Source organism: Actinosynnema sp. NPDC004786 (genome assembly GCF_053601135.1).
On the sequence record NZ_JBSGBG010000041.1, the window covers coordinates 1 to 57,671 of the forward strand.

Below are 57,671 nucleotides of genomic sequence, written 5' to 3' on the forward strand. Positions count from 1 at the left end.
GTGGCCACGGACGTGGGCCAGCGCCCCCCCCCCCGCCGGGCGCCCCGCGCGACACCGGGTCCGGTCGTTCGTCCACGGCTCCGGCAGGCACGGCCCCCGGGCCCGATCCTCACCGCCCGGCCAGCAGTTCGGCCTCCTCCGCCGCCGACAGGCCGGCCTGCCGCTCGCGATCGACGCCGAGGGCGCGTTCGTGGTCCAGCGCGGCCAGGGCCGTCTCGGCGACCGGCCGGCAGCGCAGGCCGGCGGCCCGCGCCGGGCCGGTGTCGCGGTCGACCACGCCCACGTAACCGTCGGGCAACCACAGCGGCAGCGATCGGGGGCCCTGCCAGGGCAGCACACCCGCCGCGGCGAGTTCTTCCGGCGGCACCGGGACGCGTTCCAGGTCGGCGGCGCCGACCGCGGCCGCGATCTCGTCCAGCACCGCGCCCAGGGTGGTGGGAGGGCCGCAGGCGTCGAACGTGCCGGTGATCCCCTGCTCGCCCGCGAGCACGATCCACTCGGCGAGGTCGCGGACGTCGATGAGTTGGCACGGTTGGTCGGGCGCGTCGGGCACCACCGCGCGCCCGCCGCGGGCGAACCTGGCCGGCCAGTAGCCGAACCGGTCGGCCTCGTCGCCCGGACCGCAGACCAGACCGGGGCGCACCACCAGCGCGCGGTCCCCGACCGCCTCCACGACCGCCTGCTCCGAGGCCACCTTGATCGCCCCGTAGGCGCCGACGTCCCCCGGGTCCGTCGGGTCGGTGTAGCGCGGTTCCACCACCGGGTCGTCCACGCCGCCGCCACCGCGTGACAGGTCGGCGTAGACGCTCATCGTCGAGACGAACGTCCAGTGCCCGGCCGTCTCCCCCAGCTCGGCCAACGCCTCCCGCACCCACCGGTAGGAGATGAAGGCCACGTCGACCACGGCGTCGAACCGCTCACCGCGCAGTGGCGCCAACGCGTCCTCGGTGTCGCGGTCCACCTTCACCAACCGGGCGCCTTCGGGGACCGTCCCGGACTCCCCCCGCGCGGCGCAGACCACTTCGTGTCCCCGCACCACCGCGGCGGCGGCCACCGCCCGGGACAGGAACCGGGTGCCGCCCAGCACCAACCAACGCCCCATCGGAATCCTCCCACCCGCGCCGGACCAGCGCGGACGTCGATGATCGGTCCCGGCCGGCGCCGGATGATCAACGCTATCAGGTAGCCGGCTGCCTCGAACCGGTCCGAGAGCGGGCCCGCGCACCTCTCAGGTCGACATCCCCGCCGGCCGGCACCGGCTCACCGCGGCGGCGTTCAGCGGCACGGCCCGGAGCCGGGGGACCGCCCCGGTGGACGGTCCCCCGCTGCCGGTCAGTGGTGGTAGGCGTGGACGACGGCGTGCCCGCGGCCGCGGGCGATGAGCCACTTGTTCACCGGCACGGTGATCACGAACGCGACCGCGAAGGCCAACGCCAGCGCGCCCCAGAACAACCCGGTCGCCAGACCGGCGTCCATCGCGCCGGGGACCACGAGCATCACGCCGTTGTCCACGACCTCCATGACGATGATCGACACGGTGTCGGCGGCCAGTGCCACCTTCAGCGCCTGCCGGAACCCGACCCCGGCCTTGAGCACACCGCGCATGGTCAGCGCGTAGCCGAAGACGAACGCCAGGGCGACGGCCAGCACGATCGTCGCCACCGCGCCCCACCCGAGGGCCGTGCCGATCACCATGCCCAGCACCTCGCCGATGGCGCAGCCGGTGAGGCAGTGCAGCGTCGCCGACGCCGCCATCCCCCAGCCGACTCCCCCGCCGTGCCCGTGGTGACCCTCGTGACCGTGCTCGTGCCGCATCTCGACTCCTCAACCGATCCGTATACCCCTGGGGGGTACCGAGGAGACACTAGCACGGTGGCGCCGGCTGTCCACCAGGCTGTGCGGCCGACCACAACCGACCGCGGTCCGCCGCACCCGTGCAGGTCACCCCACGTGGATGCCGGGACGGCGGTCGCGGTCCGGCTCGTGGCTGCGGATGATCTCGCGGACCACGGGCGCGGTGTCGCCCTGGCCGAGCAGCAGGTAGCGCAGGAGGTGGCCGAGCGGGTTGCCCTCGCTCCACTCGAAGTGGCAGTGCGGGCGGACGCCGGTGGCGTCGCGCAGGGCGAGCAGGATCGCGGCGATCGCGTTGGGCACGGCCGGGCTGTCGGCGCGCAGCACGCGGTGCCCCCCGACGTCCACCCCGCGCACCCGCAGCACGTCGCTGAACTCCGACGGGTCCACCACGTCGATCTCCAGGAACAGCACGTCGGCCGTGCCGGGCACCGGGTTCAGGCCGCGCTGCTGGCTCTCCTTGGCCCGGTACTCGGCGGCGTCCCCGGCCTGGCGGCGGTTGGAGATCAGGGTCAGCGAGCCGTCGTGGGCGATCGACTCGGTGACGAACCGGCGGGCGTTGTCGTCGAACTCGATGTGCGTGACGCGCAGCTCGGTGGTGCGGGCGACCCGCGACACCAGCGAGACGGCGATGATGCCGAGGATGAAGAAGAACGAGATGGTGATGCCGTCCGGCTTCTCGACGACGTTGTCGACCAGCGCGTAGAGCAGCACGAGCGTGAGGGCGGTGAAGCCGACCGCCTGCCGGCGCTGGCCCCGGCGGGCGGCGGAGATCACCACGGCGACCGTCGCGGACACCATCATGGCGAGGATGCCGGTGGCGTAGGCGCCGGCCTGGGCGTTGACGTCGGCGTGGAAGATGATCGTGACCAGGACGCAGACGGCGGTGTAGACGAGCACCACCGGCCGCACGGCGCGGGTCCAGTCCGGGGCCATGCCGTAGGCGGGCAGGTAGCGGGGCACGATGTTGATCAGGCCGGCCATCGCGGACGCGCCCGCGAACCACAGGATCAGGATGCTGCCGATGTCGTAGGCCGTGCCGAACCACTGCCCCAGCAGCTCGTGCGCCAGGTAGGCCAGGGCCCGGCCGTTGGCCTCGCCGCCGGGGCGGAACGCCTCGGCGGGCACCAGGACCGTGGTGACGAAGCTGGTCGCGACCAGGTACCCGGACATGATCAGCGCCGCGGCGGTGAGCAGCTTGCGCGTGTTGCGGACCCGGCTCGCCAGCCGCTGCCCGGGGGTGTCGCCGGACGAGGAGATCAGCGGCATCATGCTCACCCCGGTCTCGAACCCGGACAACCCGAGCACGAGCAGCGGGAACGCCAGCACCGCCGGGCCGACCACGTCGGTGATCCCGCCGCCGGAGGTCAGCGCGTCCAGCCACCGGTGCAGCGCCGCGGGCTCGGCCCACAGCTCGACCACGCCCGCGCCCACGACGACGGCGTTGAGCAGCAGGAACACCGCCACCAGCGGGATGGCGACGCCGACGGCCTCGCTGAACCCGAGCAGGAACACCCCGCCCAGCACCAGCAGCAGGACGACCGTGACGAGCACTTCGTGGCCGTGCAGGGCGGCCGGGCTGATCGGGTTCTCGACCAGGTGCACCGTGGCGTCCGCCGAGGACAGGGTGATGGTGATGATCCACGACGTGGCCACGAACCCGAGCAGCACGAGCACGAACAGCTTGCCCCGCCAGAACGGCAGCAGCTTCTCCAGCATCGCCACCGAACCCTGCCCGTGCGGGCTCTCCGCGGCCACCCGCCGGTACATCGGCAGCATGCCGAACAGGGTCAGCGCCACGATGAGCAACGTCGCCAGGGGTGAGACCGCCCCGGCGGCCAACGCCGCGATGCCGGGCAGGTAGGACAGGGTGGAGAAGTAGTCCACCCCGGTCAGGCACATCACCTTCCACCACGCGTGCGGCTCCTCGTGGCTCGCGGCGGTGACCGGTCCCTCGGGGGCCACCTGGTGCCGGAGCAGCCACCGCCCCAGCCGGGACGACGGCGCCGGCGGGCGGACCGGGCTGTCCAGCCGGGCCGGGAGTTCCTGGGCGTCCATGGCGCCACGGTCACACATCCGGGGAGGGCGCCGCGGCGCACCGGGAGCCCCTTTACGCGCCCTTAGCGCCTGCCGGGCCGCCGCGAGGTCCGCGAGTTCACCGTTTCGGGGGACACGCGACCACCGCCGGTCAGGGACCGGGCTTCGACGCCTTCAGCCCGAACATCAGGGGGATCCGGGGCTCGTCGGCGGGCAGTGCCCACCAGCCGCTGTCCGTGCGGGTCATCCGCGCCCAGCGCGGCCACGGCAGCAGCTCGCTCTCGGTGAGGCCGTCGATCCGCAGCCCGGCCCCCACCAGCGCGGTGACCAGCTCGCCGAGCGAGTGCATCCACTCGTAGGCGACCGTGGCTCCGGTCAACGGCGGTCCGTCGGTGTAGGTGTGCGTCGAGTCCCGCTCGATCGCGCCGCGCCCTTCGAGGTAGTCCTGGCGCAGCGCCAACGCCGTCCCCTCGTCGGGACGCGGCTCGAGGCCCAAGGCGAACAGCAGCGGGTGGAACTCGGCGACGTAGACGAACCCCCCGGGCTTGAGCAGCCCGGCCACCTCCGCCGCCCACCGTGGCAGGTCCGGCAGGTAGCACAACGCGCCCTTGCCGGTGTAGACGACGTCGAACCGCCCGGCGCCGAGGTGCTGCACCGCGTCGTGGACGTCGGCGTGCACGTACTCGACCTCCACGCCGTGCGCGGCGGCGATCCGCCGGGCCTCCACCACCGCGGCGGCCGAGAAGTCCAGCCCGGTCACCCGGCCGCCCCGCCGCGCCAGCGCGATCGTCTCGACGCCGAGGTGGCACTGCAGGTGCGCCACCTCGCGGCCGGACAGGTCGCCGAGGGCCGCCCACTCGAACGGCGCGAACCAGCCTTCGGGGTCGCGCCGCCCGACGCCGTAGAACTCGCTCGCCACGTGCACCGGCGTGCGCGCGTCCCAGTTCGCCCGGTTCGCCCGCACCATCCGCCCGACCTCGGCATCGAAGCCCACGACCGACACCTACCAGTGCGCCCGGCCCCTGTCGACCGATGGGTTCGGACGGGTTCTCGGCCGGCGTGTATCCAGCGCCGGGTCCGCCGCCTCTTGTCTGGTGTCGCGGGTTCCGGTTGGGGAGCCGGGCCCGCGGCAAGGGGGGACAGCGCACCACCCGCCTCTCGGGGGGCGGGTGGGTCGCGCGTGATCTGAGTTGCCGGGGGGCAAATCTCATGACCGAACTCATCAGCACGTCCGCGCCCGTGGCCGAGGGGCCCGCGTTCGGGCTCACGAAGTTCCTCGACCCGTTGCGGGTGCCGCCGGTGATCCGGCCGCACTCGTGGTGGCACCAGGACGCGCTCACCGTCACCATGGTCCGCACGGCCGTGCGCCTGCACTCGCAGTTGCCGCCCACGGCCGTGTGGGCCTACGACGGGCACTTCCCGGGCCCGACCATCGAGGTGCGCAGCGGCCGGCGGTTGCGGGTAACGTGGACCAACGAGATCGAGGGGAAGATCCCGCTGGTGGCGGTGCGTGCGCCGCTCGCCTCCGGGCCGCAGAACAGCCCGGGTTTCCGCGCGGCCGACGGCTCGCTGCCCGAGGGCGTGGCGCTGGTGGAGGGGGTGTCCGACCTGCCGTCGTGGACGGTGGTGCACCTGCACGGCGCCCTCACCGGCGGCGGCAACGACGGGTGGGCGCACAACGCGGTGCTCAAGGAGGCCGCGCAGCTCGCGGAGTACCCGAACCGGCAGCAGGCCACCACGCTCTGGTACCACGACCACGCCATGGCGATCACCCGCTTCACCGTGCACGCGGGCCTGGTGGGCATGTACCTGGTCCGGGACGAGGAGGAGGACGCGCTCGGCCTGCCCTCGGGCGAGCACGAGGTGCCGCTGCTGATCACCGACCGCAACCTCGACACCGACGCGGACGGCGCGCTCACCGGGCAGCTGCTCTACAAGGTGCCCTACCTGACGACGCCGGCGGGCCAGGTGCTGCACCTGCCGTTCAGCGGACCGTTCACGCTGGTCAACGGGGTGATCTGGCCGCACCTGGACGTGGAGGCCCGCTGGTACCGGTTCCGGCTGCTCAACGCCTCGAACTCGCGCACCTACCAGCTGCGCCTGGTCGACGACGGGACGGAGGAGCCGCTGGACGACGCGGTGCGCCAGATCGGCACCGACGGCGGCCTGCTGCCCGCGCCCGCCGAGCTGCCGGACGAGGGTCTGGTGGTCGCCCCGGCCGAGCGGGCCGACCTGCTGGTCGACTTCTCGCGGCTGCGCGGCCGGCGCGTGCGGCTGACCAACGTGCACCCGACGGCGGCGCCGGAGCCGGCCGTCATGCAGTTCCGCGTGGAGGACCGCGACCGGCACGACCGCTTCCGGCTGCCCGCGAAGCTGTCGACGTCCTACGTGCGGCTGCACCACGGCACCACGGTCCCGGAGGACCACGACCACGTCTCCGTGGCGCTGGTGCCGCCCGGCACCGGGGGCGAGGGCCACCCGCAGCTGTGGGAGCTGCGGGAGATCACGGACCCGGCGGAGGTCCCCGCCGAGCTGCCCGCGCCCGGGATCATCCAGCTCACCGACCCCAACACCGGTCGGGTGCGGACGTTCGAGCGGGTCGCCAGCCTGTTCGACGACACCACGAGCGTGTTCATCGACCACGGCCGCTGGGCGGTGTGGAACTTCGTGCACCTGGGCGGCCCCGCGCACCCGATGCACGTCCACCTGGCCCAGTTCCAGGCGCTGACCCGCGCCCAGTACCCGAGGGACGCGGCGACCGGGAACGTGCCGGGCTTCGACGTGGCCACCGGCGGCACGACCGCGCCGCTGCCGGCGCCGGGTCCGGGCCGGCCGCTGGACCCGCGGGAGGAGGGCTGGAAGGACACCTACCTGGTCGGCCCCGGCGAGTGGCTGACCATCGCGGGCCGGTTCGACGGCGCGACGGGCAACTTCATGTACCACTGCCACATCCTCGACCACGAGGACGAGGGCATGATGCGGCCCTTCGTGGTCATGCCCGCCGAGGCCGCGCGCTTCCACGTCCACCGCTTCGGCGGCGGCCACCACCACGGCGAAGCGGCGGGCGACACCCGCAGCCACGGGAACAACGCCCTCTGAACCCGGGACGCCGGCCCGTCCGGGCCGGGGTTCGCCACCACGGCACCAGCACCTCCGCACGCCCCCGGCCGCCTCGAAGCCGGGGCTCACCACCACGGCGACGCGGTCGGCGACACCCGCGACCGCGGGGACAGCGCCCTTCGAGCCCGCATCGCCTGCCGAAGCCGCCCCGGGACCGCGATCCGGTCCCGGGGCGGCGTGGTGCTCAGGCGACCGCGGTCGCCGCCGCGGCCAGGACGCGGGCGAGTTCGACCGGCCGGGTGAGCATCGGCCAGTGGCCGGAGTCCAGGTCGGCGTAGTCCACGTGCTTCGCGCGCGCCAGTTCGGGCACGTCGCCGGCGTCGATCCACGCCTTCGCCCGGGCCGGCGTGTACTCGGGGCACACGAGCAGGACGGGCACGTCGAAGCGGCGCTCGTCGGTCAGGCGCACCACCCCTCTCGCAACCCCCTCGGGCACGGGGATCGCGGCGGCCGCGAAGGCGCGCTTGGCGTCGTCGTCCAGGTCGGCGGAGTCCGGTCCGTCGAACGGCTCCCAGCCCGGGAACGGCATCACGCCGTCCACCACGTCGAAGAAGTCGGCGTACGGCCGGCCGTCGCCGGTCGGGAAGCCGCCGACGAGCACCGTCCCGGCGACCCGGTCCGGCCGCGCGTCGGCCGCCAGCCAGGCCAGCGTGGACGCGGCGGAGTGCCCCACCACGAGCACCCGGTCGGGTGACGCGTCCACGGCGGCGAGCACGGCGGCGACCTGGTCGTCCAGGGTCGCGGAGCGGGCGCCGTCCCCCTGTCCGGGCAGGGCGAGCGGCACGGGGCGGTGGCCGAGCGCTGCCAGGGCGGGCACGACGTCGTCCCAGGCGGTCCGGTCGAGCCACAGGCCGGCGATGAGCAGGATGTCCACGATCAGGTCTTCTTCCCTCGGATCCGTTCGGTGCGCAGCACGGTAGGCCCGGATCCGGACGATCCGCTTCCGGTACGACGTGGCGCGGCTCATCGGACCGCGTCGGGGGCGGCTGGTATGGTGTCGGGCGGAAAACCGTTCGTGAGGAGACCCGACGTGGCAGGTGAAGACGACATCTCCGGGTGAGCCCCGGATGTGACGGGCCGCCGGCGCTTGGCCGCCGTGGCCGTCTTCTGTCGTCCACCTTCTCCCTCAGGGCACCACTGTGCCCGCGTCACGCCCGAGGTCCCCACCGATGTCCAGTCGCATCGTCGTTTCCGGCCTGTCCTTCTCCTGGCCCGACGACACGCCCGTGTTCGACGGGCTGTCCTTCACCGTCCCGTCCGGCCGCACCGGGCTCGTCGCGCCCAACGGGTCCGGGAAGTCCACCCTCCTCAAGCTGATCGCCGGTGAGCTGCGCCCGTCGGCGGGCAGCGTCGCGGTCGACGGCGTCCTCGGCTACCTGCCGCAAGACCTGCCGCTCACCGGCGAACCGACCGTGGCCGAGGTGCTCGGGATCGCGCCGGTCCTGCGCGCGCTGGCCGCCGTCGAGTCCGGCGACGTGGACGAGGAGCACTTCACCGCGATCGGCGCCGACTGGGACGTCGAGGAGCGCACCCGGGCCCAGTTGGACCGGCTCGGGCTCGGCGACCTCGCCCTCGACCGCCGCCTGCACACGCTCAGCGGCGGCCAGGTGGTCTCCCTGGGCCTCGCCGCCCAGCTGCTCAAGCGGCCGGACGTGCTGCTGCTGGACGAGCCGACCAACAACCTCGACCTGAACGCCCGCCACCGGCTCCACGACGTGCTGGACGACTGGGCCGGCTGCCTCCTCGTGGTGAGCCACGACCGGGCGCTGCTGGACCGGGTGGACCGCATCGCGGAGATCGAGGGCGGCGAGATCCGCTACCACGGCGGGAACTTCACCGACTACGAGCAGGCGGTCGAGGCCGAGCGGGAGGTGGCCGAGAAGAACGTCCGCAACGTCGAGCAGGAGCTGAGGCGGGAGAAGCGGGAGATGCAGCAGGCCCGCGAACGGGCCGCGCGCCGGGCGGGCAACGCGGCGCGCAACCTCGGCAACGCGGGGCTGCCCCGGATCTTCGCCGGGACCATGAAGCGCAACGCGCAGGAGTCGGCGGGCAAGGCGAGCGGGACGCACGCGGCCCGCGTCGACGCGGCCAAGGCCAGGCTGGACGAGGCCGAGAAGGCGCTGCGCAACGAGCAGGCGATCGCGGTGGAGCTGCCGCAGACCGCCGTGCCCGCCGGGCGGACGCTCTTCCTGGGCGAACGGCTGCGCGCCGGGCACGGCGAGCGGGAGCTGTTCGCGGGCGAGGGCGTGGACCTGGCGATCCGCGGCCCGGAGCGGATCGCGCTCACCGGGCCCAACGGCGTCGGCAAGTCCACCCTGCTGCGGATCGTCCACGGCGACCTGGAACCGCGCGGCGGCGAGGTCAAGCGGGCCGACGGCCGGATCGCCTACCTGTCGCAGCGCCTGGACCTGCTCGACGGCGACCGCACGGTGGCCGAGAACCTGGCCGCGTTCGCCCCGGCGATGCCGCCGGCCGAGCGGATGAACCTGCTGGCGCGGTTCCTGTTCCGGGGCGCGCGGGCGCACCTCCCGGTCGGCGTTCTCTCCGGGGGCGAACGGCTGCGCGCCACGCTGGCGTGCGTCCTGTTCGGCGAGCCCGCGCCGCAACTGCTGCTGCTGGACGAGCCCACGAACAACCTCGACCTGGTCAGCGCCGGGCAGTTGGAACGCGCGCTCAACGCCTACCAGGGCGCGTTCGTGGTCGTCAGCCACGACGAGCGGTTCCTCGCCCGGATCGGGATCACCCGGCGGCTGCGGCTCGACGGCGGCCGGCTGCTGGACGCGCCCGAGCCCACCGCGGCCGGCTGAACCGGGGGCGGACGTGGTGCAAGCGGCATTGCGCGCGCACGACCTCGTGCGCGTCCTGGGTGGTCGGCGGGTCCTCGACGGGGTCTCGCTCACCGCCTCGCCGGGCCGTCGGATCGGCCTGATCGGCGAGAACGGCGTCGGGAAGTCCACGCTGCTGCGGGTGCTCGCAGGGGTGGACCGGCCCGACCGCGGGCACGTCGAGCGGCCGCCGGACCTCGGCTACCTGCGCCAGGAACTGGCGTTCGACCCGCGGGCCGCGGTCGCCGACGTGCTGGACGACGCGTTGGCGGACGCGCGGGAAGCCCTCGCGGAGCTGGACCGGCTCGCCGGTCTGCTCGCCGCGTCGCCGGACGACCCGGACCTGCTCGCCGGGTACGCCGAGCGGCTGGACCAAGCGCAGCGGCAGGAGGCGTGGGACGCCGACCGGCGGGCCGACGTGGTGCTCACCGGCCTCGGCCTGGGCGACGTCGGGCGCGACCGCGCGCTCGCGTCGCTCTCGGGCGGCCAACGCGCGCGGTTGGCGTTGGCGGCGTTGGTGGTCCGCAGGCCGTCCGCGTTGCTGCTGGACGAGCCCACCAACCACCTGGACGACGACGCGGCGGGTTTCCTGGAGGAGCAGTTGCGCGGCCTGCCGGGGACCGTGGTGGTGGCGAGCCACGACCGGGCGTTCCTCGACGCGGTGTGCACGGACGTGATCGACCTCGACCCCGCGCCGGGCGGTCCGGTGCGCTACGGCGGCAACTACAGCGCGTACCTGGCGGAGAAACGCGCGCAACGGGCCCGGTGGCAGGAGCGCCACGCCGCGGAACAGGAACAGCTCGCCGCCCTGCGGGAGGCGCTCGGCGTGACGACGCGCCGGGTCGCGCCGGACCGGGGCCCGCGCGACAACGAGAAGATGGGCTACGGGCACCGGGCGGGTCGCGTGCAGAACCAGATCGCGCGCCGCGTCCGCAACACCGCGCGGCGACTGGCGGAGCTGGAGCGCCGACAGGTCCCCCCGCCGCCGACCCCGCTGCGCTTCCGCCCGGACGCGCCGGCGGAGCAGGCGGCCGGCGAGGTGGTGGTGTCGCTGCGGGACGTCCGCGTGCCCGGCCGGCTGGCCGTGGACCACCTCGACGTGCCCGCCGCGGGCCGGCTGCTCGTCACCGGACCGAACGGCGCGGGCAAGTCCACCCTGCTGCTCGTGCTGGCGGGCCTGCTGGACCCGCCGGGCGTGCGGCGACGCCCCGACCTGCGGGTCGGCCTCCTGGCCCAGGACACGCGCTTCGACCACCCGGACCGCACCGCGCGGGCCACCTACGAGTCCGCCCTGGGTCCGGCCCGCGCCGCGGCCGTGCCGCTGCGGTCGCTCGGGCTGCTGTCCGAGTGGGACGCCGACAGGCCGGTCGGCGAGCTGTCGGTGGGCCAGCGGCGCCGCCTGGCGCTGGCCCTGGTGGTGGCCGACCCGCCGGAACTGCTGCTGCTGGACGAACCGACCAACCACCTGTCCCCGGCGTTGTGCGACGAGCTGGAGGACGCCCTGGGCCCCGGCCCCGGCTCCGTCGTCCTGGCCGGGCACGACCGCCGGCTGCGCGCGCGGTGGCGCGGCACGGAGTTCCGCGTCGACCCGGTGGGGTGAGCGGCGCTACGCGGGCTCCGCCGACCGGTCGGTGGGCGGAGCGCCGCGCGACCGCAGGGTGCAGGCGGCGCAGGCGGCCGTGCCCGCGGCGGCGGCCCCGAACAGCACCCGGTAGTGGAGGAGTTCGACCAGGACCGCGCCGAGCGGGATGGCCAGGGTCGACGGGATGAACGAGGCGGTGAACGCGGCGCTGCCGGTGCGGCCCTGCAGGTCGTGCGGGGTGGTGCGCTGGATCAGGGTGGTGGCGCCGATCAGCAGCCACGGCAGGCCGAAACCGCGCAGCGCCGCGCCGGCCAGGATCACCCACACCGACGGCGGCAGGGCGGTCAGCAGGCACCCGGTCGCGGCGACCAGCATGCCGGCGCCCACCAGGCCCACCTCGCCCCGGCGGCGCATCAGGGCCGGCGCGACCAGGCCGCCCAGCACGGAACCGAGGCCCTGCGCGGTCACCACGACGCCGACGAACTCCGGCGACCGGCCGAGGCCGAACTCGACCACGGCGTAGGCGTAGGAGGTCAGCAGGCCGCCGAAACCGAACACCACCGCCGAGCCGACGACCAGCCGGCGCAGCGGCGCCACCGTGACGATCCGGTCGATCCCGGCGCGCAGCTCGCGCCACCAGTGCTTGCGGGCGGTGGTGGTGACGGGCGGTTCCCGGAAGGTCATCAACGACAGCGCCAGCGCCGCCGCCAGGAACGTGACCGCGTCGAGCACGGCCACCGCCGGACCGCCGAAGGCCGCGTAGATCGCCGCGCCGGCCGCCGGGCCGAGCAGCTTGAACCCCTCCGACAACGTCAGCCGAGCGCTGTTGTAGCCGCCGAGGTGCTCCTCGGGGACGAGCGTGGACATCAGCGCCGGTTCGGCGGCCCCGATCAGCGCGTAGACGACCCCGTAGACCGTCATCACCGCGAAGACGACCCACACCAGCCCGGCGCGGTCCACCGCGAGCAGCGGCAACAACGCCACCGCCGCGCCGACGTTGACGATCACGAGCAGCCGGCGTCGCGGCATGCGGTCGGCCGCCAGGGCGAACACCGGCCCGATCAACGACGGCGCCCAGATGCAGAAGTTCACCATGCCGGCCGCGCCGTCGCTGCCGGTGAGGTCCTTGACCCAGATGCCGGCGACCACGAGGAACACCGAGTCGCCGAACAGCGACAGCGTCAACCCGATCACGTAGAGCCGGATGTCGCGCACCCGCAACGCGGCCCACGCGCTGGTGATCGGCATGGCGGTCAGACCCCGGCGCGGGCGCGGTCGGCCTCGAACGCCGTCGCCCACTCCTGCGGCACGACGTAGCCGGGCGCCGTCGCCGCGTCGCAGGTCGTCCAGGGCGCGGACCAGGTCGTTCCCGAGGTCGACCGGCCGATCATGGCACCGCCGGTGAACGCCACCGCCGCACCCGGCGCCCCGCCGGGCAAATGGTCAACCGCCGTGACGAGGGGCTCCGCTCCCGACCGAACCCGACCACGTCCTCCAACCGCACGAGGTCAATCTAACGCGCCACGACCGCGGCCGGGCCGGAAGCAGGATCAGTCCACAGTGGACCCCTCGCGGCCGTCGTCGCGCCACGCGCTGCCGTTCGCGCCCGGTGGCCGGTAGGACGACGCGGTCGGCCCGTCGAACATCACCACCAGCCCGTCCGGGTGGTACGTCGGACCACCGTCCTCGGTCAGCTCACCGAGCGCGATCACCACGTGCTTCGCGGAGTCGACCCCAAGGCGCAGGGACCACAGGCTCTCCGGGCAGTCCTTCTCCGAGACCTGCCACATCAGGTGCAGGTCGGTGATCACCCCGCCGAGGAGGTCCTGCCACTGCGGGGACCGGCTCGCCGGCACGACGATCCGGTAGTCCGACGACTCGGGGACCGACGAAGGCTCGACGGAGAGCCCTTCGACCAGGTCGTCGCGGTCCCACTCGATCGAGAACACCCCGGTGGACAGGTGCAGGACCACCGCGATGTCGATCCCGTGCACGTCGTCGGACGGCAACGAGGTGAGCCCCCCGTGCACCGTCTGAAGGTAGTAGGCCCCCACGATCTCCGCGCCGATGAACTCGGCGCGGAGCCGGTCGATCCGGTCCGTGGACGATCGCAGGATCAGCGTCGGGTTCATCCGGGGTACCTGAACGAGCCGAAGAACTGGAAGTTCCCGTCCACGTCGAACACGGCGCCCCACCCGTTGGGCATGATGATCCTCGTGCCCCCGGGGAAGATGCCGCCGGTCACGACCTCCTCCACGCCCCTCGGGTGAAGCGTGATCTCGTCCAACAGCTTCTGACCTGCCAAGTCGAGGTCGTCCTTCCTGCCTCCGACCCTCGGGAGGAAGCGCTTGGAGCTCACCTGGTTCGGGTCGAGCTGGTGCTTGTCGTACTCCAACCCGGCGTGGCTGCCCCCCGACTTCCCGCCGCGGGCCGGCCGGATGCCGCTGGCGGCCATGGCGCTGCGCTTGTCGAGGTCGGGCCCGCAGTTGTGGACGAGGACCGGGGTGTCGCCGGCGAGCACATAGTACGTGCTGATGCCGCTGACCGTGAGGTTGTGGACCTGTGCGACGAGGGGCCACGCACGGGTGGACAGCATGGTGTGCGTCGTGCCGTCCGGGGACGTGAGCAGGTCTCCCGCCACCACATCCCCGGCGTCCACCCACCGACCCCGGTCGTCGACCCAGATCGGGTGGTTGTCGGTGGCCGTGATGGTGGCGGTGCGGTCGCCGTCCGGGCCGTCGAGGTCGACCGTGAGGTCGACCAGCGCCTTGCGCCCCTGCCCGACGATGGTGGCGGTGACGGTGCGCGGACCGCTCTCGCCGGTTCCCGGGTCGGTGGCGACGACCTCTTCACCGACCTCCACCTCGCTGATCGCCTTGGTGCTGCCGTCGGCCATGAGCACTTCGGTGTCACCGGTGAAGCTGTTGAAGCACCGCGCTCGCGCCGCGCGGGCCGCGCCGAACGACAGGCTGCCCAGCAGCGCGTCCTGCATCTGCAGGACGTACTCCTCCTGGGCGTTCTCGCTGTCGCACGCCTGCGGGTTGTCGACGCAGTACATCGCCGCGATCGACTTCGCCGTGGCGACGTCGCCGCCGTTCTGCAGGTAGATCCACGCTTCCTGGCAACCGCGACGGCCGAAGCAGGCGTAGTGCCCGTCGCCCATGCTGTTGTTCCAGAAGCCCTGGTGCTGCGGGCTCGTGAACGCGGACCACTTCCAGATCAGCTCGTTCGCGTCATCCGTGGCAGGCGAGTTCTTCGCCGTCCACTGCTTCACCTGCTCCTGCACCTGGGCGCGCCGGTCGACGCGCTGCTCGTACACCACCGGGTTGTGGGCGTTGCTGTTGTCGTCGTTGCGGGCGCCGCAGCCCACGCCGTCCGGGCCGCACTGCCGGATCATCCCGGTCGGGTCGCTCAACGTGATCGGCGAGTTGTTGCTGTAGGCGTAGCCGTTCCACTGCTGCGGGTCGGCGGAGTCCATCAGCGGGTCGACGGAGAGGAACCGGCCCAGTGCCGGGTCGTACTGGCGTGCGCCCAGGTGGACCAGGCCGGTGGCGGCGTCGTTCGTGCCGCCGACGAAGCCGCGCTCGCCCGGGAACGTCACCAGGTTGCCGCGCGAGCCGCCGAACGGCAGTTGGTGGCGACGCGTGACCGTCATGGTCGAGCGGTTCACCGCGAGCTGCGTCGTGCCCTGGTGGTCGGACGCGAGCCAGGACACGTTCGTCTTGCCCTCGCGCATGGCGACCACGCGCCCGCCGAACGAGTAGTACCTGGTCGACGTGGGCGTGGTGGCACCCTTGGCCAGCCGCAGCTCCTGGTCGCCCAGGTACAGCGTGGTGGCGTCGCCGTCACGGCGGATCAGCCGCGTGCCGTCGGCGGCGTACAGGAACTCCGACACCTTGCCGGCCGCGGTGACCTTGACGAGCTTGCCCTCGACGTCCCACTCCAGCACCTGGCCGGGGCGGGAGGTGGTGTTGCCGAGGGCGTCGTAGCCGTACTGGTCCAGGGTCGTGCCGCCGGGGGCCTCCGTCTTCACCGACGACACCGCGTGGGGGCGGGGCGTGCCGGCCGCCGGGTAGTCGTAGGTGCGGGTGACGTTGCCGGACGCGGCGTGCTGCACCTCGACGCGCCGGTTGCCCGCCGCGTCGTAGGTGTACGAGTGCCAGTACGGCGCCGGACCGGTCAGCGACGACGTGGCCGGCGCGGTGTCGCAGCCGCCGGACGGGGTCCACGCCTCGGTCAGCCGCTGGACGTGGTCGTAGGCGAAGCACTGGCGGTCGACCGGTCGGCCGATCGTGGCGTCCGTGACGGACGTGATCGAGCCGGCCGGGTTCCGGGTGTAGCGCAGGTCGGCCTGCATGGGCGAGGCGACCTCGGCGTCCACGATGACGCGCTCCACCCGCCGGGCGTGCTGCTCATAGTACTGCGAGTGCCACATCCGCTTGCCGGCGTCGCCGAGCTGCAACCGGTACGGCTCACCGTAGCGGGTGTACTTGGCGTCGGTGACCAGCCTCTCCGTGCCGGAGCCGCTGAGCCCGCCGCTCGACATGATCGGCCGGCCGAGGTCGTCGTAGGTGTACAGCACCGTCTCCGACGCCAGGCCCGCCATCGCGCCGTACGCCACGCCGGCCGGTGAGCCGTCCGGCTTGTAGGTGAACTCCGTGCGGTAGGTGCCCTTGAGCGCCCCTTCCACGGCGGGGATGACGACCTCGGCCTGGATCGGCTGGTACAGCCCGGTGTAGGCGCGCACCACGGTGGTGTACGCGTTGCCGTTGACGTAGCGGGTGGAGGACTCCGGCTGCCCGAGCCCGTACAGCGCGGTGTCGTAGGTGAACTCCTCCAGCAGCGTCGAGCCGGAGTGCACGGTCTTGCGGCGGTGCAACGCGTCGTAGCCGTACCTCAGCGTGGTGCCGCGGGCGTCGGTGACCGTCTCCAGCCGGCCGAGCGCGTCGTAGGTCATGGTGGACGGGCCCTTGTCCACGTCCTCGGAGCCGGTCTGGCGGCCCTGGAGGTCGTAGGTCCACCGCCAGGTGTTGCCCGCCTCGTCGGTGGTGGAAGCCAGTTGACCGGCCTTGGTGTAGCCGTAGCGGGCGGTGTCGTGCGCGCCCATGGCGGTCGCGCCGCGGTACTGCCACAGCTCGGTGGTCTGGCCGCGGGCGTCGGTGATCGTGGTGGTCGGCGTGCCGCCCTGCGGCGGGACGACGTCGACGCGGTCGCCGCCGTAGGAGGTGGTGGTCCGCCACAGCTCCTGGCCGCCGCCCTGGAAGATCGACGCGATCGGACGGCCGGCGCCGTCGTACCGCGCCCGCGTCAGGCCGGGCACGCCTACCTCCGACGGCACGACGAGCCGCTGGTCGACGGGCTGGGCGTTGAAGAACGGCTGCGTGGTCCGCGTGACGCGGCCCTGCGAGTCGTAGCGCGTGTCCACGATCAGCCGCCCGCCCTCGGTGGGCGACTGCGCCTGCCGGACCCGGTACTGCCCGTCGTAGAGCGTGGTGCTGGTCAGGTAGTTGCCGTTCGGCCCGACCGAGCTGGTCGTCACGGAGCTGGGGGCGTCGTTGCGGATGTCGTAGGCGATGGTCGTGCTGGGCTCGTCCGGGTAGTCCTCGCGCCACCGGTTGGCCTGCCACACCCGCACCGTCCGCCCGAGCGGGTCGAGGTCGGCCTCCACCACGTTCTCGTTGGCGTCCACCGCCTTGGTCTGCACGCCCCAGGCGGGTTCGACGGTGGTGGTGCCGCTGTGGCCGAGCGCGTTGGTGGTGACGACCTCGGTCGCCGCGCCGCCCGTGGCGGGCACGTACGCGGTGGTCGTGGTGTTGTCCGCGGCGTCCTTGACCGTCAGCGGGCGGCCGTAGACGTCGTAGGTGGTCTTGGTCTTGACCACGAACCGCGGCCCGGACGCCGGTCGCTGGTCGAGCGCCTCGACCTGGGTCGCGTTGCCGTCGGCGTCGTAGGTGGTGCGGGCGCCGGACAACGCGTCGGCCGGGTACGTCGGCGTGGCCGTGCAGGCCACCGCGACCGTCTCCACCTGCGTCGGGTAGGACCACATCCACCGGCCCTGGTCGGCCGTGTAGCTCGTGCGGGTGCAGCGGTCGTCGTCGGACCGGTCCACGTCGCCCAGGTCGTTGACCACGTGCGGCTGGCCGTGGTCGTCGTACGAGGTCGCGACCTCGGTCTTGCGCCACCCGCCGGCGCGCAGGGCGGTGTGGGTGGTGGTGGAGCCGCGCGCGACGAAGTACGCCTTGATCTCGCCGCGGGTCGCCGTCGGTCCGGCCCAGACCGGCGTGGTGATCTCCTTGCCGACGACGCCGTCGCCGGTGCCGTCGTGGGTGACCGACTCGAAGCGGAAGCCGGCGAGCCAGTCGTGGTCCTCGTGGGAGGCGCCCTCGGTGTCGGTGACGGTCGCCGCGCGCGTGCCGCCGGGCAGGTGGTCACCGTGCATGCCCCGGTAGAAGCGCTGCTCGGTCATGGTGACCGGCCCGCTGGTCTCGGCTGCCACGCCGGTCCGGGTGCGGACCCGGCCGTACCCGCGGAACTCGTTCCAGGTGCGCTTGTCGTCCTCGGTGAACTCGGAGCGGTCGTAGCGCCAGCCCGCGCCGTCGAAGTACTCGTAGGACACGACCTGCTCGGCGCTCGCGGCCATGCGGTCGGAGGTGGTGATCGACTCGACCACGTACTTGTGGAAGTGGTCGGTGCGCTCGGCGTAGTCCTTCCTGGTCCAGGTCACCGGGTAGCAGCGCAGCGTGTTGTGCTCGGCCGCGCCGGGCATGGAGGTGCCGGGCACGCAGTCCGGCGGCGCGTACTTGACGGTGGTCACGCCGCCCGCCTCGGAGATCACTCCGGTGACGCGGTAGCGGTTGAGCGGCCCGATGCCGGTCGGGGTGTCCACCCGGTTGGGCATGGCGGCGCCCTCGAACGTCACCTCGGGCAGCGACAGCTCACCGCCGACCAGGCCGGTGTGCGTGATGCCCTTGAGCCACAGGGCCGCGTTGTACTCCTCGTCCGCCTTGGGGTACTCGTGCCGCAGCGTCCACCGGTCCACGTCGCTCCAGGCGGCGCCGCGGCGGACCTGCGTGGTGATGGTGGCCAGCCGCTTGGTCGACCAGAACGTCGGCGAGTGCCGGTCCGCGCACGTGCCGGTGTCGCACCGCCGGTCCAGCGGCACGTCGGGCCAGTTCTCCGGCCGGTCGAGCGCGCACGTGGACCCCGGCACGCAGCGGTCCGCCAGGCCGAACTCCACCCGGCCGGTCGCCGGGTCGGTCAGGTCCTCGTGCAGGCCGTACTCGACCCGCTTGAGCGTGCCCGCGCGGACGTAGGACGCCGCCGCGTCCGCCATGTTGCGGCCGTAGTTGTTGGTCTCGGTCTCGTAGCTGTAGAGGATGACGTTGCCGCGCGCGTCGACGACCTTGTCCAGGTTCCACCGCCACGCCTGGTCGCACGAGGAGGCGGCGAACGTCGAGGCGTGGCACGGCTCGCCGGCGTCGTCGCCGAACACCGGCACCGTCCAGGTCGACCTGGCGTCGGTCCGCGACCCGAAGAAGAACTGCGTGCCGTCGACGGAGGTGATCTTCCACGACTCGCCGTCGTTGTCGCCGTTGCCGTTGACCGTGACCCGCTCCACGCGGGACCGGTTGTCGGACTTGAGCCGCCACCCGCCGGTGGCGTCGTCGCGGACCAGCGGACCACCGCCGCCGGGGTAGGAGGCGATGGCGTTGTCGCTGCGCCAGCACAGGTCGCCGGTCTCGGGCGGCGTCGTGCCGCCCTCGTCGTCCTGGGCGCAGCCGCCGTAGACCCGCTCGATGAACCCGGCCGACAGGTCCCAGCCGTCGCCCACCCAGGACGGCTGGTTGTTGGTCGCGCTGGTCAGGCCGTCCACCGCCGACGACCGGTAGGACAGCGCGAGCGAGGGCGTGAACCCGCCCGGCGAGGGCGGCACGCGCAGCGGGTAGGACCACGTGAAGTCACCGCTCTGCGCGGAGACGCCCCAGGTGGCCGACGCCGCCAGCGGGGTGGCGGCGAACGACCCGCCGCCGTCCTTGGCGGCGCCCGCCGGTGGCTGGTCGTTCTTCAACGCCCGGGTGGTCGCCTCGTCCGTCGGCCGCGATGCCATCGTCGCGTTGGTGACCGGCACCGAGGCGACGTCCGACGCGTCCACCGACGGTCCGGTGGCCGCCAGGGCGGGCTGCGCCACGCCGGTGGCGGTGGACAGGGCGAGCACCACGGTCAGGGCCCTGGTCAGGGCGCGTCTGGCCGATCGCATGCTTCCTCCTGGGTGAACCCGGTCAGGCGGCGGGGAAGGTCGGGGTGGTGGTGTTGGGCGGGCTCGCCAGCACGTAGCCGAGCCGTTGCTGGACCTGCTGGCCGTCGCACGTGGCGGTCGAGTCGAACCGGTTGGCGGTCCCGCTCTGCAGGCACCGGCTGAGCGGCAGGCTGCTCACGCCGGGCGGTGGCGCGGTCCAGATCCGGCCGAGGTTCGAGACCTTCGTCCCGCCCTCGCAGGCCGGGTCCAGCGAGCTGAACACGTCCGTGCCGGTGCGGCACGCGTACAGCGCGACCGTGTTCGGCTCGGCCTCGGTGGTGACCCAGCCGAGGACGCCCTCGTAGCGGTAGCCCGGGGTCACGCCCTGCACGCTGCTCCAGTGGTCCCAGGGGATCATCGTGGCGATGTAGCGGGTCAGCGGCGCGTAGGCGAGCACGTAACCCAGCAGCTGCTCCTTGGTCTGGCCCTCGCATGTGGTGGACAGCGAGTCGAAGCGGTCGCCGGCGACCACGCACCGGTGCAGCGGGGCGGTCGGCACGTTCGTCGGCTTGACCGCGTACACGCGGCCGATGTCGGCGACCTTCGTCGCGCCCTCGCAGTCGGCCTGCGCGGAGGTGAACAGGTCGGTCCCGGAGTCGCAGGCGTACAGCGGCCGGGTGTTCGGGTGGCTCGCTGGCACGGGCATGCCGAGCGTGCCCTCGTACCGGTACCCGGCGGGCGGGGCGGTGTCGGTGCTGCCGGTGTGGTGCTTGCCGGCCTGGTCGACGTACCGGCCGAGCTGCCCCTTCGCCGGCGCGGCGTAGGTGCCCCGCACCAGGAGCTTGTCGTCGGGCACGATGCCCGCCTCGATGCGCGCCTCGTCGATCAGCCCGGCGAACTGGTCGGCCACGCCGCCCTTGGCCTTGGCGCGCCCGATGCCCAGCGCGCCGTCGGCGGCCCACAGCCGGGCGTCCACGACACCGGCCTGCTTGCCGTCGACGTACAGCCGCAGCTGCCCGGCGGTGTGGTCGTAGACACCGGCGAGGTGGGTCCACTCCCACAGCCGCGCGGGTTCGGCGGACGACGCCTGGACCAGCGGCGCGTTGTCGGCGTCCTGGCCCGGTGCGGCGAACACCCACCGGCGGGACTCGGGCCGGTACTGCAGCACGAACCCGCTGACGCGCGTGCCGTCCTGGCTCAGCACGGTGTACGTCCGGTCGTCGCGCTCCAGCCGGGCCCACGCGCTGACGGTGAAGCTGTCGCGGGTGTTGACGCCGCTGTAGGCGGTGGACGCGGACGAGCCGCCCTCCAGCTTGAGCGCGTTGCCGATCACGCCCGGCACGTACGACACGCCGTTGTGGAACGTGAGGGCGTTGTTGCGCCAGGTGCTGTCCCGGCCGTCGTTGTCGTCGAACCGCCACAGCCCGAAGTCGTTGAGCACGACGTCGTCGTGGACCTCGGCGACCTCGCCGTCGGTGAGCGCCCTGCCGAACACGCGCACGTCGTCGATGCCGCGCGGGAAGTAGCCGGTCTTGACGCCGTTCTGCTTGTGCCGGCCGACGGTGAACGGGCCGGTGGCGTCCCAGCCGACCACGCCGGTGCGCACCGCGACGAGCACGCCGCCGACGTAGAGCCGCAGGTGCCTGCGGGTGGGGTCGGCGTCGTACACCGCGGCCACGTGCGTCCACTTCGCCGCCGGCGCCACGTCGACGGACTCCAGCAGCACGGTGGTCGGGTTGTCCTGGTCCGCCGAGGTCATGGTCACGGCCCACTTGCGGGACGCGGCGCGGTACTGCAGCGAGAACGCGCTGGCCCGGGTGCCCTCCTGGGCGAGCACGGCGCGGTCGCCCGACGGGTCGCCGTCCAGGTACACCCACGCCGCGACCGAGAAGCTCCGGTCGGTGCGGACGACCGGCCCGGCGGTCTCGCCGGAGGCGGTGCTGCCGTCGAGCCACGCGCCGCCACCGGTGCGCCCGCCGATCCAGCCGGAGGCGCCGGTGAAGGTGAGGGTGCGGCCCTGGCCGGAGCTGTCGGCCGCGGTCGCGCCGGACTTCTCCTCCATCTTCCAGTGGGCGCGGTCGGCCGCCGGGAGCTGCGCGGCGGGCTGGTCCGCGGTCGGGTAGGACGCGTAGAGGGCGAACACGCCCTCGTCGGGCAGCGACCCGGTGAGCACCCGGACGTCGTCCACCCGGCCCGTCCACGGCTCGGCCGGGACGCCAGCCAGCCTGCCGCGGCCGAGCTGCACGCCGCCGCCGGCCTGCCAGGTCGACCGCACCGCGCCCTCGCCGACCCGGTTGCCGTTGACGAACAGCAGCACCCGCCCGGCCGACCGGTCGTAGACGCCGACCAGGTGCACCCACACGTCGGCCCCGAAGTCGGACGACTCGGCCGACACCGCGGCCACGGTGACGCGGGTGGTGTCGGTGTCGGTCTCCGGCATCTCGAACAGCCAGTTGCCGTACGGGTGGTCGCGGTCCTTGACGAACCCGAGCCGGAACTTGCTGTTGCGGTCGCCGTCCTGGCTCACCGCGACCCGCTTGCACCGCGTGGTCGGGCACTGGTTGCTCGTGAGCTGCACCCACGCCGAGACGGTGAAGTCCTGGTCGGTGCGCGGCACCGCGGTGGTGGACACGGCGTCGTCCACGCCGTCGAAGGCGACCGCGTTGCCCAACCGGCCGGGCGCGTAGGCCGCGCCGCCGGTCAGCGTGCCGGTGCCCGCGCCGACGGAGTCGCCCGCGCTCTGGCCGGCGCCCTCGTCGAACTGCCACTTGTGCACGAGGTTGAGGTCGCGCCCGGCCTTCGCGGATCTCGTCGGCGAACAGCAGCCTGCCGTGCACCTCCACGTCGTCGACCGCGCCGGGGAAGAAGTCCACCGCCGAGCCGTTCCACTGCGCCTGGCCGACCTTGAAGGCGCCCGCCGCGTAATCCCACGCGTTGGAGTGGGTGGCGGTCGCCGCCTGCTCGCCGTTGACGTAGAGCGCCATGCGGTCGTGCCCGGCGTCGTAGGTGGCGACGAGGTGCGCCCAGATGCCGAGCTGTGCCATCGGGCCGATGGCGCGGTCGTGCCGCGCGCCGCCGCCGGGCTCGTCCGCGGCGAACATCGCGAAGGCCCAGTGGCCGTCGGGCATCGCCTGGAGCTGGAACGCGCTGGTGGACCGGCCGTCCTGGGACAGCACGGCCGGGTGGCCGCCGACCTGGTCGAGCCGCACCCACGCGCTGACCGAGAAGTCGCGCGAGGTGTTCACGGCGTGCGCGCCGCTGAGCGCCGACGCGCGGGTGCCCTTGAGCCGGGCGGCCAGGTCGGCCGGGTCGGAGACGTCGCTCTGCCCGGTGACCCAGTCCACCTCGGCGCCCGGGGTGAGGTCCCCGGCGCCGCCGGAGCCGTCCACGCCGGTGCCGTCGAGCCGCCACCGCCGGTCGGGCCGGGCGTCGCGGGTGACGATCGCGCGGACCTCGTCGGCGGCCAGGGCGCGGCTGTGCACGCGCACCTCGTCCAGGTCGCCGTGCAGGAACTCCGCGTCGGCGCCCGCCACTTTGGCGCGGCCCAGGGCGAACGGACCGTCGGCGTCCCACGGCGGTTGCGCGGCGGCCGCGCTGACGACCGGGTCCTGGCCGTTGACGTACAGCGTCGCCTTCCTGGTGGCCGAGTCGAACACGCCCGTCAGGTGGGTGGGCGTGCCGGCCACCGCCGACCCGGCGGCGCTGCGCGCGACCGCGTCCCAGCCGCTGCCGTCCTGCCTCATCACGCCGAACGCCCAGCGCCCCTCGTGCTGCTGGAGCACGAACCCGCTGTGGTCCGGGCCGTCCTGCGACAGCACGGTGTCCGGACCGTCGAGGTCGGCGAGCACCACGGAGGCCGACACGGTGAAGCTCTTGTCCGGGCGGATCGCGGGACCCTCGGTGGCCGCGTGGCCGCTGACGCCGTCCAGCCGCAGCACGCGGTCGACCACCACGTCGCCGTCGACCTGCCGCGCCGCGAACTCCGCTCCCCCGGTCGCCGTCGCGGCCGCGCCGGACGGCACGGAGTTGGCGGCGACCGTCCCGGCCGCCTCCTCGAAGCGCCAGTGCGCGACCTGCACGCCGTCGCGACGCACCTCGGCGCGCACCTCGTCCTCGGTCAGGGCGCGGTCGTGCACGGACCTCGTCCAGCGCGCCGACCCACTCCTTGCCCGGCACGCCGGCGCCCAGCGACTGGCCGATGCGCAGCACGCCGGTGGCGTTCCAGTTCACCGACCGCGGCACGGTGCCCGCCAGGACGCCGTCGACGTAGAGCCTGAGCTGCCCGGCCGCCGCGTCGTGCACGCCGACCAGGTGGGTCCACACGCCCGGCGTGGGTTCCTCGGTCGAGCGCACGAACGAGTACCCGCTCGACGGCGTCTGGTCGCTGTGCGGCATGACGAACACCCACCGCCGCGAACTGCTCTCGTACTGCAGGCAGAAGCCGCAGATGGCGGTCCCGTCCTGGCTGACGGCGGTGTGCGGCGCGTCGAGGTCGTCCAGCCGCACCCACGCCGAGACCGAGAAGCCCTGGTCGGTGCGCACCGCGGTGGGCGCCTCGGCGTGCCCGGTGCCGTCCAGCGCGAGCGCCGAGCCGACCGCGCCCGGCACGTACGACGTGCCGCCGACCGCGGTGGCGTGCCGGTCGCCCAGGTGGGCGGTGTCGCGGGTGTTGCCCTCCATCGACCACTGCCCGAGCGCGCCGTCGCCGGGGCGCACGTAGAAGTGGTACGTGCGCACGGGACCAGGGTTGCCCGCGCGGTCGTGGCTGCGCACCAGGAGGTCCTGGGGGCCGTCGCCCAGCGGCGTCACCGACACGGTGGCCCGCCCGCCGAGCCTGTCGGCGTCGACCTTGGTCCACGCGCCGTCGGTCAGGGCGTACTCGAACTGGTCGACGTCGGCGTCCTGGGCGGTGAAGGTGAACGTGCCGGGCACCGACACGCCGCCGTGCCAGCGGTTGTCCTCCGGGTAGACCGCGCTCTCGACCCCGGGCTCGTTCTTCGGCTTCTCCCGGTCCACCACGAACTCCTCGGGGAACCCGGCGTCCGGGGACGTCGCGCTCGCGTCCCGGGCGCGGACGTACCAGTGGACCTTCTTGCCGTGGTACGAGGTCAGGTCGACGTCGCGGGTCGCCGTGCCGCCGGAGGGGACCCAGGCGGTCTTGGCGACGTCCTTCGCCCACGTGCCGTCGTCGTTGATCTGGTAGACGTCCCACTCCGGCTGGAGCTGGTCCTCGTCCGGGTCCGTCACCGTGGCCCGCAGGGAGATCGTCGAGTCGCCGACGTAGGGCGTGCCGGCGCACCAGCGGCACGGGCTGGGGTCCGGCCACGTGTGCAGCCCGGTGGGCGCGGCCGGCGTGCCGTTGTACTCCACGACCAGGGTCGTGTCGTTCGGGTTGAACTTGCGCCAGTAGTCCTGGTTGCCCTCGGAGTCCGCGCGGAGGGAGAAGGTCGAGGAGCCGCCGGCGTTGACGCCCGCCAGCGCGTTGAACGAGACGCCCTTCTGGCCCGTGCAGGCGCTGTGCACCGCGCCCACGTCGTAGCGACCGGTCTCACCGCCGTCGCCGGGCTGGTTGTTCCAGTTCGTGTCGGCGTTGATGCCCGAGTTCGCCTTGTGCAGCCGGTGCGTGTGCACGAAGGCGCACCCCGGCGCGTGCACGACGGCGCTGTCCACGCGGGCCTTGGACACCACCTTGCCCGCGAGGAAACCGGTGTCGAACATGAAGTACGAGCGCGTCACCAGGTACGGCGAGGCGTACGCCTGACCGGACCGGGCGGTCGGGTCGACCAGCACCCACGGCTTGTCCTCGGGCGCGGAGTTGGCCCCGTTCCAGTGGGTGCCGTTGCCCATGGCCGCGGTGCCGTCGTAGTACACCGTGGTCCAGCCGGACTTGTGCACGGTGCGCGGGCTGGGGTCGACGTAGACGGGGTAGACCGTCGCGGGGTCGGCCAGCAGGGCCTGGTCCGGCACGACGGTCAGCGAGTCGGCGGTCACCTCGACGCCCACCGGCGCGAGGTCGGTGCGCGGGGCCTCGCCCGCGTGCTCCTGGGCGTCCCACATCTTCGACGGCGGCACGGTGAACACCTCGGCCCCGGCCGCGTCGAGCATGGTCAGGCCGCCGGTGTCGGTGGTCTTCACGGTGAGGCCGCTGGTGCGCAGGCCCAGGCGGATGCGGGCCAGGTCGGGGTTCTTCGCCGCCGCCGCGGTCTTGATCACGAAGAACTGGTCGTAGCCGGTGTCCGCCGCGGCGAGCACCAGGTCCACGCCGGGCAGGACGTCGGGGTCGGTGGCGGCACGGCCCTCGACCCGCGGCTCGGGCAGGTCGCCCGGCCAGGTCAGCGCGAAGCTGTGACCGTCCTTGGTCAGCTCGACCAGCGGCGTCTCCGCGCCGCCGCGGGAGAAGGCCAGGCCGACGTCGGCGGCCTTGGGCGCGAGCGCGCGGTCGCCGGCCTCCAACGCGGTGTCGACGGGCACCCAGGTGTCGCCCCGGCGAACCTGCCGAGGCGTGGTGGACAGCCGGGCGCGCAGCAGGCCGTTCGGCTGGGCGTGCACCGTGCGGGTCGAGGTGCGCAGGTCGGCGACCTCGACCTCGGTGCCCTGGGCGCGGGCGGCGGCGAGGGCCGCGCCGGAGGTCGGCGCCTCGGTGACGGGCCGCGGGGCGGGTGGCGGCTCGGGCGGGCTCGTGAGCACCACGACGCCGGCGGCGACGGCCGCGAAGGTCAGGACGGACGCGAGGAGGCGTGGCCGGCGCAGGCGTGACCGCCCGGCCGCCGTGCGGCTGGTGGACAAGGTGGTGGAGCCCCCCGTGGTGCGCGCATGTCCCCCGAGAACACGCCCTGGAAAAAATGTCAGGACGGAGCGTGCGGGTCGACCGAAGAATCGACAACGTGACAGGTGTCACCTTGCAAATAAGGCCGACGACGTGCACTCCGCAGGTTTTCCCGAATGTCGTGCCGCGCCGTGTTGATCACGGGAAAATCTCGGTGATACCGCTGACACACCGCCGTCTGCCAGGTAATACGCGTGAACCTCTGCCCGGCGGTACCGCGTCAGCAGGGCAAACGCGGGATTTCGCAGCCGACCGCGCCGTGCGGCGCGAGCCGTCGCGATTATTGCCCGAAAGAACCGGGAGGCGGTCACTGGGCAATGCGCGGCGGGGTGATTCAGGGGGTGCGGTGGACCGCGATTTGCCCGCCGGCGGGACAACCGCGGCGGGCGGGGTCAGGGGCGCAGCAGGTAGCCGAGCAGCTTGCGGCGCTCGGCGGTGTTGTCCGGTCGCGGGTCGAACACGGCGTCGAGCAGGGGCAGCACCCGGTCCCGGGCTTCGCGGGTGCGCATGACCCGCTTCCACAACGCCAGGTTGAGGCCGTACCGCCACCGAGGGGTGTCCGCCAGCCGGAGCACGTTGTCGACGTTGCGCCGGGCCTTCGGCGGCAGCGCGGCCACGTCCCCGGGCGTCACGAGCAGCGACTCGGGCAGCACGTCCAGGCCGTGCGCGGTCATGAAGTCGAAGTCGGTGGGCCAGGCCGCCGCCCACAGGTAGTCGACCATCCGGCACCAGCCGCGCAGGAACGCGACCTCCAACTCCGGCCACGGCGCGGTGTCGACCTCGGCGACCACGTCGACCACCACGTCCAGGCACGTCTTGTGCGCCCGCCACAGCGCCAGGCGCGCCTGTTCGAGGTCCACCGGCCCGCTCCCGCCCACCAGGGCGAAGTACGCCCGCCAGTCGGCCACCGCGGCGGCGAACTCCGCCGGCGCCGCCCCGCCCGTCACGTACCGGAACCGCGAGGGGGACGGCGGGTCGGCGACCGGCAGGGGCGGCACGACGCCGGCCGCCGCGGCGCCCAGCCACGGGATGGCGCTGAGCGCGTAGTTCCCGTAGCCCCACGGCGCGTCCGGGTCGATCCGCCCGTCCCGCCGGACGTCGGGGCCGAGCCGGCCGGTGCGGTACTGCCACTGGTGCTGGAACATCAGGCCCCACAAGGGGTTGCGCCGGTTGTCCGCGCCGAACCGGTCCCGCCGGTTGGTGCGGTCGATCATCGTCCGGTACGCGGCCATCCGCTGCTCGAAGCGGAACGGGTCGAATGCGCCCTCCAGCTCCGGGGCCGCGGTCCAGACCGCGTACAGGTCCAGGGCCGCGAGCCCGTCGGGATGCGCCATGACCGGGATTCTTCGCCCGGTCCGGCCGCGAGGTCACCCTCCGGGACCGGCGTTCCCCCGGTCGGCTTCCGCCATGTGCGGTTGGCCCACGGTCGGTGGGCACCGCGCCGGCGTGCGTCACCGGATCGTGTCCTGGCGTGAGCCGTGCACGGCGTGTGAGGTGAGGGTCAGCCCAGAGTGAGAAGGTGGTCCCCTTGATCGACACAGCCGCGTTCGAGGCGTTGAAGTTCCAGGGCGACCCGCTCGCCGACGCGGTCATCGCCGACCTCGTCGCCACGAATCGGGTCGGCGCGGTCAACGCGGTGCTGGAGCACTTCCGGGCCAACGACCAGCCGATCCCCGAGCAGTTGCCGGACACCGTGCGGGAGTTCCTGGTCGCGACCGACAACCCGCCCGAGTGGGTGGACCCCGACCGGGTGGCGCGGGCCTACGACTTCTTCGTCGACGACGGCGTGCACGTCGCCTCGGTGCTCACCTTCGGCGCCATGGTCAACTGCTACGCCCAGCCCCGCGCCTCGCGGGCGCTGACGTTGACCCACGCGCTCGCGCAGCCCCACCGGCGGCTGTCGGAGACCTCCCAGTTCGTGATGAACATGATGGGCCGCGACGCGTTCGGTTCCGGCGGCGCGTTCGTGCCCACGATCCAGAAGACCCGCCTCATCCACGCGGCCGTCCGCCACTTCCTCGGCGCGTCGGGCCGCTGGGACGTCGCCCGCGACGGGGTGCCGATCTGCCAGCAGGACATGGTGGGAGCGCTGCTGATCTTCTCGGTCCAGGTGGTCGAGGGCATGCGCCGCATCGGCATCTCCGTCACCGACACCGAAGCCGCGCACTACTACTACGTGTGGCGGGTGGCCGGCGCGATGCTCGGCATCCCCGTCGAAGCCCTCCCGGAGACCGTGGAGGAGGCCACCGAGCTGAGCAAGGCGCTGGTGGAGACCGCCTACGGCCCGTCCTCCGAGGGCGTCGTGCTGACCCGGCACCTGCTCGACCTCTACGAGAAGCTGTTCCCCGGCAAGGTGTTCGACGGCATCGTCGCCGCGATGGTGCGCCAGGTCGTCAACCCGGAGGTCGCGGACTGGATGGAGGTCCCCCACTCCCGCGGCTGGGCGAGGGTGGTCACCGCGGGCACCGGCCTGGTGCGGGCGCTGGAGCGCTACGAGGACACGAGCACCCTGGCCACCACCATCCTGGACCGCGCCGGTGCGCTGCTGCTGGGCGGCAGCGTCCGCACGCTCACCAACGGCCAGTCCACCACGCTCACCATCCCCGCCGACCTGAAGGAGCGCTGGGAAGCCGCCGGCCGCTCGCCCCTGCCCACCGAGGCGGAGGGCACCACGCGGGACTGACGGGCACGAGCCGGGCTTGGAACGGGTCAAACACCGTCCCCGCCCGGTTCGCCCAAGTCCCCCAGCGCCGCCGTCGCACGCTTGATCAAGTCGGGCCGCAGGCTCTCGATCCGTCCCCGGTCGAGCCGACTCAACACCGCCATCAGGTCCGGGTGCGGACCGAACGCCGTCCCCTGCTCGTGCAGGCGCAACCACGCGTCGAGCAGGCTCACCTCGTTGACGCCCCTCAGGTTTCCCACCGCCGCGATCAGGTCCAACAACTCGGCGTCCGCGCCGCCGCGCCCCAACTTCTCGCACAGGACGAACACGAAGCGGGGTGCTCGGCCGGCCGCCGTGTCCGCGAGTTCCCGCAACGTGTCGATCCCGACGAACACGTCATGTTGCAGGCGGTCGAGCACGAGGTCGGGGAACGTCCAAGCCCAGCGCAGGTACCGCGCGGCGCGATCGGTGGGCGACACGGGCGAGGCGCTCAGCTCGATGAGGGCGCGTGCGTAGTCCAGCGTGAAACGCGTCGACGGCAGAGCCTCCAGCGGATATCGGAACACGTTGGTCGCCGAGTCGGTGGTGAAGGTCGCCTCGATCGTCGCGTCCACCAACGAGAAGTCGGGATCGAGCATCTCGGGTTCCAGGTGGGCGGGGGTGCCGCTGCCGAGGTTCAGCACCACGTCCCGTCCGGGTCGCAGTGCCACCCGGACGGTCTTCACCAACGACTCCCACTCCTCGGGGGCGAGTTGCGACCTCCAGAACGCCGTCGTCCGCGGCCAATCCTCGACGTACACGTCCGCCACGTCGAGGTGCCCGGCCAAGACCACGCCGAGCAGCACGAGGTTCACGCCGTAGATCGCGTGCCGCGCGGGCACCGTGCGCGGTGAGGGGTGGTACCGGCCGAGCCGACGCGGCCGGGCGTCGTCGGCCACCAGCAACAGCCGGCCCACGATGTCGAGCAGGTGTGCGCGCTTCGGGGCATCCGCGGCCGTGGCAAGTTCCGCGAGGAAGTCAAGCACCGTGCGGCGCTCCGTCAACGGGGTGAACGAGAGCACCGCGTGAAGCTTGTCGTCGTCGAGGTGTGCCGCAGTGTGCCGGCTCAGTTTCACGGCGTCGACCAGACTCACTTCCAGCAGGCACCGCCACGTGAACCGCGCCACGAGGTACTCGCCGAACGTGGCGTGCAAGAACTCGTACGTGCGCAGCGTCGTCTCGTGGTCGCGCGCTTCGGCGCGCTGGATGAAGAAGAACCGCCCCAGCACCGCGCCGCCGGGACCGAGCGGCGCGCGCAACCCCCGTTGCGCCGGTCGGTGCAGTTCGAGGAGCGCGCCCAGGTCCGCGTCGAGGTCGGCTTCCGAGGCCCACAACGCCCCTCGGTGGAACATCGCGAACGCGACCACGGACAGCCGGTCCAGCTCGAAGTCCACCTCGGCCGAGAGGTCGCCCATCCGGTCCTTCGCCACCTCCCGTCGGGCGAACCCGACGAGCAACCGGTCGTACAGCACCGCGCGGGCGAGGTGCAGGTCCCGCCGCAGCGCGTTGTCGGTGCTGTCGTAGAGCGCCAACATGAGCAGCAACAGCGGCTGGCCGGCGAGGTCGGGATGCGCGAGCACCGACGCCGCCGACAGCGGTTCACGGCCTTGCTGCTCGAAGTGCGACATGTTGGCGCTGTTCCACACGTCCACCCACCGTCGCACCTGCTCCGCCGTGAACGGAGCCAGTCGCAGCACACGCGTGCCCCGCGGTATCCGCATCCGGCTCGCCACGCCGATACGGCTGGTGACGATCACCGCCATCGGACGCCCGGCTTCGGCGCACTCGCGTTGCAGTCGCTCCACCCGCACGAGGTAGTCGGTGTGGCTGACGCCGGTCACCTGGAGCAATTCGTCGAACCCGTCCAACATGATCACCGGCAACGCGTCGCCCGAGGCGCGACACAGCTCCGCGAGGCTGACCGCCTCGTGCAGCGCTGCCCGGATGCCGTGCTCCACCTGGTTGAGCACGTCGTCCTCGGCGGGCGCGGTGCGCAATTCGACGCGGACCACCACGAAGTCCTCGGCGGGCAGCCGACCGGCCAGCACCTTGGTCAGCAGGGACTTGCCGGAGCCGGGATCACCGAGGACCACCAGCGGGTGTGCGAGCGCGTCGGGCGCGGTCAGGTGGCCGACCACGAAGTGGTGCAAGTCCGTGCGCACCGGCCACGTCGCCCACCAGCCCAGCTCCTCCGGCCTGGCCTCCTCGGTCATGGCCACGACCTGGAAATCCGGGTCGACGTAGGCGTCGCCGGTGAGCGGCAACCGCAGGCCGACCGGCACGTCGTCGGTGTCCAGGATCGGCCGGTCGAGCACGGCGCGGTGCCGGGCGGACAATTCGGCCCGGCGCACCTCCGCGACACGACCGCGGGTCATGGCCCGCAGCGCCGCTTCCACCCGGGCGAGGCTCGCCCCCACCGTGCGCTCCTGCTCGAACTGGAGCCAGAACGCCAGTTCCGGGAAGTCCGAGGCGAGGCGCTTCACAAGTTCCTCGTACCGGGCCACGGCGGTGTCGCTGATCTTCAAGAGTTTCCGGCGCAGCGTCGCCTGAGCGCCGGAATCGAGCTTCGCGTAGGTGTCGGCCGCCTCGATCACGACGACCAGGGAACCGGCGGCCGTCCGGTACGCCTCGGCCAGCGCGCCCAGGTTGTCCTCGTAGTTGCGGTCCGCCGTCGGCAATGGCCAGGCGCCGTCGAACAGGTCACCGAGCCGGAGGAGCTCTCGTTGGCGCTCCTTGTCGATCCCGAGTTTGGCGAGGCGGAGCGGCGAAACGGCGGCGTCCACCGCTTCGAAGAAGGCCACCACCACGATCACCGCGTGCGCGGCGTGCAGCAACTCCGTCCGGTCGCGGCGTCCCGCGCGCCGTGCGCGCACGCCCACCTTCGAGAGCAGGTCGGTCGCCAGTCGGACGAACTCCGCCTTGGCGTCGAACCAGCTCAGCAGGTCGAGGAAGCCGATCGCCACCCCTCCGAGCAGCGCTCCGCCGACCAACCCGTCCAGAGCCGCGAGCAGCTTCGGCTCGCCCTTGCCCAGCAGGACGACCGCGTCGGAGTACCCGTACCGTTTCCTCACCGGAGCGATCGTGGCAGTGCGCAAATCTGCGGACCCGTTCACCGCGGCGTCGAACCGGTGCGGCACGACGGCCGAGTGCCGGCTCCTCGCGGGACCGCCCGCCTCCCGACGTGACCCGGTCGGCCTACCCGGGGCCGCGCGAACGGCTGCGACATCCGGGTTGTCCGCCCGCGAACCCCTCCTCGACCTCCTCGTCCCCGGCACGATCGTGCCGACACGACACGAAGGGGGAGTCGATGCGTGCACGAACGACCACCGCGCGAAGAATCCTGGCGGGCTCGCTGCTCGCGGCCGCCCTGGCCGCGGCGCCCACGACCGCCCACGCCGCGCCGGCGGTGCCCGACGCCGCCACGCCGCAGTCCGCGCCCGCCGGGTTGAGCCCGGAGGCGGCGGCGCTCTCGGCCGACCCGGGCACCGCCCTGGCGCGGTTCTGGACGCCCGAGCGGATCGCCGCGGCCAAGCCGGCCGACCAGGGCGTCAGCCTGGCCGAGCTGCGCAGCACGGCGCAGAGTTCGGTGCTCGGCGAACTCGCCGTGGGGGGACGGGCCCCGGTGGCGGCGGAGGACGGCAAGGTCGGCGCGCTCGCCGGCGCGACCGGCACGTCGTGGCCGTACCGGCACGACTGGGTGTCCCTGACCAACGGCAAGGTGCTCTACGAGGACAACGGCCTGTGGCACTGCTCCGGCGTGGTCGTGACCACCGAGGCGCGCAACACCGTGTTCACCGCGGGCCACTGCGTGCACGGCGGCAAGGGCGGCACCTGGCTGGACCGGAACTGGACCTTCATCCCGGACTACTACTACGGCGACCGCCCGCTGGGCACGTGGGCGGCGCGGCAGCTGTGGACCCTCAACGGGTGGATCAACGACAACGACCGCGCCTACGACATCGGCGCGGCCGTGATGCACCCGCTCAACGGCGCCAAGCTGATGGACGTGACCGGCAGCCAGGGCATCCGGTTCAACGGGCCCACCACGCCGTCGGTGTGGCACTTCGGCTTCCCGCTCAACTCGCCGTTCGACGGGGAGGACCTCATCACGTGCGACGGCCCCACGTCGCTGCGCTACGGGATCTTCGGCGACCTCAAACTCGCTTGTACGATGCAGGGCGGTGCGAGCGGCGGTGCGTGGCTCGCGGACTTCAACCAGGACTGGGGCTACACGGTCAGCGTGAACAGCTACCACGTCGGCGACGACCTGACCCAGATCTACGGGCCGTACTTCGGTGACGGCGCGAAGAACCTCTACGAGTCGGTGAGGAACCTGGCGTGAGGCGCGGCACGGCTCGTCTGCTCGCGGCCGGACTGGTCGCGCTGGCGGCCGTGCCCGCCGGGTGCGCCGGGGGCGGGCACGACGGCGGGCGGGGATCCCGCGTCGTGCCCGCCCCGAGCGTGGTGCTGGAACGGGCGCCCGCGCCGACGGACCGGGAACTCGTCCTGCGCGTGGGGTTCTCGGCGCTCTCGGACGGCCCGGACGCCCTGGTGGGCATCGAGGTCGACCAGTCCGCGGAGCGGATCGGCATCCGGGCCACGGTGCGCGAACGGGTGCCCGCCGCGGACGAGCCGGTGTCCGACAACGCCTTCACCCGCACCGAGACCGTGCGGCTGGACCGGCCGGTCGGCGACGCGGCCGTGGTCGACCTCACCCGCGAGCCGCCGACCGAGGTCCGGGTCGTCGGCGGGTGACGGCCGGGGCGGTCAGCGCCCTCGCCAGGCGCGCACCGCGACCGCGGTGGGGAACGCGGCCGTGACGAGCGCGCCGACGACGACCAGCACGGCGGACGGCAGGGTCACGCCGGCGACGATGGTCAGCAGGCCCACGGAGTAGGCGAGGCACAGCACCGAGGCGAACAGCACCCGCCGCGGCACCCGGGCCCACGAACGCGGGCGGGAGAGCCGGGCGGCGAAGCGGGGGTCGTCGTCGGCCAACTGCTGCTCGATCTGCGCCAACGCGCGCTTCTCGTGGTCCTGCAGTTCCATCCCCACTCACCTCCGGGTCGGATCGACTGCCTCCAGTGTGACCCTAACGTGACCGAAACGCTATGAAGCGCGCAACCGGGGAGAACCGGTCAGTCGCGCCGGACGGGCTGGCGCAGCACGGTCCTGAGCTTCGCGGGCTCGACCCGGCGCGGGTCGCCGACGTAGACCTCGTGGTGCAGCCCGGCCATCCGCAGCCCGTTCGCCGCCAGCCACTCGTCGTGCAGCCTGGCCAGCACCGGCCCTTCGTCGTCGTAGGGCCCGATGTGCAGGACCTGCGCGCTGAGCCCTTCGCGCAGCACTTCGAGGCGCACGTCGGCGAGGGCCGGGAGCGACTTCTTCGCCGCGACGGCCTCCTTGGCCTCCTCGACCAGGTCCCCGGTGATCCAGTCGGGTTGGCTGATGAGCATCCGCCAGTGCCAGGAGTCCTTGGCTCGGGCGGTGAAGACCTGCGGGTCGTCCGCCCACCACAGCCCTTCCAGCGGGCCGACGACCAGGTCGCGGCCCGCGCGCTTGCTCGCGAACTTGATCGCGTAGGCGACGGGGTACAGCGCTTCCAGCGCGCGGGCGTACTCCGCGCCGGTGTTGGGGTCGCCGCGGCCGTCGACGGCGATGAACCGCTGCTCGGGCACGTCCACGAGCGCCCAGTCGGTGTTCTTCGGCGCGTAGAGCTGCTTGAGCGCGCGTTTGACGTCGTAGCGGTCCCGGGTCATGGTCCGCCTTCCTCCTGGTCGGGCGAGTCGGTCAGTTCGGTCCGGTAGGCGGACAGCCAGCGCCGCTCGGCTTCGAGCTGGGCCAGCGAGTAGTCGAAGATCGCGCGGGCGAAGCGGGGCGCGTGGGGTTGGGCGGCGACGGCCGCGCGCAGCTCCGCGATCTTGGCGGTCAGGGCGGCGGCCCGCCGGTCGAGCGCGGCGCGCAGCCGTTCCGGCGGGATGACGGGCTGGTTGGCCAGCCCGACCAGCAGGCGCGGGAAGACGGGCTCCGGCTCGGCCACCGCCGCCTCGGCCGCCCGCGCGCACGCCAGGCGGCCCTCCGGCGTCGGCCCGAACACCTTGCGGGCCTTGCCGCGCCCCGGTCCGGGCTCGCCGACCTCCGCCACCAGGCCCCGGTCGCGCAACTTGGCCAGCAGGTAGTAGATCGAGCTGAACCCGATCTCGGTCCACTCCCTCATGCCGCGCGCGGTGATCACCTCTTCCAGCTCGTAGCCGTGCCGGGGTCGCTCCACCAGCAGACCGAGCAGGGTCAACTCCGCGGGGGTCAGTTCCGAGGGCACGTGCCTATTCTAGCACTAGGATAAACGCGCGGCCCGTCGCGGACGGGCAGGCGACCTCAGCGGCCGGGGTACTCCGCGTCCGTCTCGCCGTCGAACAGCCGCCAGTAGAAGGCGTTCATCATCGCCGCGGCGGGCGCGTGCCGGGCCAGGACCGCGGCCACGGCGGGCGGCACGTCGGAGGGGATGTGGCCCTCGGCGCACCGGCGCACGTAGTCGTTCCGGGCCGCGGGCGCCCCGCCGGCCGGCGTCGTCACCCCGCACACCGAGGTCACCAGCCAGTTGACGAGCCGCATCGCGGCGTAGTCGGCGTCGTGCGCGGCGTTGCGCCGGACGAAGTCCCGCTCGGCGTCCGACAGGTCGAACCGCGGCGAGGTGGCCAGGCCGAAGTCGGTGAGGTAGAGGCGTTCGCCGTCGGTGCGGACGTTGCCGAAGTGGCCGTCCATGTGCAGCAGTTCCCGACGGCGCAGGGACGTCACGATCTCCGCGAGCTGCCGTTCCACCGCGCCGGCCTTGCCGACCGGGTCGTCGTCCAGCCAGTCGGCCACCGGGTAGGGGATGTGCTCGCAGCACAGCACGAGGCTGTGCGTCGCCGCCGCCAGGGCCTCCAGCCGGGCGCGCACGGCCGGCGAGCCGCCCAGCGCGGCGACCACGCCCTCGACGTCGGCGAACTCGTCGGCGACGGGCGGGCGGCCGGGCAGCACCCGCCAGTGGTGCAGCAGCGGGAACGACTCGGTCTCACCGGCGAGCACCGCTCCGGTGACGTCCAGGTTCGCGGCCAACTCGCGCCACGCGTTGAACCCCGGGCTCGTGACGCCGTACTGGCAGAACAGCGGCAGGTCGAAGAGGTTCGCGGTGGAGCGGGGGTGGGCGAGCTCCCGGTCGGTGAGCGGGACGCGCTTGACGAACACCGGAACACCGCCGACGTCGACCGTCGCCGAACCGCCGCCCACCCCGACCCCGCCGGGCCGGCCCGCGTCCACGAGCGCGGCCAACTCGGCATCGGCGCGCGACGCGAGGAAGGCGGAGAGCGACTCGTGGCGGGCACGCCGGTCAGCCGTCATCCCCCGATCATCCCCGGGGCGGGTCGGGTGGTCGGTCCAGGTCGGTCCACGACCAGGGCGGCGCGGCGGTCCCGTCCGGTTCCCGCCCGTGGCGGAAGGGGGTCGGGTCCGGCACGAGCGCCAGGTAGTCGTCGAAGCACCCGGCCGCGGGCAACCGGTCGATGAGCGCCTCCGCCTGGTCCTCGCAGCCGGCGGCGCGCAGGGCCTCGACCAGGGCCGAGGCGACGATCCCGTTCGGTGGTCGCAGACGGGCCACGCGCCAGGCCAGGGCGTGCCGGTGCTCGCCCCGCAGCGTCGCCACCAACGCGGTCAGCTCGCTCCCGGGCCGCAACTCGACCCGTGCGGCCGCGCGGCCGGCCAGCACGTCCGCGTCCTCCTCCCCCAGCGCCGGCAACAGCGTGAGCACCGAGGCGGCCGAGTCGGCGGGGCACTGCGCCGCCGCACGCCGGGCGAGCACGGCGCGTGCCTCGGTGGCGCCCGCGTCCGCCAGCGCGTCCAGCAGGCGCACGACCTCCGCCGGCCGGTCGACGGCCACGTGCCGGGCCGCTCGCGCGGCCAGGGCCGCGGCCTCGTCGGCCGCGCCCACCTGCCGCAGCTCCCCCGACAACCCGGTCACGACGTGCGCGCGGTCGAGGGGCGCGTCCGCGGCCACCCGTCGGGCCAGCACGGCGAGCGGGCGCGTCGCACCCCGGTCGCGCAGCGTCCGCAGCAGCGACACGACGACGCGGTGGTCGCCCGGGTCGATGCCCGCGGCGGTGCGGTCGGCCAGCGCGGCGAACTCGTCGTGCGCGCCGACCAGCCACAACGCGTCCAGCAGGCCGTTTACCGCGTCCCGCGCGGACGTGTCCGGCCGGCCGGCCGCCTCGATGAGCCGCCGGGCCAGCACGGCGGTCTGCTCGACGGCCCCCACGTCCCGCAGGGCCTCGGCGAGGTCGACCAGGTCGAACGGCGAACCGAGCGGGTCGTGCGCCACGGCCCGCGCGGCGAGCGCTCCGGCCGCCTCGGCGTAGCCCGCCGTGCGCAGGCCGCGCAGCAGGATCGCCACGCGCGCGGTGGATTCGAGGTCGGACCGGGCGGCCGCCCGCGTGGCCAACGCCGCGGCGAGGTCCGGGTCGGACTCCCGCACGGTCGCCACCAACCTCGCTATCGCGTAGTGCGGGGTGAGGGCGGCCTCGGCGGCCGCCCGACGGGCCAGCACCGCGGCCTCGTCGGCCAGGCCCAGCTCCCCCAACGCGTCCAGCAGCCGCGTCACGGCGTCGGCCCGGTCGAGCGCGGTGTGCCCGGCCGCGCGCGCGGCGAGCGCCGCGACGTGCCCGGGTCCGGCGACCTCGCGCAGCGTCCGCGCCAACCACACCACCACGTCCGGGTTGTCGACGGTCGCGCACTCGGCCACCAGGCCGATCCCGCCCGCCTCGTGCAGCGCCCACACCAGCCAGTCCGCGGACGTGGCGTGCTCCGCGGTGAGCCGGCCCAGCGCCCGCCGGGCCACCTCCGCCCACTGCCGCGGCCGGCCCACGTGGTGCAAGGCCAACAGCAGGTACGCCGTCCTCACCGGGTCGCCGGGCGCCGTCGCGGCGATCCGGTCGGCCAGGGTGTCGACGTCGGCCGCGGTGCCCACCTGGTGGAGCCGGACCAGCAGGTCGGTCGCCCAGAAGCCGTCGTCCACCGCCGTGTGCGCGGCGACCTGCCGGGACAGGGCGGCCAGCGGTTCCTCCGCGCCCACCTCCTGCAGCGCCCCCAGCAGGTCGATCGCGTCGGCCGGGTGGACGGGCGGGTCGGCCTCCCCGACGCGTCGCGCGAGCACGGCCGCCTCCGCCGTGTCGCCCGCCTCGTGCAGGTCGGTCAGCAGGTCCGCGATCCGCTCGGCGTGGTGCAGGGAGCCGTGCGCGGCCACGCGGCGGCCGAGCGCCCTGCCCTGCTCGTGGGTCTCGGAGTGCCACAGCGACCACAGCAGGACGTGCACGTCGGGGTGGTCGACGGGGACGTGCTCGGCCACGTCGCGGGCGAGCGCGGCGACCCGGTCGTCGGCCCCGGTGACGCGCAGCGCGTTCAGCGCACGGGCCACGTCCTCGACGTCCCGCAGGTCGACGCGCGCGGCGATCCGCCGGGCCAGCTCGTCCGCGTCCTCACCGCCGCGGCGCAGGACCGTCATCAGCGTCGACGCGAGGGTGTGGTCGACCTGGAGGTCCTGGGCGGACAACCACCGAGCCGGTCGGGTGTCCCCAGGGTGCACCGCCCGCAACTCCTCGATGAGCAGGCGCGCGGCGGTGAGGTCGCCGGCCGCGGCGGCTCTTCGGTGGAGCCGGGCGGCGTCGCGGTACAGGCCGCGGTTCCAGGCGGCGCGGCCGAGGGCGGTCTGGTCGTCCGGCCGGGCGTGGTCGGCGACCGCGGCCCAGAAGTCGAGGGCCGGCACGTGGCTGGCGCGGTGGTCGCGGGCCCACTGGTCGAGGTAGTCGGCCAGGCGGTACTCGGGCGGGCCGTCGCCGGGGGCGCCGCGCCCGGTGCGGCGGACGACGACCCGGGTGAGCGGTCCGGGCGCGCCCTTCGCGGCCCGGGTGGCGTAGGCCAGGGCGAGGTCGAGCCAGTCGTCGGGCAGGTCGGCGAGCTGGTGGTCGGCGAGGTGGGCGGCGGCCGCGTGGGCGAGCAGCGGCAACGGCAGGGCGGGGCGGTGGCCGAGGCGGCGGGCGTCCATCGCGGCCGTGATGAGGGCCTTGGCGGCGGGCGGCGCGGTGTGGAACCGGGTGAGCAGCTCGGGACCGCCGGCCACCTGCTGCGTGACGCGGCCGTCCGGGGCGTGCCGCACCGCCCAGGCGAGCCTCGGGTCGGTGCGGGCGGCGCGGGTCATGGCGGCCAGGTCGTCGTCGGTGAAGGCGTCGGGCACCGGGACGATCGCACCGTCCAGCAGGTGCCGCACCGGCGAGCCGGGCTCGCGGGTGAGGGCTTCGTGGTGCTGCGGCCACAGGGTGCCCAGCACCAGCACCGGCCGTCGGCCGGCGAGCAGGGCGCGCAGCGCGGCGGCGACGCGGTCGCCGTTCGGGGAGCCCAGGTGGTTCTGCGCCTCGTCGAGCCACACGACCGTGCGCGGGACCACGCGGGCGAGGTCCCGCAGCACCGCGTCGGGACGGGTGGGGTCCGGGTGCCACAGCCGCCAGCCGCCCGCCGCGCGCAGCGGCGCGAGCGCTTCCCAGCAGGCGCGGGTCTTGCCCGCCGAGGACTCCGCGACGAGCACCGCGATCGCGCCCGCGCCGGCGGCGGCCCGGTCGACCACCTCGGCCAGGCGGTGGTCGTGCGCGCGGGGCACGTACGGGGTCAGGTCGGGCAGCCCCTCCACGCCCTCGACGGTGATCGGCCGGTGCACTTCGAGGTCGAACGGATCCAGCACCGCGTCCAGCGGCACGCCGGGAGGGTGGGCGGCGACCTCGTCCGACGACGGCGCGCCCCCTCGGCGCGCGGCCGCGCCCGGAGGTCCGCCGGCGGACCGGCCGGCAGCCACGGCCACCCGGTCCGGTCGATCCCGTCACCGCTCATCGCCACCCATCATCACGCCCTACGCGGCACGGGTGGGAGAACGGGGTGATTCGGCGTCACCGGGCACCCGCCCGAGCAGGGCCGAACCGGCCTCACCACGCACCCGCCCAACACGGCCCGAGCAAGGCCGCGCCGGCCGCCCGACGCACCCGCCCAACACGGCCGCGCCGGCCGCCCGACGCACCCCAACACGGCCCGAGCAAGGCCGCGCCGGCCGCCCGACGCACCCGCCCGACACGGCCGGGCCGGCCGGGTGCGTGATCGAATGATCGGATCGGATCGCGGCGATCGGGTGTCGCACCGGTGCCCTCGGCCAGGGTGGACGTCGGAAGGAGGCCATCGTGATCTCGTCGCTCAACCGCCTCGTCGCCCTCGTGGAGGAGCGCCTGACCGGTGAGTTCGACGTCGCCGGGCTGGCCAGGGACCTCGGCACGACCGAGTACCACCTGCGCCGGATGTTCTCGTCGCTGGCCGGCATGCCGCTGTCGGAGTACGTGCGCCGCCGGCGCATGACCGTCGCGGCCGCCGACGTGGTCCGTGGCGAGGAGGACCTGCTCGACATCGCCGTCCGGCACGGGTACGGCTCGACCGAGGCGTTCGGCCGCGCGTTCCGCGCGGTCCACGGGGTCGGGCCGGGCGACGTCCGCCGTCACGGAGGCCCCCTTCGCGCACAACCACAGCTCAGGTTCCGCCTGACCGTCGAAGGGAGCACGCCCATGGACACCCGCATCGCCGACCGGCCCGCGTTCCGGCTCGTCGGGCACGCCACCCGCGTGCCGCTCATCCACCACGGGGTCAACCCGCACATCCAGCAGCACATCGCCGCGCTCCCACCCGAGGAACACGCCCGGCTGAAGGCGCTCGGCGACACCGAGCCGAAGGGCCTGCTCCAGGTCTCCGACGACGTCGACCCCGACGCCGCCGAGGGCACCGAGCTGACCTACCTGCACGGGGTCGCCGTGTCCGGGGACGCGCCCGTGCCGGACGACCTCGACGCCATCGAGGTCCGGGCGGGCACGTGGGCGGTCTTCCACACCTCGGGGCCGTACCCGCAGGCGCTGCAGACGGCCTGGGCGGCGACCGCCACCGAGTGGTTCCCGTCCAACCCGTGGCGCCTGCGGCCGGGTCCGTCGATCGTCACGGTCCTCGACCGCGCGGACGACTTCAGCACCGCGACCTGCGAGCTGTGGCTGCCGGTCGAGCCCGGGTGACGGGCCGTCAGAACGCGTAGCGAACGCGCAGGTACGGCGCGTGGCGGTGGACGAGGGCGAGCAGCTCGCCGAGCAGGTCGCGCTTGAGGCCGCGCCGGTAGCGCACGTTCACGCCGCCGCCTTCGCTGCGCTTCGGCTCCTGGAGGTCCGGTCGCCACAGGACGTCCTCGGCGCGGGGGTGCCAGCGGAGGTTCACCCGGTGCAGCGCCTCGTTGTGGGTGAGCATGATCACCTCCGCGGCGAGCTGGTCGCGGGTCTCGGGCGAGGTCGCGTCGCCCAACGCCGCCAGCAGCTCGCGCCAGCCGTCCAGCCAGCCGTCGTGCACCACGACCGGACTCAGGTTGACGTGCACCTCGTACCCGGCGGCGCGGAAGTCGTCGAGGGCGGCGAGGCGTTCGGCGACCGGGCTGGTGCGGAGGTCGAGCAGCTTCGCGGTGCGCTCCGGCATGAGCGAGAACCGGACCCGCGTGCGGCCGCGCGGGTCCCACTCCAGCAGGTCTCGGTTGACGTACTTGGTGGCGAAGGACGCCTTGGCGGTGGGCAGGTCGCGGAACAGGCGCACCAGGTCGCGCACGTTGTCGCTGACCAGGGCGTCCGCCGAGCAGTCGGAGTTCTCCCCGATGTCGTAGACCCACGCGTGGTCGTCCACCTGGCCGGGCTCGGTCATCGGCCCCTGCCGGGCGACGTGCCGGGCCAGGTAGCCGGTGATCTGCTCGATGTTCGCGAACACCGTGATCGGGTTGGAGTAGCCCTTGCGCCGGGGCACGTAGCAGTAGGCGCAGGCCATCGCGCACCCGTTGGCGGTGGACGGCGCGATGAAGTGGGCCGAGCGGCCGTTGCGGCGGGCGGTGAGCGACTTCTTCACCCCGAGCACCAGCGCCTCCTGCTTGATGCGGACCCAGCGGCGGGCGTTGGCCTCGTCGCCGTGCAGCTCGGGGATGCGCCAGTGGCCGTCGACCGGCACGCGTTCGGCGTCGGGGAACCGGTCGAGCACCTCGCGCCCGCGCGGCAGCCGCGCGGCCTCGGGCTCCACGTAGATGCGGGTGGGCGAGATCAGCGGCGGGCTCACCCCTCCAGTGTCCGAACGGGACCGACGAAACCGCACGTCGAGACCCGGTTTGTGGCCCGACTCACCCGTGACGGCACCCACCCGCGCACCCCGGCCTGCGCGAGGTCGCACCGTGGTCGACGCGCCCGACCCGGACCGCCGCCAACAGCCACCGACCGGTCCGCGCCCACGCCCGAACCGACCCCGCCCACCGGTCCGCGCCGCACCCGGTCACACCGCCGCCAACACCGCGTCCAACGGCCGGGGCAGCACGTCCCGCCCCACCGCCGCCTCCACGAGCAGCCGCGCATAACGCAGCTTCCGCCGCGACCCGCTGCCCAGGAACCGCCGCATCTGCACCGCCGGCTCCCGCCCCCGCCACGCGGGCTGGGCCTGCATCGAGCGGAACGGGCCCAGGTCGCCGCCGACGTCGAAGACCGCCTCCACCCCGGCCACGCCGACCGCCCGGATCAGCTCGTCCTCCAGGTCGTCCACGCACACGTGGAAGCCGAGCCGCGCCAGGTCGGCACGCGTGCGGGGCTCCGCGACCCCGGCCGCCGCCAGCCCGCGCCGGAACACCCGCTCCTCGCCCACGTCGCACAGGCCGGCCAGCCGCACCCCGGTCGCCGGCAGGCCGTGCCGCACCAGGAAACCGCCGAGCGCGTGCGCGCCGCCGATCGGCACGACGACGACCCGTTCCGCGTCGAGGTCACGCCCGCGACCGGACGCCGCCGCCTCCACCGCGATCTGGTCGCTGACCCCCTCGACCAGCACCACGGCCCGCGCGCGGTCGAGTTCCGCCAGGGCGCGGACCAGGGCCCGGTCGGTCGCGTCGGGACCACTCACGTCGTCCAGCGCGGCTCCCCCACCCGGTCCCCCACGGTGGCGAGTATCGCCAACGGCCGTCCCCGACGGACACCGGTTTTCCACCCGCGCCCGGCTCGGCCACCACCGCCGCGAGGCGGGCGGCCGTCATACTTTCGAGTCAACGACGGCTGCCGGGCCTTGATCGTCCTCTAGCTTCATCGACGTGGCCAGTTCACCCACCGCGCTCGCCGAGGCGGCGTTGGCGGACGCCCGCCGGCTCGGCGCGCGGCACGCGTCGTTCCGGCTCGACCGCGTGCGGACCGCGGAGTTGACGCTCTTCGACGGTTCCGTCTGGTCCGCGCACGACGCCGAGGTCGCGGGCCTGTCGGTGGAGGTCTGGCACGACGGCGCGTGGGGCTTCGCCGCCGCGGGCGACCTGACGGAGCGGTCCGCGCGGGACACCGCCGCCCAAGCCGTCGAGACGGCCCGGGCCTGCGCGCTCCCGGACCGGGCCGACGAACCCGTCCCCGAACCCGTGCACCGCGGCTCGTGGTCGTCGGCGCACCGGATCGACCCGTTCGCCGTGCCCGAGTCCGAGCGCGCCGGCCTCCTGGCGGAGTGGAGCGCACGCCTGCTCGCGGCACCGGGGGTCGCGCACGTGCGGGCCAAGGTGGTCGTCGCGCGGGAGGACAAGTTCTACGCCGACCTCGCCGGCACGGCCACCACCCAGCACCGGGTCCGGGTGCACCCGCAGGTCGTGGCGGCCGGCGAGTCGGCGACGCTGCGGACGGTCGGCCCGCCCACCGGGCGCGGCTGGGAGTACCTCCTCGGCGAGGGCTGGGACTGGGACGCCGAACTGGCCGCGCTGCCGGGCCTGCTGCGCGGCAAGCAGCACGCGCGGGCCGTGCTGCCCGGCACGTACGACCTGGTCGTGGACCCGTCCCAGCTCTGGCTCACGATCCACGAGTCGGTCGGGCACGCCACCGAGCTGGACCGCGTGCTGGGGCACGAGGCGTCCTACGCGGGCACGAGCTTCGTGCGGCCGGACGACGTGGGCGGGCTGCGCTACGGGTCGCCGCTGATGACGGTCACCGCCGACCGGACCGCGCCGCACGGCCTGGCCACCGTCGGCTACGACGACCAGGGCGTGGCCGCGCAGTCCTGGGACCTCGTGCGCGACGGCGTGCTCGTCGGCCTCCAGTACGACCGGCGCACGGCCCGCGCCGCCGGCGCGACGCGGTCGGTCGGCTGCGCGTTCGCCGAGTCGGCGCTGCGACCCGCGTTCGCGCGGATGCCCAACGTCAACCTCGCGCCCGCTCCCGGCGGCGCGGGCGTCGAGGAGCTGATCGCGTCCGTCGGCGAGGGCATCTACCTGGTCGGGTCCGACAGCTGGTCGATCGACGCGCGGCGCGACAACTTCCAGTTCACCGCGCAGCAGGCGCACCGCATCCACCGCGGCGAGCTGGCCGGTCAGCTCGCCGGGGTCGCCTACCAGTCGGACACCCGCGAGTTCTGGGGCGCGTTGGCCGCGGTCGGCGGCGAGCGGTCCTACCGGGTGTTCGGGGCGGACCTGTGCGGGAAGGGCCGGCCGGTGCAGGCGGCCGCGGTGAGCCACGGCTGCCCGGCCGCGGTCTTCCAGGGCGTGCGCGTCCGGAACACGGCGGGCACGTGAGGACGCCGCAGGACGTCGCCGAGGCGGCGCTCGCCGGGCCCGGCGAGCGGATCGCGATCGTGGACGAGACCTCGACCGCGCACCTGCGGTGGGCCGGGAACGCGGTGACGGGCAACGGCGTCGTGCACAGCCGGACCCTGACGGTGATCGCCCTCGACCCGGGGGCCGGTGTCGGGGTCGTGTCGCGGGAGGGCGCGCTGGACGACGACGCGGTGCGTGCCGCGGTGGACGAGGCGACGGCCGTCGCCGGCCGGGCCAGGCCCGCGCCGGACGCGCACCCGCTGCCCGCCGCCCGGGAGTCGCAGTGGTCGCGGCCGCCCGCCGGGACGTCCGTCGAGGCGTTGCGGGGCGTGGTGGCGAGCCTGGCCGAGGTCTTCGACGCGGCCCGGTCGCGCGGCCACTCCGCGTCCGGTTACGCCGAGCACCGGGTCCGCACGACCTACCTCGCGTCGTCCTCCGGGCTGCGGCTGCACCACGCGCAACCCGCCGGCGTGCTGGACCTGACCGCGCACGACGCCGGCCACACGGCGTCCGCGTGGGCCGGCGCGGACGTGCCGGACCTGGCCGACTTCGACGTGGTCGCGGCCCACGACCGCATGGCGGCCCGGCTGGCGTCGGCCCGCCACCGGGTCGACCTCTCCCCCGGCCGCTACGACGTGATCCTGGCGCCGTCGTGCGTCGCCGACCTCATGACCCACCTGCACCTCGCGGCGGACCTGCAGGAGGCGCTGCGCGGCGGCACGGCGTTCAGCGGCCCGGACGGCGGCACCCGCCTCGGCGAACGGCTCACCGCGACGCCCCTGACCCTGTCGAGCGATCCCGCCGCGCCCGGTCTCGACTGCGCGCCGTTCGCCGTCGTCCGCGCCCCCGGCCCGGGGCAGTCGTGCTTCGACAACGGGACGCCCCTGCGGCGCACCGAGTGGATCGCCGACGGGCGGCTGGCCCACCTGGTCACCACCGGGCACTCGGCGCGGACCGCCGGGGTGCCGCCCACACCCCGGATCGGCAACCTCGCGCTGTCCGGCGGCCCCGCCGACCGCACCCTGGACGACGTGGTGGCGGCCACCGACCACGGCCTGCTGGTGACCTCGCTGTGGTACCTGCGGGAGGTCGACCCGGCGCGGCTGCTGCTCACCGGCGTCACCCGCGACGGCGTCCAGGTCGTCAAGGGCGGCGAGGTCGTGGGCACGGCGCACGACTTCCGGTTCGACGAGAGCCCGGTCGAGCTGCTGGCCCGCGTCGCCGACGTGGGCCGCACCGAGCGGGCGCTACCCCGGGAGTGGGACGACCGGGAGTTCCGCACCGCCATGCCCGCCCTGCGGGTGGAGGACTTCGCGCTGACCTCCGTCAGCCGGTGACGGCGACCCGAGCGCCACGCGCAGCGCGGCGATGTGGTCCGGCGTGCTGCCGCAGCACCCGCCCAGCACGTCCGCGCCGTAGTCGGCCCGCCACCGGCTCATCGTGACCGCGAACTCCTCCGGCTCCACGGCCGCGGGCAGCACGCCGTCCACGTGCTCCCACCGGCCGACGCCGTCGCGCCGCTCCAGGTTCGGGTAGACCCCGATCGGCCCGGCGCAGTTCGCCCGCAACGCCTCCAGGCACGGCTCGGCCTCCGCGAACGGCACGCAGTTGGCCAGCACGGCGGCCGCGCCCTCGCCCTCCACGACCCGCGCGGCCTCGCCCAGGTCCTCCCCCGACAGCAGCCGGGGCCCGTCCGCGCACACGAAGGCGACCCAGGCGCGGGCGCCGACCGCCCGGACCGCCTCCAGCGCGATCCGCGCCTCGCGCAGGGTGTTCATGGTCTCGATCAGCACCAGGTCCACCCGGGCCCGCACCAGCTCCGTGGCCAGCCAGAGGTGTTCGCGCCGCAGCTCGTCGTCCGAGGGCACCAGGTCGGGCCGGTAGCAGTCCTCGACCGGGGCCATCGACGCGCCGACCAGCGCGTCCGGGACCTCCTCCGCGCGGCGCGCGGCCTGGGCGACGCCGACCGCGGCGTGGACCATCCAGCCCAGGCCCGCCGCGTCCAGCCCGTTGGCGCGCAACGCGCGCTCGTTGCAGCGGAACGTGCCGGCGGTGATCACCCGCGCGCCCGCCCGCAGGTACTGCCCGTGCACCTCGCGCAGCACGGCCCGGTTGGCGTCGGTCAGCAACGCCCGGGTCGTCCACCAGGGCGGTCGCACCGGCAGCCCGGCCCGTTGCAGCTCCGTCGCCAGACCGCCGTCCAGCAGCACCGTCGCGCTCATCCCGTGCTCAACTCCGTTCCGCGTACGACGCCGCGGCCATCGCGGCGGACAGGTCCTCCACCAGGTCGGCCGGGTCCTCGATGCCGAACGACAGCCGCACGAGGTGGTCCACCACGCCGGCCCGCAGCCGGACCTCCCGCGGCACCGGCCGGTGGCTCATCGACGCCGGGCACTCGATCAGCGACCGCACGCCGCCCAGGCTCACCGCGGCCGCGAACAGCTCCGTGCGGCGCAGCAGCTCGTCCACGTCGCCCAGGTACTCGAAGCTGACCATCGAGCCGGGCGCGGACATCTGCGCGGCGGCCAGCTCGAACTGCGGGTGGTCGGGCAGGCCCGGGTAGTGCACCGCGCCGACGAACGGCGACGCGACCAGCGCCTCGACCGCCGCCCACGCGTTCGCCACCTGCCGCGCGACCCGCAGCGACAGCGTCTTCAGCCCCCGGTGCGCCAGGTAGCAGTCCAGCGCGCCCGGCACCCCGCCGACGACCGTCCGGTGCTCGGCCAGCCGCTGGTAGAGCGCCGGGTCGTCCAGCACCAGCGCGCCGCCGACCAGGTCGGAGTGGCCGCCGATGAACTTCGTGGTGCTGTGCAGGCTCACGTCCGCGCCGGCGGCCAAGGGTTGTTGCAGGGCCGGGCTCGCGAAGGTGTTGTCCACCACCACGACCGCGCCCGCGCGGTGGGCGGCGTCGCTCACCGCGGCGATGTCGGTGATCTTCATCAGCGGGTTGGTCGGCGTCTCCACCCAGACCAGGTCGACGTCGCCCGCCAGCGCCGCGGCGGCCGCGGCCGGGTCGGACAGGTCGACCTGGCGGACGTCCACCCCACGCCTGCGGCACAGGTCGAACAACGCGTACGTGCCGCCGTAGACGTCGTCCGACGCGATCACCCGGCTGCCCGGCTCCAGCAGCGACAGCACGGCCGCGGCGGCGGCCTGGCCGGAGGAGAAGGCGAGCGCGAACCGCACGTCCTCCAGCGCGGCCAGGCAGGTCTCCAGGTTCTCCCGGGTCGGGCTCTCGCCGCGCGCGTAGAAGTACCGCGCCGGGTCCTGGGCGAACTGGTCGAAGGTCGCGGAGACGTGGATCGGCGGGATGACGTCGCCGGTGCCGACCTGGGTCCGCTGGCCCTCGTGGACCAGCTTGGTGTCGAAGCGCATGGCCGGGCTCACCCGACCGGCTTGCTCGCCCGCAGGCAGAGCGCCGTGCTGGGCAAGGGGATCCGGCCGTCCGGCCGGGCGTGGCCGGCGACCGCCGCGGCGACGTCGGTCCACAGCTCGGGTTCCTCCGCGCCGAGCCGTTCACGGGCCAGCCGTCGCAGGGCCAGTGGCGTGATCGCCTTGGTGAACCGGGCGTAGGAGACCGCGGACTCCAGCTCGAACGGCACCTCGACCGGGACGACCGAGACGTCGGCGAACCCGGCGGCGGTCGCCAGTTCGTGGAGCGCCGCGGGGTCCGACATGCTGAACGGCCCCGGTTCCCCCGGCGGCGGGGCGGGCAGCCGCAGCCGCCCGGCGAGCACGCGGAAGCCCAGCGAGAGCATGGGCGCGGACTCGGGCGGTCCCCAGGTCGACGCGGCCAGCACCCCGCCCGGCCGCAGCACCGCCGCGATCGAGCGGAACGCGGCCACCGGGTCGGGCACGAACATCAGGCTCCACCGGGCGAGCACCGCGTCGAAGCCGTCCCGGGGCAGGGCCAGCGACTCGACGTCCCCGACCAGGAACTCCGCGTTGGGCACCCCGTCGGCCCGGCGGCGCGCCAGGTCCACCATGCCGGGCGCGAGGTCCACGCCGAGCACCCGGCCGGTCGGGCTGACGGCGGCGGCCGCGGTGAGCGCGGGCTCGCCCACCCCGGTGCCGACGTCGAGCACGGAGTCGCCCGGCCCCACCTCGCCGAGTGCCACCAGGCGCGCGGTCACCACCGCCGCGCCGCGCTCGAACGTGTCGGCCACGGACAGCCACCCGGAGCTGATGGCGTCCCAGTGGTCGCGCTGGCGTTCCTTGAACCGGACGGGGTCGAACTCGGTGGCGGTCATGGGGCCTCTCGGTGTGGTGTCGGTCGCGATCAGAGGAAGCGGTCGGCGGGGTGCTCGGCGGTCCACGTGCCGGGTTGCACGGTCTTGAGCACGGACCGCAGGTACTCGATCTCCGCGGGCGTGTTGTAGACCGCGAAGGACAGCCGGACGGTCCCGAGCAGGCCGAGGCTGTCGAGGAACGTGCTGGCGCAGTGCACGCCGCAGCGCACGGCGATGCCGTGGGCGTCCAGGTGCCCGCCGACGTCGTAGGGGTGGATGCCGCGCACGGACAACGACACGATGCCGCACGGCGTCGCGCCCGGATCGCCGACCACGTCCACGTCGTCGAGGTCCGCGACGGCGTCCAGCACCGCCGCGACCAGGCTCTCGTCGTGCGCGCGGACGGCGGGCCACCCGAGGTCCAGCAGGTACTCCAGGCCGGCCGCCAGCCCGACCGCGCCCGCGACGTTCGGCGTGCCGGCCTCGAACCGCGCCGGGCCGGGGACGTAGCGGACCGGCTCGTCGTGGCGGACGCCCTTGACCGTGCCGCCGCCGACCCGGTACGGCGGCATCCCGGCGAGCAGTTCACGCCTGCCGTACAGCACGCCGACGCCCATCGGCCCGTACACCTTGTGGCCGGAGAAGCAGTAGAAGTCCGCGTCCAGCTCCCGCACGTCCACCGGCAGGTGCGGGACCGCCTGCGCGCCGTCCACCAGCACCAGCGCGCCGTGCCGGTGCGCCTGCGCGGCCAGCTCGCGCACCGGGTTGACCGTGCCGAGCACGTTCGACACGTGGGCGGCGGCGACGATCCGCACCCCCGGGCCCATCAGCGCGGCGAACGCGGCCAGGTCGACCCGGCCGTCCGGGCCGGCGGGCGCGACCACCAGCTCCGCGCCGACCTCGTCGCAGAGCCGCCGCCACGGCAGCAGGTTGCTGTTGTGCTCCAGGCCCGTGACCACCACCCGGTCGCCGCGGCCGACGACCCGCCGGCCGACGACGTCCGCGACGAGGTTGGTGGAGTCCGTGGTGTTGGCGGTGAACACGACCTCGTCCGGGTGCGCCGCGCCGAGGAACCGCGCGACCGCGGCCCGCGCGGCCTCGTAGTGGTCCGTGGCCGCCAGGGCGAGCCGGTGGTGGCCGCGGCCGACGTTGCTGTTGGCGGTGCGGTAGTAGGCCACGATCGCGTCGAGCACCGCCTGCGGTTTCTGCGTGGTGGCGGCGTTGTCGAGGTAGACCGGCGCGCGGTCGCCGCGCAGCAGCGGGAAGTCGTCGCGCACGGACGCGGGCAGCGCGCCCGCGTGGACCTGGCTCATCGGGCCTCCTGCGTGGTGAACAGCGCACCGAACCGGTGCAGGTAACGCCGGTCGAAGGCGAACACCTTCTGCCGGGGGTAGGGCCGGTCGCGGGCGGGCACGTACCCGTGGTCGCCGGGCGAGCGGAGCGCGCCGTCGCGATCCCTCAGGTGCGGCCCGAAGAAGAACCAGCAGACCTGGCCGATCTGCTCGGTGAACAACGCCGGCCGGGCGGACGGCGGGTACATCCGCGCGTGCAGGTACGTCGCCTTGAACTCGCCGCGCGGGCCGAAGCCCTGGTCGAACGCCACGTGCCCGAACACGTCGTGCACCACGCGGAAGACGTCGTTGTGGCACAACGGTTCGCCGTCGACCTCGACGCCCGCGGACGCGCGCATCGGGTGGTCCGCCGGGCCGCCGGGCGAGCCGTGCCCGTCCTTGGTCAGGTGCAGCTCGAGCACCCCGGTGCGCCGGACCTGGCCGCGCAGCTCGGCGGAGTCGCGGTACGGCAGCCCTTCGCCGCGCCACGGCACGACGCGGAGGCCGGCGGCGACGACCCGCTCGAACTGGCGCAGGCTCACCCGTTGGAGCGCCTGGTAGCTGCGCGCGAGGTCCCGGTCCAGCGCCCACGTCGGCGCGCGCTCGTAGGTGTCGGCGACCTCGCGGCAGAACGCCTCGTCCAGGCGGAGGTCCAGCACGTCGGGGCGTATCCGGTCCACGATCGCGTCGAACACAGGACAACCTCCCGACGGGCCGGGCGAACGGTTCCGACTGTAGTCAGTCGCTATATATTTCTATAGCCACCTGATCGGGTGGACGCCGCGGCCACCCGACCGGGCGCCCGGTCACCTTCGCGTTGCCGGCCTCCCGACCGCGCACTACGGTCACCGACGCACACCGAGGGCGGGAGGCGCCATGGACGAGCCGGAGGTGCGCGAGTACCTGCGACTGGGCCTGCGCCTGGGCAGGCTGGCCGACGGCTACGTGGACTGCTGGTTCGGCGACCCGGCGCTGTCGCGCGAGGTGGCCGACGAGCCCGCGCCGGCGCCGGCGGACCTCGCCCGGCAGGCCGACGAGATCCGGGCGCGCGTGGCGGACGGCGGTCTCGCCGAGCGGCGCAAGCGCTTCCTGGACGCGCACCTGGCGGCGATGAGGTGCACGGCGCTGCGGCTGGCCGGGCGGGACGTGCCGTTCCGCGCCGAGGTGCGCGCCTACTTCCGGGTGGACGTCGAAGTCGGCGACCAGGACCGCTACGCCGAGGCGCACGACGAGATCCGCGCCCTGCTGCCGGGCGACGGGGACCTGGGCGCGCGGCTGGAGCGGTTCCACGACGCCAACACGGTCGGACCCGACGACCTCCACCGCGCCGTGCAATCCGTGTCCGACGCGGTGCGCCCGCTGGTGCGCGAGCGACACGGGTTGCCGGAGGGCGAGCACGTCCGCTACGAGGTCGTGCACGACAAGCCGTGGCACGCCTTCAACCGCTACCTGGGCGACTACCGCTCCGTGGTGATGCTCGACTCGCGCGCCGGCCGCAACCTCGCCGCCCTGCCCCTGCTCGCCACGCACGAGTCCTACCCGGGCCACCACACCGAGCACTGCCTCAAGCAGGCCGGGCTGGTCGAGCGGCGCGCCGAGGCCGAGCACGCCCTCGCCCTGGTCAACACCCCGCAGTGCCTCGTCGCGGAGGGCGCGGCCGAGCTGGCGCTGGACGCGTCCGTCGGCGACGGCTGGGGACCGTGGACGGCGGAGGTCCTGGCCGGGGAGGGCATCCGGGTGGACGGCGAGCGGGTGGAGGCGGTGATGCGCTCGTGGTGGAAGCTGATGCGGGTGCGCCAGGACGCGGCGATCATGCTGCACGACCGGGGTGTGCCCGCCGAGGACGTCGTGGCGCACCTGGTCCGGTGGCTGCTGCTGCCCGAGCCGCGGGCCCGGCACATGGTCGAGTTCCTGACCGATCCCCTGTGGCGCGCCTACACCGTGAGCTACGTCGAGGGTCGGCGGCTGGTGTCCGCGTGGCTCGACGCGCGGCCCGGCGGGGAGACCGTCGCCGACCGGTTCGACCGGTTGCTGCGCACGCCGTTCCTGCCCGACGAGCTGCGCGACGGGGTGATGGCGGATCACCCGAACGGGCAGAGCGCGGCGGTTGTGCCCCGTGCCGCCGATCGGCAACCCTGGGCCTGCGGCGTCGAGCGGCCCGAGGGCGTGGCCGCCGCCGCGCGGTCCACTGCGGACGGAAAGGGGTCGAGATGAGCGGTACCCACGACCAGCCCGTGCTGCCGATCTGGCCGGCGGGCGCGAGCCCGGAGTACCAGGCCGCCCGGATGGAGCTGGCCAGGGCCGAGCGGAGGCTGCGCGACGAGGTCGAGGCGGTGGCCGCGGCGCGCCGGGCGATGCCGCCCGGCCCGGTGCTGCGCGACTACGAGCTGACCGAGGACGGGCCGGGCGGTCCGGTGCGCACCCGGTTGCGCGACCTGTTCGGCGAGCACGACACGATGTTCATCTACCACCTGATGTTCCACCCGGACCACGCCGAGGCGTGTCCGATGTGCTCGATGTGGGTGGACGCGCTGCGCGGCGTCGCCACGCACCTGGCGCAGCACACGGCGTTCGTGGTGATCGGCAAGGCGCCGCTGGAGAAGCTGCGGGCCTGGTCGGACCGGCGCGGCTGGGACGGCCTGCGCATCCTGTCGAGCCACGGCACGACCTTCAACGCCGACCTGAACGCCGAGCGCGCCAACGGCGACCAGCGGCCGATGGTGAGCGTGCTGCGCGCCGAGGGCGACGCCGTGCGCCACTTCTACTCGTTGCCCGCCAACCACTTCGACGGCGCCGAGCGCGGCATCGACCTGCTCAACCCGGTGTGGAACGTGCTCGACCTCCTACCGGGTGGCCGCGGCGACTGGTACGCGGACAACGACTACGTGCCGCAAGGTGGGAGCACCCGATTGGTCACTTCCTCGTCCACTTGAGATTCCGATAGCGTGAGGGGCATTCCGGCAGTCGCGCGAAGGGATGAACCGTGGCGCTGAGCATCGACTTCGACTCCGGCCTCGCCACGGCGTCGTGGGACGCGATCCGGGACCTCTTCGCGCTCGACCCCTCGGCCACCCACCTGAACACCGGCACCGTCGGCGCGACGCCGCACGAGGTGGTCGAGACCTACCAGCGGGTCACCCGGGAGTGGGCGGGCAGCCTGGCCAACATCTACCCGCCCAGCCTCTACCCCGGGTACCGGGCGCAGATCGCCCGGGACTTCGGGGTGGACCAGGACGAGCTGGTCATCTGCCACAACGCCACCGAGGGCATCTCGCGGATCGTGGCCGGCCTGGACCTCGGCCCGGACGACGCGGTGCTGACCACCACGCACGAGTGCTTCTCCGTGCTGTCGAACTTCAACCTCGCGCGCAACCGCCACGGCGTCCGGGTCGACCTGGTCACCCTGCCGTCCGGCCCGGACACCACCGCGGAGCAGGTCATCGCCGCGTTCGAGGCCGCGATCACCCCGCGCACCAAGGTGATGGCGTTCGCCGCGACCACGCTCTACACCGGCACCCGGATGCCGATCCGGGCGCTGTGCGACCTCGCCCAGCGGCACGGGATCATCACCATCGCCGACGCCGCGCTGCTGCCCGGCATGGTCGAGGCGAACCTGCGCGAGCTGGGCGTGGACTTCATGGCGGGCTCGGGCTCGAAGTTCCAGTGCGGCCCGCTGGGCACCGGCCTGCTGTACGTGCGCAACAAGGTCTTCCCCGAGCACAACCCGCTGCCGCTGCCCCGGTTCTGGCCGGTGATCTCCACCTGGTACCCGCTCGTCGGCGGCATGCCCAAGCGCACCACCACGTCGGTCGAGACCTACAACATGGGCGACTACCTGCAGAGCGCGGGCAGCGCGAGCATCGGCCGCGCCGCCGGGCTGGCCAAGGCGTGCGAGATCTGGAACCGGATCGGCCGCCGGCGCATCGAACACCGCGCCCTGGACCTGGGGTGGCACGTCAAGCGCCGGGTCGTGGAGCTGTTCGGCGAGGACGCCCTCTACTCGCCGCTGCACGACCCGCGCCTGCACTCGCCGGTGGTCGCGTTCAAGCCGTTCCGCGACCCCGAGGACGCCTGGAACATCAACAAGATCATGGCGTACGTCGACCGCCTGGAGTCCGAGCACCGGATCTGGATCAGGTGGGTCGAGTTCGACGTGCCGGGCTCGCCGCACATGCACTACGCGGCCCGCGTCTGCACGCACCTGTTCAACCACCACGACGAGATCGACCGGGCGCTGAAGGTCATGGCCCGGCTCGCGGACGAGATGTCCTGACCCGCCCCGACCCGGAGGTCACCAGCAGATGAGCAGCACGCAACCGCGGCGCGGGGGAACCCTCCGGCTCTACGGCCCCGGCAGCATGGACCACCTCGACCCGGCGTCGGCCTACTACGCGCTGGGCCACCAGGTCATCCGGCTGTTCGCCCGGCAGCTGTTCACCTACCCGGCGGTGAAGGACCTGCGGGACTGGCGCGCCATCACGCCGGTGCCCGACGTCGCGGTCGAGGTGCCGACGACGTACAACGCCGGGCTGAGCGTGAACCACCTGACCTACACCGTCCGCCTGCGCCGCGGCGTGCTGTGGGACACCACGCCGCCGCGCGAGGTGACCGCGCACGACTTCGTCCGCGGCTTCAAGCGGATGTGCAACCCGGTGTGCGGCGCGGGCGCGATCCGGTACTTCACCAGCACCATCCGGGGCATGGCCGAGTTCGCCGCCGCGTACGCGGCCGCCGTGCCGCACGCCGACGCCACGCCCGCCGAGCTGGCGGCGTTCCAGAACAGCCACGAGATCAGCGGCATCCGGGTGCTGGACGACCGGACGCTGGTGTTCGAGCTGCTGCGCCCGGCCGCCGACTTCATCCACATCCTGGCGGTGCCGTTCGCCTCGGCCGCGCCCGTCGAGTACGACGCGCTCGTGCCGGACGGCGAGGAGTTCCGGCACGGCGGCGTCCGCTCCAACGGCCCGTACCGGGTCGTGGCCTACGACCACGGCAGGCACCTGCGGCTGGAGCGCAACCCGGTGTGGGACAAGGCGACCGACGAGGTGCGCAACCAGCACGTCGACGCGGTCGAGGTGGTCATGGAGCGGGCCGACCCGCCCGCGGTCGGCCGGAAGATCACCTCCGGCGAGGCGGACCTGTCGTGGGCCTCGCCCGTCACCGAGCCGTACTCGGCGAACCCGACCGACCCGGGCAACGACCTGGGCTACGCGCTCAACCCGTACCTGGTGTTCAACACGGTCAGCCCCAACAACGGCGGCGCGCTGGCCAGGCCGGAGGTGCGCCGGGCGCTCGCCTACGCGTTCGACAAGGTGGCGGTGCTCGACATCTACGACCGGCTCGCGGCGGGCACGGTGATGCGACCGGCCCGCTCGGCGATCCCGCCCGGCAACGTCGGGTACGAGCTGTTCGACCTGTACCCGACGCCGGGCGACCGGGGCGACCCCGACCGCTGCCGCGCGCTGCTGGCCGAGGCCGGGTACCCGGACGGGCTGACGTTGACCTTCCTGCACCGCGACGTGGACGCCAACCCCGAGGTCGCCAAGTCGTGCGCCGCGGACCTGGAACGGGCGGGCATCACGGTCGACCTGCTGCCGATGGGCCACGCCGACTACTACGCCTACCTCCAGGACCCGGCCCACGCCGAGGCGGGCGAGTGGGACCTCACCTCGCCGTCGTGGACGCCGGACTGGTTCGGCAACAACGGCCGCGCGTTCCTCCAGCCGATGTTCCAGACCAACCGGGCCAGGGGCACCAGCAACTACGGCTGCTACAGCAACCCCGAGGTGGACCGGCTGATCGAGGAGGCGCTCACCACGGTCGACGAGGACCGGGCGCACGACATCTGGCACCGGGTGGACGAGCTGGTCATGCGGGACGCGGCAATCGTGCCGATCCTGGAGCACGCGCCGACCATCCCCCACCTCAAGGGCAGCCGGGTGCGCAACGCCATCCCGATGCCGACCATCGACCGGTGGTTCGACCTGTCCAACGTGTGGCTGGAGCGTGAGTCGTGACCGCGCCGACGACGATCCCGGTGGTGCGCTCGCTGCCCGCGCCGGGCCACTACCTGTGCGGCCTGACCTGGGCCGACGGACTGCTGTGGCACTCGGACCAGGACGCCGGGAAGATCTGGGCGATCCACCCCGGGTTCGGCGAGGTGGTGCGCGAGCTGGCGTGCGACCGGGTGCGCGCGGACCTGACCCACCACGACGGCGTGCTGTGCCAGGTGGGCGACCGGCCGAAGCGGATCGTGCTGGTCGACCCGAACACCGGGGAGGTCGTCGGCACCAAGCCGGTCAAGCCGTCCAGCGGCAGGCTGTGCGGCGTCGAGATGGGCGGCGAGGGCGTGTGGATGTGCCTGCGCGCGCCCGCGGTGCTGCAACTGCGGGACTTCGAGACGATGACGGTGCGGCGGGAGATCCCGATCGTGGGGTCGCCCTCGGGGCTGACGGTGGTCAACCGCACCGTGGTGTACGGCGAGTTCGACACCGGGCTGGTGCGCGCCGTGGACACCCGGACCGGGCGGATCGTGGGCACGGCGCTGGTCGAGGGCGCGCCCACCGGGATGGCCTGGGACGGCTACAGCCTCTGGTACTGCGACTTCCGGGCCCGCCGGTTCAAGGCCATCCGGCTCGACGACGTCCTGCACTGACCGGCCCTGGAGCCCCGGCCACCAGCCCGGCTCGACCCACCGCCGGAACCCGGCACGCCGCCGGCGCTCGGCGCGAGCCCACCCGGCCGTCGCAGGCAACCGCCGGCACGCCCGTCGGCGCTCGGCGCGAGCCCGCCCCGCCGCCGGCGGGTGCAACCGCCGGACCCGGCCCGTCGGACCTCGCCGCGCACTGCCGTCACGCCCGGCGACGTGCGGCGGTCACCGGCGACCGGCCCTTCCGGCCCGTCGCACGGCCCGTCGCCCGACCGGCGGCGGGAGCCACCCCGGCCTCCAGGCCCAGCAGGTCGCAGCACCGCAGCACCGCGTCGGACTCCCCCACCAGCGACAGCCGGCCGGTCACCATCGCGGCCAGCGGGGTCAGCCGGCCGGAGCCGATCTCCACGAACGTGGTGGCGTCCGTGGTCGCCACCATGGCGGCCGCCTCCGCCGGTCCTTTCACCGCGCGCGGCACGCGGTCGCGGACCTCGATGTGGTAGACGGCGTCGTCCACCCGGAACTCGTAGCACTCGTCCACGTCGGTCGCCTTCTCCGGCCGCAGCATGGCCTCCACGGCGAGGAACCCCCAGTGCGGGCGCACGGTGTCCTCCTCC

39 protein-coding genes and 2 pseudogenes (1 of these 41 running past the window's edge) are annotated in these 57,671 nt (G+C 73.9%); 14 read left to right on the plus strand and 27 right to left on the minus strand.

Annotation, left to right across the window (positions count from 1 at the left end):
- Positions 1–109 precede the first annotated feature (109 nt).
- From ACWEFJ_RS29835 to ACWEFJ_RS29850, 4 genes are all read right to left on the minus strand, one after another.
- Positions 110–1,102 carry an NAD-dependent epimerase/dehydratase family protein gene (locus tag ACWEFJ_RS29835; protein ID WP_449715733.1) on the minus strand — a complete coding sequence of 331 codons (993 nt, stop codon included), beginning with the start codon at positions 1,100–1,102 and terminating at the stop codon, positions 110–112.
- Between the two features lie 230 nt (positions 1,103–1,332).
- A complete protein-coding gene (locus tag ACWEFJ_RS29840; RefSeq protein WP_449715734.1) occupies positions 1,333–1,815 on the minus strand; it encodes a DUF4396 domain-containing protein in 483 nt (160 codons plus the stop codon).
- 126 nt (positions 1,816–1,941) lie between these two features.
- On the minus strand, positions 1,942–3,909 hold the full coding sequence (locus tag ACWEFJ_RS29845) for an APC family permease (protein WP_378097772.1): 1,968 nt from the start codon (positions 3,907–3,909) through the stop codon (positions 1,942–1,944).
- A gap of 130 nt (positions 3,910–4,039) precedes the next feature.
- Positions 4,040–4,882, minus strand: coding sequence for a class I SAM-dependent methyltransferase (locus tag ACWEFJ_RS29850; protein ID WP_449715735.1), 843 nt, complete (start codon positions 4,880–4,882; stop codon positions 4,040–4,042).
- A 215-nt stretch (positions 4,883–5,097) separates the two neighbouring features.
- On the opposite strand from ACWEFJ_RS29850, the gene ACWEFJ_RS29855 reads away from it, so the two are divergent.
- Complete coding sequence (locus ACWEFJ_RS29855) at positions 5,098–6,987, plus strand: multicopper oxidase family protein (RefSeq protein ID WP_449715736.1); 1,890 nt, start codon at positions 5,098–5,100, stop codon at positions 6,985–6,987.
- 205 nt (positions 6,988–7,192) lie between these two features.
- Here the strand turns inward: ACWEFJ_RS29855 and ACWEFJ_RS29860 are convergent, their stop codons facing one another.
- Positions 7,193–7,882, minus strand: coding sequence for an alpha/beta fold hydrolase (locus ACWEFJ_RS29860; RefSeq protein WP_378090663.1), 690 nt, complete (start codon positions 7,880–7,882; stop codon positions 7,193–7,195).
- Positions 7,883–8,177: 295 nt separating this feature from the next.
- Here ACWEFJ_RS29860 and abc-f point away from each other — a divergent pair, with 295 nt between their 5' ends.
- Both abc-f and ACWEFJ_RS29870 read left to right on the plus strand, forming a co-directional pair.
- Complete coding sequence (gene abc-f / locus ACWEFJ_RS29865) at positions 8,178–9,815, plus strand: ribosomal protection-like ABC-F family protein (RefSeq protein ID WP_449715737.1); 1,638 nt, start codon at positions 8,178–8,180, stop codon at positions 9,813–9,815.
- A 16-nt stretch (positions 9,816–9,831) separates the two neighbouring features.
- Positions 9,832–11,433 (plus strand): ABC-F family ATP-binding cassette domain-containing protein, encoded by a 1,602-nt coding sequence (locus tag ACWEFJ_RS29870; protein ID WP_449715778.1) that lies wholly within the window; start codon positions 9,832–9,834, stop codon positions 11,431–11,433.
- Between the two features lie 6 nt (positions 11,434–11,439).
- On the opposite strand, the gene ACWEFJ_RS29875 is transcribed toward ACWEFJ_RS29870, so the two are convergent.
- The 8 genes and pseudogenes from ACWEFJ_RS29875 to ACWEFJ_RS29910 all read right to left on the minus strand — a co-directional run bounded on the left by ACWEFJ_RS29875 (position 11,440) and on the right by ACWEFJ_RS29910 (position 27,811).
- Entirely contained in the window at positions 11,440–12,663 is a 1,224-nt protein-coding gene (locus ACWEFJ_RS29875) for an MFS transporter (protein WP_449715738.1), read from the minus strand.
- 5 nt (positions 12,664–12,668) lie between these two features.
- A complete protein-coding gene (locus ACWEFJ_RS29880) occupies positions 12,669–12,827 on the minus strand; it encodes a hypothetical protein (RefSeq protein ID WP_449715739.1) in 159 nt (52 codons plus the stop codon).
- A gap of 138 nt (positions 12,828–12,965) precedes the next feature.
- The gene (locus tag ACWEFJ_RS29885) at positions 12,966–13,547 is read right to left on the minus strand and encodes a hypothetical protein (RefSeq protein WP_449715740.1); all 582 of its coding nucleotides are present in this window, start codon (positions 13,545–13,547) and stop codon (positions 12,966–12,968) included.
- On the minus strand, positions 13,544–19,672 hold the full coding sequence (locus ACWEFJ_RS29890) for an RHS repeat-associated core domain-containing protein (protein ID WP_449715741.1): 6,129 nt from the start codon (positions 19,670–19,672) through the stop codon (positions 13,544–13,546). The genes ACWEFJ_RS29885 and ACWEFJ_RS29890 overlap by 4 nt, the downstream gene beginning before the upstream one ends.
- A gap of 22 nt (positions 19,673–19,694) precedes the next feature.
- Positions 19,695–22,427, minus strand: a complete 2,733-nt coding sequence (locus ACWEFJ_RS29895; protein ID WP_449715742.1) for a LamG domain-containing protein — start codon at positions 22,425–22,427, stop codon at positions 19,695–19,697.
- A gap of 88 nt (positions 22,428–22,515) precedes the next feature.
- Positions 22,516–23,787, minus strand: a pseudogene (locus ACWEFJ_RS29900) (LamG domain-containing protein); the annotation flags it as partial.
- A 7-nt stretch (positions 23,788–23,794) separates the two neighbouring features.
- Positions 23,795–25,756, minus strand: a pseudogene (locus tag ACWEFJ_RS29905) (LamG-like jellyroll fold domain-containing protein); the annotation flags it as partial.
- Between the two features lie 1,113 nt (positions 25,757–26,869).
- Positions 26,870–27,811: a Leg1-related protein gene (locus ACWEFJ_RS29910; RefSeq protein WP_449715743.1), complete on the minus strand. Its 942-nt coding sequence runs from the start codon at positions 27,809–27,811 to the stop codon at positions 26,870–26,872.
- A gap of 194 nt (positions 27,812–28,005) precedes the next feature.
- On the opposite strand from ACWEFJ_RS29910, the gene ACWEFJ_RS29915 reads away from it, so the two are divergent.
- Positions 28,006–29,160 (plus strand): oxygenase MpaB family protein, encoded by a 1,155-nt coding sequence (locus ACWEFJ_RS29915; RefSeq protein WP_449715744.1) that lies wholly within the window; start codon positions 28,006–28,008, stop codon positions 29,158–29,160.
- Between the two features lie 26 nt (positions 29,161–29,186).
- Here the strand turns inward: ACWEFJ_RS29915 and ACWEFJ_RS29920 are convergent, their stop codons facing one another.
- A complete protein-coding gene (locus ACWEFJ_RS29920) occupies positions 29,187–32,249 on the minus strand; it encodes an NACHT domain-containing protein (RefSeq protein WP_449715745.1) in 3,063 nt (1,020 codons plus the stop codon).
- Positions 32,250–32,485: 236 nt separating this feature from the next.
- Here ACWEFJ_RS29920 and ACWEFJ_RS29925 point away from each other — a divergent pair, with 236 nt between their 5' ends.
- Both ACWEFJ_RS29925 and ACWEFJ_RS29930 read left to right on the plus strand, forming a co-directional pair.
- A complete protein-coding gene (locus ACWEFJ_RS29925) occupies positions 32,486–33,520 on the plus strand; it encodes a trypsin-like serine peptidase (RefSeq protein WP_449715746.1) in 1,035 nt (344 codons plus the stop codon).
- Positions 33,517–33,933, plus strand: a complete 417-nt coding sequence (locus ACWEFJ_RS29930) for a hypothetical protein (RefSeq protein ID WP_378090654.1) — start codon at positions 33,517–33,519, stop codon at positions 33,931–33,933. Before ACWEFJ_RS29925 ends, ACWEFJ_RS29930 begins: the two co-directional genes overlap by 4 nt.
- A 12-nt stretch (positions 33,934–33,945) precedes the next feature.
- Here ACWEFJ_RS29930 and ACWEFJ_RS29935 read toward each other — a convergent pair whose 3' ends face one another.
- From ACWEFJ_RS29935 to ACWEFJ_RS29955, 5 genes are all read right to left on the minus strand, one after another.
- The gene (locus ACWEFJ_RS29935) at positions 33,946–34,227 is read right to left on the minus strand and encodes a DUF3040 domain-containing protein (protein ID WP_378090653.1); all 282 of its coding nucleotides are present in this window, start codon (positions 34,225–34,227) and stop codon (positions 33,946–33,948) included.
- 89 nt (positions 34,228–34,316) lie between these two features.
- Complete coding sequence (locus tag ACWEFJ_RS29940; protein WP_449715747.1) at positions 34,317–34,937, minus strand: GyrI-like domain-containing protein; 621 nt, start codon at positions 34,935–34,937, stop codon at positions 34,317–34,319.
- The gene (locus ACWEFJ_RS29945; protein WP_449715748.1) at positions 34,934–35,497 is read right to left on the minus strand and encodes a PadR family transcriptional regulator; all 564 of its coding nucleotides are present in this window, start codon (positions 35,495–35,497) and stop codon (positions 34,934–34,936) included. Before ACWEFJ_RS29945 ends, ACWEFJ_RS29940 begins: the two co-directional genes overlap by 4 nt.
- 56 nt (positions 35,498–35,553) lie before the next feature.
- Positions 35,554–36,558 (minus strand): serine/threonine protein phosphatase, encoded by a 1,005-nt coding sequence (locus tag ACWEFJ_RS29950; RefSeq protein ID WP_449715749.1) that lies wholly within the window; start codon positions 36,556–36,558, stop codon positions 35,554–35,556.
- 7 nt (positions 36,559–36,565) lie between these two features.
- Positions 36,566–39,955, minus strand: a complete 3,390-nt coding sequence (locus tag ACWEFJ_RS29955) for a hypothetical protein (RefSeq protein WP_449715750.1) — start codon at positions 39,953–39,955, stop codon at positions 36,566–36,568.
- A 472-nt stretch (positions 39,956–40,427) separates the two neighbouring features.
- On the opposite strand from ACWEFJ_RS29955, the gene ACWEFJ_RS29960 reads away from it, so the two are divergent.
- Positions 40,428–41,297: an AraC family transcriptional regulator gene (locus ACWEFJ_RS29960; RefSeq protein WP_449715751.1), complete on the plus strand. Its 870-nt coding sequence runs from the start codon at positions 40,428–40,430 to the stop codon at positions 41,295–41,297.
- A 7-nt stretch (positions 41,298–41,304) separates the two neighbouring features.
- Here the strand turns inward: ACWEFJ_RS29960 and ACWEFJ_RS29965 are convergent, their stop codons facing one another.
- Positions 41,305–42,366: a spore photoproduct lyase family protein gene (locus tag ACWEFJ_RS29965; protein ID WP_378090647.1), complete on the minus strand. Its 1,062-nt coding sequence runs from the start codon at positions 42,364–42,366 to the stop codon at positions 41,305–41,307.
- 210 nt (positions 42,367–42,576) lie between these two features.
- On the minus strand, positions 42,577–43,191 hold the full coding sequence (locus ACWEFJ_RS29970; protein WP_449715752.1) for a TOPRIM nucleotidyl transferase/hydrolase domain-containing protein: 615 nt from the start codon (positions 43,189–43,191) through the stop codon (positions 42,577–42,579).
- A 184-nt stretch (positions 43,192–43,375) separates the two neighbouring features.
- Here ACWEFJ_RS29970 and ACWEFJ_RS29975 point away from each other — a divergent pair, with 184 nt between their 5' ends.
- Together ACWEFJ_RS29975 and ACWEFJ_RS29980 are read left to right on the plus strand one after the other, a co-directional pair.
- Positions 43,376–44,824 (plus strand): TldD/PmbA family protein, encoded by a 1,449-nt coding sequence (locus ACWEFJ_RS29975; protein WP_449715753.1) that lies wholly within the window; start codon positions 43,376–43,378, stop codon positions 44,822–44,824.
- Complete coding sequence (locus tag ACWEFJ_RS29980) at positions 44,821–46,182, plus strand: metallopeptidase TldD-related protein (RefSeq protein ID WP_449715754.1); 1,362 nt, start codon at positions 44,821–44,823, stop codon at positions 46,180–46,182. Before ACWEFJ_RS29975 ends, ACWEFJ_RS29980 begins: the two co-directional genes overlap by 4 nt.
- Here ACWEFJ_RS29980 and ACWEFJ_RS29985 read toward each other — a convergent pair.
- Genes ACWEFJ_RS29985 through ACWEFJ_RS30005 form a run of 5 tightly spaced genes read right to left on the minus strand, consistent with a single transcriptional unit; the run spans position 46,093 to position 51,100 of the window.
- The gene (locus ACWEFJ_RS29985; RefSeq protein ID WP_378090643.1) at positions 46,093–47,067 is read right to left on the minus strand and encodes a homocysteine S-methyltransferase family protein; all 975 of its coding nucleotides are present in this window, start codon (positions 47,065–47,067) and stop codon (positions 46,093–46,095) included. The genes ACWEFJ_RS29980 and ACWEFJ_RS29985 overlap by 90 nt on opposite strands.
- 7 nt (positions 47,068–47,074) lie before the next feature.
- Positions 47,075–48,220, minus strand: coding sequence for a trans-sulfuration enzyme family protein (locus ACWEFJ_RS29990; protein ID WP_449715755.1), 1,146 nt, complete (start codon positions 48,218–48,220; stop codon positions 47,075–47,077).
- 8 nt (positions 48,221–48,228) lie between these two features.
- Positions 48,229–49,095, minus strand: a complete 867-nt coding sequence (locus ACWEFJ_RS29995) for a class I SAM-dependent methyltransferase (RefSeq protein WP_449715756.1) — start codon at positions 49,093–49,095, stop codon at positions 48,229–48,231.
- Between the two features lie 29 nt (positions 49,096–49,124).
- Complete coding sequence (locus ACWEFJ_RS30000; RefSeq protein WP_378090640.1) at positions 49,125–50,387, minus strand: aminotransferase class V-fold PLP-dependent enzyme; 1,263 nt, start codon at positions 50,385–50,387, stop codon at positions 49,125–49,127.
- Positions 50,384–51,100 carry a crotonobetainyl-CoA--carnitine CoA-transferase gene (locus ACWEFJ_RS30005; protein ID WP_449715757.1) on the minus strand — a complete coding sequence of 239 codons (717 nt, stop codon included), beginning with the start codon at positions 51,098–51,100 and terminating at the stop codon, positions 50,384–50,386. Before ACWEFJ_RS30005 ends, ACWEFJ_RS30000 begins: the two co-directional genes overlap by 4 nt.
- A gap of 181 nt (positions 51,101–51,281) precedes the next feature.
- Between ACWEFJ_RS30005 and ACWEFJ_RS30010 the strand changes: the two genes are divergently transcribed.
- Genes ACWEFJ_RS30010 through ACWEFJ_RS30030 form a run of 5 tightly spaced genes read left to right on the plus strand, consistent with a single transcriptional unit; the run spans position 51,282 to position 57,060 of the window.
- On the plus strand, positions 51,282–52,619 hold the full coding sequence (locus ACWEFJ_RS30010) for a DUF885 domain-containing protein (RefSeq protein ID WP_449715758.1): 1,338 nt from the start codon (positions 51,282–51,284) through the stop codon (positions 52,617–52,619).
- The gene (locus ACWEFJ_RS30015) at positions 52,616–53,338 is read left to right on the plus strand and encodes a DUF899 family protein (protein ID WP_449715759.1); all 723 of its coding nucleotides are present in this window, start codon (positions 52,616–52,618) and stop codon (positions 53,336–53,338) included. The genes ACWEFJ_RS30010 and ACWEFJ_RS30015 overlap by 4 nt, the downstream gene beginning before the upstream one ends.
- 50 nt (positions 53,339–53,388) lie before the next feature.
- Positions 53,389–54,678 (plus strand): aminotransferase class V-fold PLP-dependent enzyme, encoded by a 1,290-nt coding sequence (locus tag ACWEFJ_RS30020; RefSeq protein WP_378090636.1) that lies wholly within the window; start codon positions 53,389–53,391, stop codon positions 54,676–54,678.
- A gap of 28 nt (positions 54,679–54,706) precedes the next feature.
- Positions 54,707–56,422 carry an ABC transporter substrate-binding protein gene (locus ACWEFJ_RS30025; protein WP_449715760.1) on the plus strand — a complete coding sequence of 572 codons (1,716 nt, stop codon included), beginning with the start codon at positions 54,707–54,709 and terminating at the stop codon, positions 56,420–56,422.
- Positions 56,419–57,060, plus strand: coding sequence for a hypothetical protein (locus ACWEFJ_RS30030; RefSeq protein WP_449715761.1), 642 nt, complete (start codon positions 56,419–56,421; stop codon positions 57,058–57,060). Before ACWEFJ_RS30025 ends, ACWEFJ_RS30030 begins: the two co-directional genes overlap by 4 nt.
- Positions 57,061–57,256: 196 nt before the next feature.
- Here the strand turns inward: ACWEFJ_RS30030 and ACWEFJ_RS30035 are convergent, their stop codons facing one another.
- On the minus strand, positions 57,257–57,671 hold the 3' portion of the coding sequence (locus ACWEFJ_RS30035) for a winged helix-turn-helix transcriptional regulator (RefSeq protein WP_449715762.1). It continues 326 nt past the right edge of the window; the window shows 415 of its 741 coding nt (coding positions 327–741); its start codon lies beyond the right edge, outside the window — the gene reads right to left on this strand; its stop codon occupies positions 57,257–57,259.

Excerpts from the sequence above, each read along its gene's own strand:
- ACWEFJ_RS29985 (WP_378090643.1), bottom strand. The coding sequence starts at position 47,067 with ATGAGCGCGACGGTGCTGCTGGACGGCGGTCTGGCGACGGAGCTGCAA.
- ACWEFJ_RS29925 (WP_449715746.1), top strand. The coding sequence starts at position 32,486 with ATGCGTGCACGAACGACCACCGCGCGAAGAATCCTGGCGGGCTCGCTG.
- ACWEFJ_RS29835 (WP_449715733.1), bottom strand. The coding sequence starts at position 1,102 with ATGGGGCGTTGGTTGGTGCTGGGCGGCACCCGGTTCCTGTCCCGGGCG.
- ACWEFJ_RS29885 (WP_449715740.1), bottom strand. The coding sequence starts at position 13,547 with ATGAACCCGACGCTGATCCTGCGATCGTCCACGGACCGGATCGACCGG.
- ACWEFJ_RS30000 (WP_378090640.1), bottom strand. The coding sequence starts at position 50,387 with ATGAGCCAGGTCCACGCGGGCGCGCTGCCCGCGTCCGTGCGCGACGAC.
- ACWEFJ_RS30015 (WP_449715759.1), top strand. The coding sequence starts at position 52,616 with ATGAGCGGTACCCACGACCAGCCCGTGCTGCCGATCTGGCCGGCGGGC.
- ACWEFJ_RS29995 (WP_449715756.1), bottom strand. The coding sequence starts at position 49,095 with ATGACCGCCACCGAGTTCGACCCCGTCCGGTTCAAGGAACGCCAGCGC.
- ACWEFJ_RS30025 (WP_449715760.1), top strand. The coding sequence starts at position 54,707 with ATGAGCAGCACGCAACCGCGGCGCGGGGGAACCCTCCGGCTCTACGGC.
- ACWEFJ_RS29935 (WP_378090653.1), bottom strand. The coding sequence starts at position 34,227 with ATGGAACTGCAGGACCACGAGAAGCGCGCGTTGGCGCAGATCGAGCAG.
- ACWEFJ_RS29845 (WP_378097772.1), bottom strand. The coding sequence starts at position 3,909 with ATGGACGCCCAGGAACTCCCGGCCCGGCTGGACAGCCCGGTCCGCCCG.
- ACWEFJ_RS29990 (WP_449715755.1), bottom strand. The coding sequence starts at position 48,220 with ATGCGCTTCGACACCAAGCTGGTCCACGAGGGCCAGCGGACCCAGGTC.
- ACWEFJ_RS29910 (WP_449715743.1), bottom strand. The coding sequence starts at position 27,811 with ATGGCGCATCCCGACGGGCTCGCGGCCCTGGACCTGTACGCGGTCTGG.
- ACWEFJ_RS29875 (WP_449715738.1), bottom strand. The coding sequence starts at position 12,663 with ATGCCGATCACCAGCGCGTGGGCCGCGTTGCGGGTGCGCGACATCCGG.
- ACWEFJ_RS29890 (WP_449715741.1), bottom strand. The coding sequence starts at position 19,672 with ATGCGATCGGCCAGACGCGCCCTGACCAGGGCCCTGACCGTGGTGCTC.
- ACWEFJ_RS29950 (WP_449715749.1), bottom strand. The coding sequence starts at position 36,558 with ATGACGGCTGACCGGCGTGCCCGCCACGAGTCGCTCTCCGCCTTCCTC.
- abc-f (WP_449715737.1), top strand. The coding sequence starts at position 8,178 with ATGTCCAGTCGCATCGTCGTTTCCGGCCTGTCCTTCTCCTGGCCCGAC.
- ACWEFJ_RS29840 (WP_449715734.1), bottom strand. The coding sequence starts at position 1,815 with ATGCGGCACGAGCACGGTCACGAGGGTCACCACGGGCACGGCGGGGGA.
- ACWEFJ_RS30010 (WP_449715758.1), top strand. The coding sequence starts at position 51,282 with ATGGACGAGCCGGAGGTGCGCGAGTACCTGCGACTGGGCCTGCGCCTG.
- ACWEFJ_RS29855 (WP_449715736.1), top strand. The coding sequence starts at position 5,098 with ATGACCGAACTCATCAGCACGTCCGCGCCCGTGGCCGAGGGGCCCGCG.
- ACWEFJ_RS29940 (WP_449715747.1), bottom strand. The coding sequence starts at position 34,937 with ATGACCCGGGACCGCTACGACGTCAAACGCGCGCTCAAGCAGCTCTAC.